This is a genomic window from Methylobacterium sp. J-059, assembly GCF_022829485.1.
Lineage (GTDB): Bacteria > Pseudomonadota > Alphaproteobacteria > Rhizobiales > Beijerinckiaceae > Methylobacterium.
The window spans coordinates 1-45562 of sequence record NZ_JAKSYA010000075.1 but is presented as its reverse complement, the minus strand read 5'-3'; the positions used below and the strand labels follow the sequence as shown (position 1 = coordinate 45562).

The following is a 45562-nucleotide window of genomic DNA, read 5'->3' as shown; positions in this document are numbered from 1 at the left end:
ACGGCGGCACACGGTTCGTGATCGTCGCCGGCCAGCCGATGGAGCTGGGCGACGAGCCGTGCATGCTGTTCACCTTCGCCGACCTCGAGCTGCGCAAGAAGGCCGAGACGGCGCTGCGCCAGAGCGAGGAGCGCTTCGCCAAGGCATTCCAGCTCACGCCCGTGCCGACCATGCTGTGCCGGGCCGACGGCTTCGCGGTCACCGGCATCAACGAGGCCTTCACCCGGGTGTTCGGCTACGGCCAGGACAAGGTCGTCGGCCGCACGCCGGAGGAGATCGGTCTCTGGACCAAGGATGCGGCCCGCCAGCGCTTCGAATCCGCGGTGATCCGCACCGGCTCCGTCCTCGGGCTGGAGACCTGCCTGCACGCCCAGGAGGCCGGAGACCTCGATTGCCTCGTCTCCGCCGAGCGCGTCACCATCAACGACGAGGCGTTCGTGCTGGCGGTGCTGCAGGACATCACCGAGCGCAAGCGCTCCGAGCGCGACCTGTTCGTCGCGATCGAGGCGGTGATGGCCGACACCTCCTGGTTCAGCCGCGGCCTGATCGAGAAGCTCGCGAGCCTGCGCCACCCGGGCGAGGCGAGCGCCGAGGATCCGACCCTCAGCCTCACGGTGCGCGAGCGCCAGATGCTCGGTCTGGTCTGCGCCGGGCTGAGCGACGATGCCATCGCCAAGCGGCTGAACCTGTCGCGCAACACCGTCCGCAACCACACCGCCGCGCTCTACCGCAAGCTCGGCCTGCACAAGCGCTCGGAGGTGATCGTGTGGGCGCGCGAGCACGGCCTGCCGGCGACGATCCCGACATGAATAAATCAGAATACCAGTAGTTTTATACCATTGCCTGTTCGATGGGTGTCACCATCTTCGAAGGATAAAGGCAAGACCAACAAGAACAGGGGCAGCAACCCGCCGCATCGAACCGCAAGCGATCTGTGCGGATCGCGCCCTCAGCTCGATCGGGCAGCCGCCGGCGACCTGCGCGCCGCGGCCGAGATCGAAGCGAACACGAGTTTTTTCGAAGTCCGACGCGACGTCCGGGTCCACGCGCATGCCGTAGCCCGGGCGACACGCCGCACACGTCTCCCACACCTCGAAGCAACAGGACGAACATCATGGTCGATACGGATCGCGTCACGGGCGCAGCGAAAGAATTTGCGGGCAAGGCACAGGGCGCCGTCGGCGATCTCGTCGGATCGCGGAACGACTCGGTCGAGGGCCGCTTCCGCGAAGCCCAGGGGTCGGCCGAGAACCTCTACGGCCAGGCCAAGGACGCCGTCCGGCACGTCGCCGGCGAGGCCTCGGACTACGCCGAGGACGCCTACGAGAACAGCGGCCACTACCTCCGCCAGGGCCGTCGCGCCGTCAGCCACCAGGTCGAGGAAAGCCCCCTCGTCGCCCTGATGATCGCCGGAGCCGTCGGCTACGGCCTCGCCCTCCTCATCCATTCCCGCCGCTGACAGCCCTCGTCGTCGCGTCAAGTCTTTCGGAGCATACCGTGGCCACATCGTCCAACATTTCCGCCGCCCCCGTCGCGGCGAGCGCAGCCTCCACCGTCCACCTGCACCAGGCGTCCTGGGGCGCGATCTTCGCCGGCGCCGTCCTGGCGCTGGTGGTGCAGGTCATCCTGAACATGGTCGGCGTCGGCGTCGGCCTGTCCAGCGTCGGCTATCCCGCCGGTGACAACCCCGCCGCCTCGACCCTGTCGATGGGCGCCGGCGTCTGGTTCGTCGTGTCCGGCATCGTCGCGGCCCTCGTCGGCGGCTTCCTCGCCGGTCGCCTCTCGGGCAAGCCCGTCGCCGCCACCGCCGGCTATCACGGCCTCGTCTCCTGGGCGGTGAGCACCCTCGTCGTGCTGTACCTGCTCAGCTCCGCCGTCGGCGGCCTCGTCGGCGGCGCGTTCGGCGCGGTGACCAGCACCCTCGGCGGCGCCGGCTCGCTCGTCGGCGGCACCGTGCAGACGGCCGCCCAGGCCGCGGCGCCCTCGCTGTCCAAGATCTCGAACCCGCTCGACGGGATCGAGAACACGGTGCGCCAGCAGGCGGCCGGCCAGGACCCGCAGGCCCTGCGCGATGCCGCCGCCTCGGCGGTCCGCGCCCTGCTCTCGGGCGATCCGGCCCAGAAGGCCCAGGCCGAGAACCGCGCTGCCGACGCGCTGGCCAAGGCCCAGGGCATCCCGACCGACCAGGCCAAGACGCAGATCCAGGACTACGAGAAGCAGTACGACGCCGCCGTCGCCGACGCCAAGCAGAAGGCCAAGGTCGCGGCCGAGGCCGCCCGCAGCGCGGCCACGCAGGGCGCGTTCTACGGCGCCCTCGCGCTGATCCTCGGCGCGCTCGCCGGCTTCCTCGGCGGCCGCTTCGGCGCCGTCAACCCGGCGCTGGCCTACGGCACCACCCGCCGCGCCTGACCCCTCCGGCCCCGGCACGCCGGGGCCGACCTCCCGCCGGTCGGATCGGCCGGTTCCCATGACATCGCACAAGGAGCGTTTTCGATGAGCAGCACCACCGACAAGATCAAGGGCCTGGCCAACGAGGCCGTCGGCAACGTCAAGCAGGGCGTCGGCAACGTCACCGGCAACGACAAGCTCGTCGCCGAGGGCAAGGCGCAGGAGCTGAAGGGCGAAGCCCAGAAGACCGTCGGCGACGCCAAGGACGGCGCCCAGAACCTCGCCGACAAGGTGAAGAGCAAGTTCTGAGCGAAGCCCGCGTCCCGAGGGACGCGCGCCTTGCCGATCCGACGATGCGGGACGGCGGCCGATGCCGTCCCGCACCTTTCCACCCGAACCGACGGATGCCGACCATGAACCGCGACGAATACCGGGGCGCCAAGCGCCACCTCAAGGGCCGCGCCCAATCCACCCTCGGCGGCATCACCGGCGAGGCCGGGCGTCAGGTCCGCGGCGCGGTCGATCAGGTCGCCGGCGGCGCGCAGTACGCCTACGGCCGCGCCCGCGACCGGGCCGAGGACGTGATCGAGGACGGAACCCACCTCGCCCGCGAAGCCCGCCGCCGCGGAGAGAGCCTCATCGACGACGGCAGCCGCTACGCGCGTGACGCACGCCGCCGCGGCGAGACCTATGGCCGCCAGGCCCTCGGCTATGCCGACGAGAACCGCGCCACCACCCTCCTCGCGCTCGCCGCGGTGGCCTTCGCCGCCGGTTGGCTGCTCCGCCCGGCGCGCTGACCGCCAGAGACAGGACAGATTCCATGATCCGCAAGCTCCTCACCGCCTTCATCGTGCCGAAGCTGATCGCCTATGTCGGCCGCCGCTTCGGCGGGGGCGCCGGGCGCCGTCCGCGCTGACCCCTTCCGGGCTCCGAAGCTTCGGCATCCGGCCGTATCCCGCGACGGGACTGACGGCCGGGCTCGATTCCCGCTATACGCATGCATATGCCGGTAATTGCGGGCAGCCGGGCCAGCCGGCCGGGACGCGAGGCGAACGATGGCGAAGGGCATGCGAGCCCGCACCGACGCGACGACCGGCGGCGCCATCGCCCCGCGGAGCCGGTGCAGCAACGCGGCGCTGCGCAGGGCGACCCGAAACATCGGGCAGCTCTACGACGAGGTGCTGGCGCCCGGCGGCCTGCGAACGACCCAGCACAGCCTCCTCGTCACCGTCCGCGCGATGGGAACCCCGACCATGGGGCAGCTCGCCGAGGCGATGGTGATGGACCTGTCCGGCCTCGGCCACACCCTGAAGCCGCTGGTCCGGGACGGCTATCTCCGCCTCGTCCCGGACGCGGCCGACCGCCGCGTCCGCCGCGTGGCGCTGACCGACCTCGGCGCGGCCAAGCTGGAGCAGACGATCCCGCTCTGGCAGGACGCCCAGGCGCGCTTCGAGGCGGCTTTCGGGCAGGCGCGCACCGAGGCCCTGCGCGACATCCTCAGCGCGCTGGCGACGCCAGGGTTTCGCGAGGCTTTTGCGGGCGGCAAGGCGCGCGACGACGCGGGCTGATCCTGTGCCCGCTGCCTGCGCACCGGTTCAGAACAGGGCGACGAGGGCGACCCCCCCGATCATCAGGACGCCGCCGAGGATCCGCCACGGCGTCGCCGGATGCACCGCGAAGCCGACCCAGCCGAAGTGATCGAGCAGGACCGAGGCGACGACGCCGGCCGTCACCAGCAGGCCGAGGAAGGCGCCGGCGCCGATCTGGCGCGCGACGAGCAGCTGCGCGATGACGATGCCGCCGCCGAACACGCCGCCGAACCATCCCCACCACGGGACGGTGGCCAGGTCTTCGGACGACGGCCAGGCGAGCCGGCCGGTGACGAGCCCGACGACGAGAACGGTGGTCGCCGTGCAGATCCCGACGACGAGCCCGGCGGTGAGCGGCTGCGAGAAGCCCTTGGCCAGGGCCGCGTTCTGGCCCGGCTGGATCGCGTTGGCGATGCCCGCGATCAGGACGACGCCGTAGAGGTACCACATGCGGAAATCCTAGGCCGAAGGGCAACCGACGGAGGGGCAACGGGGCACGGGCGGCCGAGGCGCGATGACGCCGCACCGCTCTGCCAACCGCCCGGCGAGGTTCCTAGATCCGAGACACCCCGCCCCGCCTGGACATGACCCGCTTGCTCCGAATCGCTCTTCTCGTCTTCGTGATCGTGTTCCTCGCGCCGATCGCGGTGTCGGCGGCCCTGTACTACCTGCGGAACGACATCGCCGACTGGCGCACCGCCGACCGCTCGAGCGCCGGGCTGCTCCGGCCGGCCGCCCAAAACCCCGAGGCCGTGGTGCGGGTGTTCTCGGCCCGCACGGTGAGCTGGCGCGGCATCATCGCGAGCCACAGCTGGATCGTGGTGAAGGGCGCCGGCGACCGCGCCTACAAGCGGTTCGACTACACCGCATGGGGCATGCCGATCTGGGTCGACCGGTTCGTGCCGGACGGGCGCTGGTTCGGCAGCACGCCGGAGCTGGTCTTCGCCGCCGACGGCGCCGAGGCGGAGCGGATGCTGCCGCGCATCCGCGAGACCATCGCCAACTACCGCTACGCGAAGCTCGGCGACTACCACCTCTGGCCCGGGCCGAACTCGAACACCTTCGTGGCGGCGGTGATGAGCTCCGTCCCGGAGATGCGCGCGAGCCTGCCGGCGACGGCGATCGGCAAGGATTTTCCCTATGACGGCCGCTGGGCCGGCTCGACGCCCTCGGGCACCGGCTTCCGGATCAATCTCGGCGGCTATCTCGGGCTGACGGTCGGCTGGGTCGAGGGCCTCGAGGTCAACATCCTCGGCGCGGTCGCCGGCCTCGACATCCGCCGTCCCGGCCTCAAGCTGCCGGGCCTCGGCCGCCTCGGCGTCTGAAGCCTCGCGCGGTTCGACGCGGCGCGCAAAACCGGGTTTCGACCGGGCGCCCGCGCGAAAAGCGGGTCACGACCGGATGGCAGGTTCGACGGGGAGCAGTAGGAGACTGCGAACTCTCGGGAAATTTGGTCGGAGTGGCAGGATTTGAACCTGCGACCCCCACGTCCCGAACGGGGGCGCGGACCGCAGGCGCTCCCTCTGTAGAGCCCATTTCCGTAGGGGGCCAGCCCCCTTCTCGTTCACCGCCATTCGCCCCGAAACGCCGCGATTGACGACCAATGTTTGGTCGATGTTTGGTCGGGACGCGCTTTGTTCGCATCTCCGGCGTGTCCCGTTCCAGGCCACGCCGGGGGCTGTCATCAAGTGACTTGATGGCATCGCCCGGGCGCCGGCGGCATCATGCCGGGGACCCAGGGAGACCCCGCATGACCACCACCATCGAGCCCTTCGACAACGTCGTTATCAACGACATCCTGATAACCGGCACCGTCGAGGTCACCACCGACGCCGACGGTCGCCGCACGGCCGGCGAGATCGAGCGAGGCCTCTGCCTCGACGTCTGGAGCCCGATCTTCCAGCCGCCCTGCGACTCGTTCATGCGCAGCGACGCGGCGATCCGTGCGGTGCTGGAGGCCAGGTGGGCGCGCGCCGAGGGCGTCGTCCCATTCCGCCGGAGGGCGGCCGCCTGAGCCGATCAGGCCGCACCCCGCTTCGCCCGTGCCTCGTCCTCCAGCATCATCGCGATCACGACCGGGCAATCCGGGCCCATCGGAGCGGCGCCATCGCGACCGAGATCCCGGACGCGGATGAGGAGCGAGCCCGTCCGGGGGCCTCCCAACGAGCCGATCTTCGCCAGCCACCCCAGCAGGGAGTCCCGCTTTATCCGTGCCTTGAGCACGCCGTGGAGCCACTCGTGCGGCAGTTCCGGGATGACCATGGTGGCGCGGTAGAGCCGGTCGAGGCGGGCCTGCATCTTGTCGCGCTCGGCGGTCGCAGCGGCCAGGGCTGCAACCCCTTTTGCCGGGCGTGCGTCGGCCTCGATGCCGGCGAGGACAGCCTCGATCTCCTCTACGAGTTCGACCTGGGGCTTCAGGGTCGCCTGCAGCCTGAGGATCGCGTTGGCGGTTCGCACGTGGTCCGGTGTCATGCGCATGCCCTCCCGCAGGACGGCACCGTGCCGGATCGCGGTTACGCACCCCTTGCCGTCGGCGTGGTTGTCCACCGTGGGTTGGTCTGGGGGCGAGGTTGCCGCCCTCGCGTTTGTCCCGGATCGGGGACTCGTCGCCACCGCCCTGGACGGGACGGGCCAGGACCTCCCCCGGCGCGCTCCGTTCACCGGAACCTCTCCAGCGTCTGCCCGAGGACCGGGGCCACGGGCCCGTCGTCCGAGGCCGGGGCGGACCCGATCCCGGAATGGGCGGCGGTGGAGGCCTTGGCGCGCCTGGCCGCGGCGGCGGACGTCCGCTGCAGGGAGGCGATGACGAGGCGCTGCGTCTCGGCCGTGGCGGCCGCGGCGGCCAGGTCCCGGCGGGCGGTGGCCGCCTCGTCGTGGAGCCGCGTCACGTAGGCGACGCCGTAAAGGATGGCGGCGACGAGGATCAGGGGCAGCGCCAGGCGGGGCGCGTAGGCGACCGCGAGGGCGGCGGCCAATGCGGCGAGGACGGCCGCGATGCCGGGGACCGTCCACACCAGGGCGAGGAGCAGGTCGAGCATCAGCCGACGTCCGCCACGGACCATCCCGGTCCGGACTGGAGGACCCACTCCCGACCGGGCGCGTCCTGGATCTCGGCGGACAGGATCTCGGGCAGGCGACCCGGAACCTCGATGGTCCGGAGGCGGAAGGTGCGCCCCGCCGGAAGGGGTTCGCCCATGTGCCCCTCGGCATCGAGGACGAGCCGGTAGGTCTCGGCGTACTCGCTCACGCGGACGGTGGCTGGAGTCTGGAGGTCCTCGGACATGGGATCAGTCCACCATCACAGGGGCGCCGAGCTCGGCCCGGCGCCGGAGGACCTTGATCAACTGAAGCTCGCCCTGCAGGCGTCGCAACTGATTGTCGGACGCCATCATCATCTTCGCCCGGTTGATGCCGATGGCGTCGCGGATGTCCTGGTAAGCGTCGGACGCCTCCCACGGGGCCTTGTCCACGGTCTCATTGATTTCGGCCTCCAGGTCGGCCGGACCGTCATCCTCGGGCTCTTCGGAAGACTTCGTCCGGTTGGCGCAACCCTCGAAGGCATCCCTCACGGCCTCGGTCCCCTTGGTGGAGAACGAGGCGACGAACTCGGGATGGGGCGCCGCCGAGAGCTCGATCCCGGCCGGGAGCTCGTAGGTCGCCCCCGGGGTGAGGGTCATGGAGTGGAGATCTCGGCACGGGCAGGCCGAGGCCTTCGCCCGGATGGCGAGGGCCTCCTTCACGGCATCGAGGAGAGCGAGCCATGCCAGGAGGGCGAGGACGGCGAGCAGGATGATGGCGACGGTGGACATCGGTCAGATCCCCTTGAGGCAGAGGGCGCGCTCCTCGGCGCGCCTGCGGGTGAGGCCGTTCGAAACGACGAAGACCCGGTTGGGGGGCTTGCCCTTGCCGACCTTGTTGCACCGGGGGAGCGCATCGCAGGCGCCGCGGACGTCGCCGGCGTTCTGCAGGCGGGCGACGCTGGACTGGCAGTAGCCGTCCCAGCCGAGGTTGTAGGCGAGGCTCACGTGGGCGGCGTACCGCTCCACCGGCATCGTCACCGCCGACGGGACGCACGCCTCGACGTGGGAGGCGAACTCGTCGAGGCGCCGGGCGAAGATCGAGTTGCACTCGGCCGCCGTCTTGGTGTCGCCCATGCGGACGTTCTGGGTCTCGCCCCAGCAGATCGTCGGGATGCCTACGACGTCCCGGTAGGCCGTGGTCCGAAGCGCCTCGAACCCGCCGATCAGGCCCGTGCACGCCACGGCGGCCGACGTCTGGAGCAGGATGCGGGACGGCTTCCGGACCTTGCGTCCCGGAACTGGGACGGTGACCGGCACCGGGGCGGCGGGCATCGGGGCGGCGTTCGCCGTCCCCATCTTGCGGAGGAATGCGAACATCAGGCGTCTCCCCCGGAAACCTCGGGCTGGGCGATCAGGCGCGCCCCGGTGGCGAGCAGGTTCACCAGGCCGTAGCCGACGGCGAACCAGATCGGGTTGACCGGGGGCGCGCCGGCGAGGACCGACATGCCGATGGCGACCGCCGAGGCCACCGTCGCGACGGCGTTCAACTGGAACGACCAGCTGTGCCGGACGACGGCCTTGGCGTTGGCGATGGGCTTGGGCTTCCTCACGGCTGAGGCCTCCGGGTGCGGGTGCCACGGGTGGCAGGATGGGTCGGGGAAGGCGCGCCCATCGGCGCCATGGCGGCCCGCAGGATCTCGCCGTGGTCGTGGAGCGCCCGAGACAGGTCGGTGCCGGTCCGGATCAGCGTGAAGGCCATGTCCCGGTCGACGGGATCGAGGGCGACGCGGGGCAGGCCGGCGGCTTGCTCGGGCGGCCGGCGGGCCTCCTTGATCCGGGCGACGACGTACGTCCCGCCCGCGAGGACGCCGCCGACGGCGATGGTTCCGATCGCCTTCAAGGCGTCGGCCGGAAGGTCGATGATCGCGCTGAGCCACTCGGTCACTGGGCGGCCCTTGAGATGATGCGCGCGCGCGCGTCGTTGCGGCCTTGGTCCCAGACGGCCCGGAGCGCGCAGTAGGCGTCGACGGCGCCGAGGATGCCGTAGGCCCCGCAGCCCGTGTTCCAGCCGGGGTAACCGTCATGGGCGAGGAGCCAGGCCAGGCCCGTCCAGACGCAGGCCCCGGCGGTGGCGGTGGCGAAGCGGAGGCTCGGCGAGTGACGCTTCGACCCGTTCACCCACAGGGCGATCATCCGGATCACGGCCACGCCGAGGAGAGAGGCGCCCCACGTACCCTCGGGCGCGATGGCGCCGAAGGCATCGAAGGTGGGGCGGCTGAAGGTGGCGCCCGGCAGCAGCAGGGCGACCGCGACGCCTAGGAGGACGAGGGCGCCGACCCATTCGGCCTCGCGCCTCTGGTGGTGGCCCTGGAAGGGGAGACCGTAGCGGGTCATGCCTTGCCCCCCTTGGAGGTGCGGGGCTCGTCCGGCTCGGGCTCGGGCGTCGCCTCAACCTCCGGGACCGGGGCCGGCGCAGGAACCGGCAGGAGGTCGGCGTGGCGGACGATGCCGGTCTTGCCGCAGCGGCCGCAGTGGACCTCGGACCAGTCCATGCCCGGGGCGAGGAGCGGGACGATGCCGGCCCGGCAGGTATCGGCATCGGCGCCGGCCGCGGAGCAGGCGTCGAAGGACAGTGTGGTCTCAGTCACGGGAGGTACTCCGCGTCGAGGCACGTCCGCTGGCGGCGCTGGACGGGCACGGTGGGTCCGGAGGGCGCCGGGTCAGGGCGAACTTTCTTCGCCAGGACGGTCACGACGGCGCCGTCGGCGATGACCAGCTTCAGGCCCTCGGCGATGACCGCCTGAGCCTTGTTGGCGACGCCGAGGCCGCCGATGGTCGAGAGGTGCCGACGGACGGCGCCGACCGCGACCTTGCGCTCGCGTAAGGCCGCCATGGCCTCGTTGTCGTCGCCGTCGACGGTCACCCCAAGGGCCCGCTCGGCGTACCGGCGGACGGCGTGGTCGGTGACGCGGGCCCTGATGCCGGAGGGGTTGGCGCGCATGGCGTCACGCGGCCCAGACGCGGAGGCTACGGGGCAGGCGGATGAGCAGGTGGCGGTAGTTCAACGACACGGTGACGGTCCCTGGGGTGGCAGGGAGAGCGTCTCGCAGGCGGCCGAATTCGGATAGGCGACGGGCCCAAGGTCATTGGCCCGATGGTCCCGGATCGAGGGAACCGAAACGACGAAACCCCGCCCAACCTTTCGGGTGGACGGGGCTTCCCTCGATGTGCTGCATCTAGGACCTGTCGGCGGGCTGATTATACCCCCGAGAGCCGTTCCCGTTCAAGCGGATACGCGGGCGGGGGCTGAGGTTTCGGCAGCCAGGAGACGGACGATGAAGGCCGGCAGCGGGGGCCGGAGAGACGACGCCGAGGGGACGGAACGGAGCCCAGGGAAGGTCGCCACGGCACCTCCGATGCGAGACCCGCTACCCGCGTTCATCCCGGCATCGGATGCCATTCTCGGGCTTCCCTGGGGATCGAGGGTCGGTGACAGGACCGAGATGGCAATGGGAGGGACCGGAATGGCGTCTCCGGGGGTGTCGGCGGCAGGCGTTTCGCCTGAGGGGGGCAAGACCCCCGGCACAGCCACTATAGAAGCGGTCGAACCGTGAGGAGCCGTGACGGACCGATCCTCCGAGGTCTCGCAAGCCGTTTCGACGGCGGCCTCGATGACGGTCTCGGTCGGAACCTCGGCGCCGGCCTCAGTCATGGCCCGGCGCAGGCTGGTCTCGCCACGACGCCCGGCGAATGCCGCCACGATCTCGCGCATGGTCTTGCCGGCCGCCTGCAGGGCGAGGGCCTCGCGACCGTCCGCGAGTCTGGCGGACACGGTGACGGTGAGGGGCGTGGCGCCGGCCTCGGCCCGGCGATCCGCGGACCGCTGCCTCTCCGACCGCACGACGCCACCCGGAAGCAGGGCCCCGGCACCGGCGGCGCGCAGGACGTCATCGGAGACGTCGGATAGGCCGAGCAGGGTCAGCATCCTGCCTTTGCCGTAGCAGTACATGACAGGACGCTCGACGCCGTCATGGTCCCGGGTCTCCCCGGCCTCATGGCGCCGGCGCATCCGCTCCAGGGCGCCGAGGCTGGTCCGTAGCTCGGCCTCGGGCAAGCCCGCCGGACCGGCCAGACGCTCTGCCCACGAGGCGGCGGTCCCGCCCTCGGCCTGGGCGAGGGCGCAGGCGCTGAGGAACGCCCACAGATCCCGGCGCCCCTCGGGCGGCACGCCGCCCCACATGATCCGCACGGCATCGAGGGCCTGCACGACAGACGGCCAGTAACCGCCGGAAATCCGGCGGACAGGCGCCTGATCGTCGACGACGGGAATGCCGGCGGCCTCGGCCTCGGCCCGACGGGCCTGGCGACGGGCCTCGCGGATCTCGTACTCCGCATGGCGCTCGGCCCGGAGGGCGTCCATCTGGTCGCGCGTGAATGGGAGGAATGCCGACGCGAGATCCTCGAAGTCGTGCCGCTCGACGTCCGTCCACGATGACGGCCAAACAAGTCTGGCGACCTGCCCGCTCTTGCCGTTGTAGCTCCCGGCCAGGCGCAGGACGCGGGCGGTGTCGACGGCGCCGCGGTCGAGGCCGGTCCCACGCCAGACCGTCGCCATCGTCTCCTCATGGGCGATGACCTCCGGGTCCTGGAGGCGCGTGCCGCCTTTCGTCCGGACGGTCTTGGACGCCTTGCCTTCCGCCGGCCCGTGCATCCAGCGCTGGACCGCGCGATGCCGGCCCGTGATCCCCGGTGCCGCCTGCAGCGGCTGGTGGAGCCAGACGAGGTGCAACCCGCGTCCGGAGAAGATGATGTAGCTCGGCAGCGGCTTGTTCGCGGCCCGGAGGCGCTCGATCAGGATGCCGGCCATCTCCTCGGGGGAGAGACCGCGGAACTCGGCCTTGTCGTGGCAGTCGACGTCCGCGATCAGGTCTTGAAGCTGCACCAGGGACGTGGAACCCCGGGCGCCGTAGAAGCGCTGCATCGAAATGTGGGTCGCCCAAAGCAGGGCGTCCGATGTGGCGAGCTCGCTCACGCTGACGACCTTCGTCTCCCACCGATGCTCACCGTCGCTCCCCTTGGACACGCGCATGAGGCTGACCTTGCCCTTCACGCCGGGCAGGTCGGGGTGGAGGGCCCGGGCATGGGCGGCGCGTGGGCTGGCGTTGACGCGAGTCTGGAACTCATCCCGCAGGGACGCGAGCTCGGCATCCGAACGCAGCATGGGCGCGAACGGGTCGAGGCGAGCGGGGGCGATGGCGGGGAAGTGGAACAAGCGCGACGGTCCGGTGACGACGCAGCGGGGCAGCACGACCCGACGCGACTAGAGGATTGTCCCACCCGCCCTGGAAATCCGCCAGAGGCACCCCTTGACGCCGGGCAGCCGGGGACGGGCGCGACGGGGGCTAAGGCCCGGGAAGCGTGCCGGGGTCGAAGAACCACGGTGCCCGCCAAGGCCGTGGAACGGTTGTTCGCCGGGACCGAGGGTGAAACCCTTTCCAGGCCCCGAAATCACCTCCTCGGCCGCCCCTCACGACGGCGGCGGACGTTTCGTTCGATAAAGAGAACGTGCAGAAATTTCAGGCAATCACTTGATGGCTGCCCACACATCAGGCACGGGCGTCAAGGGGTGTCTGGAATGGTCATCCCGACCTTCAGGTGCGTAGCCTGGATCGCGCCACGCCACGTCCGGCATCGTCCCGGGCACGGCCTAACCGTTCAAAGTCCGCATCGCTCAGACGTCGGCCCCCTCATCGAGGACTGGCGCGACCGCTTCGTCTCGACGGTCGGCATCGCCAAGTACCGGCGCGCCGCCGGGTGGGCCGCCGGATGGTCGACGCCGACCATCCGCGCATCCTGTTCCTCGCCGTCGACCGGGCCACCTATAAGCCGATCCTGGAACAGCCATGGCAGGAGGCGTGCGACGCGGCCGCAGCGCGCATCCCCGGGCTCATGGCCGCCAAGTTGGCTGACAACCTCGCCCACATCGTGGCCAAGATGGGCGGCACCCGCATGGCCGCCTTAGCGCCGGGATCGCGGACATGGCACCGCGAGGCGACCCCGTGTCCGGGATCACGGACATGGCACCGCAAGGCGACCCCGTGGTCCGGGATCGCGGACATGGCACCGTGAGGCGACCCCGTGTCCGGGATCGCGGACTCGGTCTGACGGTGTGCTTCCGCGTGCCGACGAGCGTATTCCGCATGCTTCCGTGTGCGCAGCATGGCGTCCGCCGGCCTGGAAGGGCTTCTTCAGGTCGACCCGGGGCGTCGTGGCACCCATGGCGCAGACCGGCGCGATGTCTGTAATCCCGGACGGGGCGACCGCCGAGACCGATGACTAGGGCGGCCGCTTCGAGATCCTCGCCATGTCGGTGTGGACCGCTTATTGGACGCGCCTGTCGCTGAGGTGCGTAGCCTAGTGGGGCAGGTCGATCCGGGTGCCGTAGCTCTCCGGCATTTTATAAGCTGCGAGCTCGTCCACGGCCGAGCGGTCGCGCTCCCGGTCCCGCACCCGTGCCTCATCCTCGGCGATGCTTGTAGTAAGGCTTAGGATGCTCAGTATCCCCCCGATAAACGTAACGGACCGGAGTCCCAGGAAGACGAACACGAACGTCAGAAACACCGGAAATACGAGTGAAAGGTCCGCCTTCACAAAATAACCCGCGACCGTGACCGGTGGGAGCGGTGGCAGGGTCCACTTGATCAGTTTTCCTAGAACAACCACGGCACTGGCCATAAGGGCGTAGAGGAACAGGCCACCGAAGATCTTGATCTGGCGATCAATCGCAATCCCGAGCGCACGTATCCGCTTGACCGAGAACCCGCCCGCACGGATCGCAGTGGCGCCGAGCGCCATAGCGGGGACGAAGGCTGCGATCAGGAAGCCGAGGACCGTAACGATCTCGGCCGCTCCCTCGCCGTAGAAGTTGGCGGGCATGACGAAGCCGGCCGCCACTCCTGCAAGCGCAGACACGCAGAGCTCCCAACCAGCAAACCGCAACGTCATTCGATCAGTCCAGCGTCCCGATATCTGGCCGCTGCCTCCTGGAGTGCTCTCCAAGCATCCTTCCTGTCAATCTCGTTCCCTTTACGTTCTACATCCACCTGATCGCCCAGCCTTTCAAGTTTCCCTCGGTTCTTACGTACGCCGTCGCCCAGCACGATGAGATCGTCCTCTGGCACATGCCGTAACATCGCCATGGCTTCCTCACCCTCAAGCTTGAACCGGCTGCGGCCGGCTTTGAGGGTAATGTCGAGGTTCAGTTGCAGGGAAGCTCCGCTGCGCCGCATCAGGGTGTCGATAAGCGCGGTATCGAAGTTCGCCGCCCTAAGTATTGCCATGATGTTCGTCGTTGCGGAGACGCCCTTCTCAGAGTGAATGGTTGTGTCCGCATCGTCGAAGTCGAAGCCGGGTGGCTGCATCGGGGCTGGCTTGAGACGGACCAGGGAGACATCCCTAAGGTTCTCGACCTTCTCGTCGAGGAACAACTTCGGGATCAGCTTCAGCGGTACGTTACGCTGCGCGATGGGGCATCTTTCGCATAGCAGCCAGCGCAGGTAGCGTTCCATCATCGAACTCGTAAGGTCCTGCTCGATCACTAGGACGTGGTCGCCGCGGATGAGGAAGAAGCTCATCCCCTTCAGCACCTCGGCGTCATTCGGCTTTGCCATCTCGCGGACCTCAAGCTCCGCGGCTGACTTCCCGTTTTGAACGAGCAAGGTGATGTTTGCGGTAGGGTCGATCCGGACGAACTCGCCGAAGACATCGCCGTTCTTGAGTGGATTTAGGCTGTTCAGGATGATGGTCCCGTGATCGGCATCCTCGTATGTCCTAAGGCGCACGTCATCAGAAAGAGAAATGCCACCGACCTGATGCCTGAATGAAGCGCTAAGCGACGCAGCGAGAGAGGCATCGATTGCAGGCTCGGATCCCCTCAGAAAACGCCTGTAGTGAATTCGCACTGTCTTGCGAGGCATCGGGACCGGGGTTCCTACTAGCGCTTTTCGTACCGACAGTCGCACCCAGGGGCCAGGAAATCGAGCGCCGCCACCGCCGCAGTCGGATCCATTCACATGCGTTGTCTGTCGTCAGATGATTTGGGACATTCTACGGTCTTCAGGAGCGGAGGCTCTGGTCCATCTGGGGTGAGAGGTGGTGGCTGACAGGACATTTTTTGCGACCAGAATGAGTAACGGCAACGAGAAGATGGCGATGCATGGCAGCATATACGGATGCGAAGTCTGAGGAACGTGATGGTGTTCCGGGATTAATCAGCAGGTTGAAGCCTTCGCCTATTACCGAAGTCTCCTAGGAAGGGAGCAACCGCGGCCTTGCTGATAGGCAAGGCCAAGACAGCGGATCCATAAATTAAATTAGGCAGCGGCCACGACCGGAAGCTCGTCGACCCTGGTCGTGTAACGCGGCGATCTCATCTCGAACTTGGTCGACCATTCGCGCTTCGGGGCGAACCCGGCGGCGCCCGGGACGACGGCCCCGCGCCCGAAGCGACGGTTGCAGGCGTCGAGCGCCTCCATCAGGGCAGCCCCCATCTCGCGGTCGAGTTGCCCGAGACCGGGCATCGCCCGCTGCGACGCGGCCAGCGACATCAGGTCGGTGGTGACCACCCCGGCCTTGGAATAGCGGTAACCGTCCCGCCAGGTCTTCCGGACGCCGTGCGTGGCGGCCTTCACCAGGGCAAGGGTGTCGCTGGTCGCCTCGGGAAGCGTGACCACGGTCGAGACCGAGCGTTGCGGACGGTCGCGGTCATGCTCCGAGGTATGGAAGAAGACGGTGACGTGGTTGGTGGCCAACCCCTCGCGCCGGAGCTTCTCGCCGAGTCTGGAGGCATGGGTGGCGACGGCCTGCTCCATGGTCGCGCGATCCTCGACCCGTTCCGAGAACGACCGGGTGACCGCGCATCCCTTTCGGGTGGCGGCGACCGTCTCCAGGTCGAGGCAGGGGGTGCCGCGGAGCTCGTGCACGAGGCGTTCGCCGACCACGGTCATGGCTTTGCGGGCGATCTTCGGATCGAGGTCGCGCACGTCGGCGGCGCTGTCGCATCCGAGCGCCTCCAGCCGCCGGGCGTTGGCCGGCCCGACGCCCCAGATGTCGGCGACCGGGACGCGGATGATCCAGTGGTCGTACTGCTCCGGGTCGGTCAGGTCGCAGACCCCGCCAAGAATGGGGTTCTTCTTGGCGACGTGGTTGGCGAGCTTTGCCAGCGTCTTGGTAGGGCCGATGCCGACGCAGGTCGGGATGCCCGTCCACGCCCGGACGGTTTCCCGCATGTCGCGGGCCAGGGACTCGCGATCCCTCTCGCGGACGTCGGAGATGTCGAGGAAGCTCTCGTCGATGGAGTAGATCTCGATGCGAGGAGAGAAGTCCCGGTAGACCGCGTTCACCCTAGCCGACATGTCGCCGTAGAGGGCGTAGTTCGAGGAGTAGACCCTGATGCCCTGGGCCTTGCACAGGTCGCGGATCTTGAACCAGGGCTCGCCCATCTTGATGCCGAGCGCCTTGGCCTCGTTGGTGCGGGCGATGGCGCAGCCGTCGTTGTTGGACAGCACGATCACCGGGACCTTGGCCAGGCGCGCGTCGAAGACCCGCTCGCACGAGCAGTAGAACGAGTTGCCGTCGGAGAGGGCGTAGGCCCGGGCGCTCATTCGCAGCGGCGCCGGGCGCAGACGGAACCGGAGACCACGCCCCAGACCTCGATGACGGCGTCGGATGAGAGCTGGAACTCGGGGAAGCGCGGGTTGGCGAAGTGGAGGGTGATCCTTGGCCCCTGGCGCTTCCAGACCTTGAAGGAGCGCTCACCGTCGATGTCGACCACGACGATGTCACCGGTGCGCGGGGTCAGCGACCTGTCGACGATGGCGAGGTCGCCGTCGAACAGGCGGGCCAGGATCATGCTGTCGCCCGCGACCCGGACCAGGAAGGTCGCCGGGCGGTTGACGATCAGCAGGCGCTGAAGGTCGATCTCCTCCTCGATGAAGTCGTCGGCGGGGCTCGGGAAGCCGGCCCGGACGGCCTTGGCGAGGAGGGACACCGGCATGGGAAAGCCGATGGTGACGCCGCTAATCTGCATGGTGCTCCTCCGCGAATCCAGGAACAAAAGCAGAACACGTTCGGCGGGTTCCGTATAGCGGCTACGCTTGTCCCGGGAGGCACATTTTGGTGGGCGAAGGCTTGCCCAGGCGGGTGGATGTCCCGCCGCCGGACCGCGGTGACGCGTGGAAAACGGCTCGGAATTCTCGCCTCCGAGGGCGTAGCCATAGCGGGTAGCGCTACCTGCTATCGCTACGTCGTCACAAGGAATCCGTTAACCATACCGAGCGGTCCGGGGGAACGGTTCAGGCTCGCGACGCGCGTCGAAAGGCTGGACTGGCATGCGACGCCGACAGGAACACCCCCGGGGAAATCCTGTTGGCTCGGCATTCCCTTCGGAGACACGCATGACGACCGACCCCCTGCACAAGTATCCCCGGCCGCCGTTCGAGGCGCAGCCCCAGAGCTTCCCCGGCAAGACCGGCAAGATGGCGCCCGAGCCCGATCACGGCGAGAAGAGCTACAAGGGTTCGGGCAAGCTCGACGGCAAGGCGGCGCTGATTACTGGTGGCGACAGCGGCATCGGGCGGGCGGTCGCCATCGCCTTCGCCCGCGAGGGGTCGGACGTGGCCATCTCCTACATGCCCGAGGAGCAGGCGGACGCGGAAGCGGTGCGGGCCTGGATCGAGAAGGCCGGGCGGCGGGCGCTGCTCCTGCCGGGCGATCTCAAAGACCCGGCGTACGGGCGCGAGATCGTGGCACGCACCGCCGAGACCTTCGGGCGCCTGGATCTCCTCGTGAACAACGGCGCCTTCCAGCAGCCGAACGAGGGGTTGGACAGCATCGAGGACACGGTCTTCGAGGACCACTTCCGCACGAACGTCTTCGGCCCGTTCTACGTGACGAAGGCGGCCATGGCCCACATGAAGCCCGGCGGCTCGGTGATCTTCACCTCGTCGGTGAACTCGAAGCACCCGATGCCGTCGCTGCTCGCCTACAGTGCCACGAAGGGGGCCCTGAGCAACATGGTGCTGAGCCTAGCTCAGTTGCTAGCCGAGAAGGGCATCCGGGTGAACGGCGTCCTGCCGGGGCCGATCTGGACGCCCTTCATCCCCTCCGGCATGGACCAGGACTCGGTGAAGTCGTTCGGTTCGAAGGTGCCGTTCGGCCGCCCGGGCCAGCCGGCGGAGCTCGCCTCGGCCTACGTGATGCTGGCCTCCGACGAGAGCAGCTACACCTCGGGGGCCCTGGTCACCGTGGCCGGTGGGATGCCCGTTCTCTGACCGAGCCGTATCGCGGCCGTCGGCCTTTCCGGCGGCTCAGCGTGATTGAGGGAGGCCATGTGACATGGCACGGCCTCCCGAGTGCCACCTCAGGCGACCTCAGGCCTCGACCCGAACCGGCAGCGTCCAGTTCGGCCTGACGAAGTGGCAGGTGTACCCGTCGGGCCGGCGCTCCAGATAATCCTGGTGCTCCGGCTCGGCCTCCCAGAACGGCCCCACCGGCGCGACCTCGGTGACCACCTTGCCGGGCCAGAGCCCGGACGCGTCGACGTCCGCGATGGTGTCCTCGGCGACGCGACGCTGGCCCTCGTCGACGTAGAAGATCGCCGAACGATAGCCCGTGCCGCGGTCGTTGCCCTGGCGGTTCGGGGTCGTCGGATCGTGGATCTGGAAGAAGAACTCCAGCATCCTTCGAAAGCTCGTCCGTGATGGATCGAAGGTGATCTCGATGGCCTCGGCATGGGTGCCATGGTTGCGATAGGTCGCATTGGGCACGTCGCCGCCGGAGTACCCGACGCGTGTCGCCACGACCCCCTCCTGGCGCCGGATCAAGTCCTGCATGCCCCAGAAGCACCCGCCGGCCAACACGGCCCTTTGATTGCTCATCGTTCGGTCCTTTGCGCTTTCCGATGGCCTGAAGGTGGTTGGCAAACTTTGATTTGCCCAGTGCCACGCCCTCCCGGCAACGGTGCGGCTTCGTGGCGGGGCTCCGCCTTCCGACGAAGCCTCCGCCCGAGCCGACACGCATCACCTCATGCACCGGAATGCAGGTCGCCTTGGCCTCAGTGGCTCACATGCGAGCACTTTCCGTGATCGGACAACGTCTCGATCACCCGGCATTCGCCGACGCGGCCCTGCCCGCATTCCGAGATCATCCGGTCGAGCTCGCCCCGCAGCGCCATGAGCCGCTCGATCCGCCGGTCGACCTCGGAAAGGTGGCGGCGGGCGATCCGGTCGACGTCGGCGCATGATCGGTCGGGGTGCGCGTTCATCGTCAGCAACTCCCGGATGGCGTCGACCTCGAAGCCGAGCTCGCGGGAGTGGCGAATGAAGTTCAGCCGCGCGACATCGGCCTCGCCGTAGCGGCGCTGCGACCCGGCCGACCGGGGCGGTACCGGCATGAGCCCAACCTGCTCGTAGTACCGGATCGTGGGTACCTTCACGCCGGTCCGCCGGGATAGCTCACCGATTGCGATGTCCATGATTTTCCGCTTGCACCTCTAGCCGCTAGAGGTTGTAGCGTCGCCTCCGACCGATGGGAAGGAGACGTGATGAGCGAGCATTGCTGCGGGACGACCAAGGCCGACGCCTGCTGTTCCCCTCCCGAGCTCGCGCTCCCCGGGACCCCCATGCAAACGCCGATGCACGACAAGCCCGGCGGCTCATGCTGCTCGGGAGGCGTGCCGGTCTTCGACGGCGTCGACCCACGCTACAAGGCCGTCCTCTGGACGGTGATCGGCATCAACGGCGCGATGTTCGTGACCGAGATGGCGGCGGGCCAACTCGCCGGCTCGCAGGCGCTCAAGGCCGACGCCCTCGACTTCCTCGCCGACACCGTCACCTACGGGCTGAGCCTCGCCGTGATCGGCGCGTCGTTGGCGGTCCGCTCGAAGGCGGCCTTGTTCAAGGGCGCTTCGCTGTTCCTGATGGCGCTCTGGGTCTTCGGCAGCACCGTCTACCAGACGATGGTCCTCGGCGTGCCTCGTGCCGAGGTCATGGGCGTCATCGGCGTCTTGGCGCTGGCCGCGAACCTCGGATCGGTCCTGCTGCTGCGTCGCTACAAGGACGGCGATGCGAACGTGCGCTCGGTCTGGCTGTGCTCGCGCAACGACGCCATCGGCAACGTCGTGGTCATGGTCGCCGCGCTCGGGGTCTGGGGTTCCTCGTCCGCCTGGCCCGACCTCGCCGTAGCGGCGGTGATGGCGGGGATCTTCCTGACCTCGTCCGTCCAGATCCTGCGGCAGGCATGGGCCGAGCACCGCGAAAGCACCGTCGCGACCCATCCCGCACCGGCCGAATAGCCCCCGCCGCAATCCATCGACCGACACCGCCCCCTACAGGACGCCATGACGACGCACGACGCACACGCCGGCCACGATCATGGATCGCATGACCACGAGGCCCATTCGGCCGAGGGCCATGCCGGCCATTCACACGGGCCGGGCCATTCCCATGCCCCCGCGAGCTTCGGCAAGGCGTTCGCCATCGGCATCGCCCTGAACGTCGGCTTCTTCGCCGTCGAGGCCACCTACGGGGTGCTGGGGAACTCGATGGCCCTGCTGGCCGATGCCGGCCACAACCTCTCGGACGTGCTCGGCCTCGCGGTGGCCTGGGTCGCCATGGTGCTGGCCAAGCGCGCCCCGAGCGCCCGCTACACCTACGGGATGAAGGGGTCGTCGATCCTGGCGGCCCTGTTCAACGCCGTGTTCCTGCTGGTCGCGGTCGGCGCCATCGCCTGGGAGGCGATCCAGCGCTTTGGCGAGCCCGTCCCGGTCGCCGGCAAGACCGTGATGGTCGTCGCGGCGGTCGGCATCCTGGTGAACGGCATCACCGCCTGGCTGTTCGCCTCGGGCGCCAAGGGCGACATCAACATCAAGGGCGCCTTCCTGCACATGGCCGCGGACGCCGCCGTCTCGGCGGGCGTCGTCATCGCCGGCCTCGTGATCCTCTACACCGGGTGGACCTGGCTCGATCCCGTCGTCAGCCTCGCCATCGTGGCGGTCATCGTCTGGAGCACCTGGGGCCTCCTGCGCGACAGCCTCACGCTGTCCCTCGCCGCCGTCCCGCCGGGCATCGATCCGGACGCGGTCCGAAGCCATCTCGAAGGACTGCCCGGGGTCGCCGCCCTGCACGACCTGCACGTCTGGGCGATGAGCACCACCGAGACCTGCCTGACCGCCCATCTCCTGATGCCCGGAGGACGTCCCGACGACGCCTTCCTGATGGACGCCGCCGCCGGGATCAGGAAACGGTTCGGCATCGGCCACACCACCCTGCAGGTCGAGACCAGTGCCGACACCGCCTGTGTTCTGGCGCCGACGCAGGTCGTCTGAGCCATCGGAAACATGCCCGACCCGAAGGGGATGCCTCCAACCTGTGCGACCGGAGGAGCCCTGTATCCGCGTCGCGAGACATCGGTCCGGTGCTTCCAACCACCGATGGATGAACGGCGGATTCATGCCTCGTTCAACCGTCGAAGCCGATCCTGACGGCATCATCCCCTGAGGAACGAGCCATGCGTGTCCGCATCCCAGTCCTGGTCGCCATCAGCCTGATCCTCGCCCCGGCCGCTGCGTCCGCCCAATACTACGGCGGCGACTTCGACAGGCGCGGAGACGTCCATGTCGACCGCTACCACCACGGCGACCACGACGATGTCGTCATCCACCGGCCACATCGGGATTACGGCGACCGGGCCTTCTACGGGGAGCGTGGGTTCTACGGCGAGCGCAGGCACCACCATCATCATCACGACGACTATTGAGGCGCGAGCCACGTCTCGGGTCACCCGGCATGTACGGGTGGCCCTGAATCGTTCATAAGGCGACCATGACCACGGGACCACGGATAAGGGCCTACGAGACGATGCGCGGCTGGTGGGCGTCCACCGTCCGCGCGCTCTCGCTCGTCCTGGTCATGGCTCTCGTCGTCCCCGGCGCGATCCATTCCGCCGAGGCTCACCGGTCCGTCAGCCACGAACTCTCCATGTCGGCCCCGGCGGACGGCTCCAGGCCGGACCACGCCGATACCTGTCCGGCCTGCCATGCCAATTGCGGCTGCCACCAGGCCCTGAACGTCGACGGGACGCCCACGCTGCCGTCCCGCGGGACCGCGCGCGCCTCCTACGCGACCGTGACGACCCTCATCGGATCGGTCTCGCCCGACCGCCTTCCCAGGCCGCCTCGCGCCTGAGGCGACGTCGCCACGTCCGTGGCGCGTCCCGGCCGCCCCCCCGCGGGCCCCGGCCGCCTCACCATCGCGATTACCCAGTACGGGACCGTCCCTGACCGCACGAGCGGCGGCGACGTCCCTGGCGGACCTGGCCCATTCCCATGCGTGCATTCCTTTCCGTGGCCTTCCTGGCCATCGGCATCGCCATCGGCGGTGCCTTCCCCCGTGTGTCCGAGGTCGTGCAGGGCGCGCTCGCCGCCGCCGGCCTGACGAACGCCCGGGCGACGCTGCCGACCAACGCAGCCATGTCCAAGCCGGCGACACCCGCAGCCGACGATGGCTACCAGCATGCCGACGACGAGCACAAGAACTCTGAGGGCGATGCCAAGCCGGAAGCCGGAGGCCACAAACACGCCGAAGGCGAGGCGCACGGCCACGATCAGGAGGGCGAGGGCAAAATCAAGATGTCCGCCGAGCAGGCCGCGGAGCAGGACATCAAGCTCGCCACGGTCGAGGGCGGCATCCTCTCGCGCCATCTCCTAGTGCCCGGCACCATCGCCCAGGATGCCGACCGGATCGCTCGCGTCCCCGTGCGGGTCGTCGGCACCGTGGCCGAGATGCGCAAGCGCCTCGGCGAGGAAGTTTCCAAGGGCGAGGTCGTGGCCGTCCTCGACAGCCGCGAGGTCGCCGAAGCGAAGAGCGACTTCCTCACCGCGACGGTCAAGGCGGACCTGGAGAAGACCAACTTCGACCGCCAGCAGGCCCTCTGGGACAAGCGGATTTCGGCCGAGTCCGCATTCCTGAACGCCAAGGCGGCCTACTCTGAGGCGACGCTTCGGGTCGACCTGGCACGCCAGAAGCTATCGGCCCTGGGGCTCAACGCGGCCGAGGTCGCGACGTCCGCCAAGAAGGACGAAACCACCCCGAACCTATCGTCGCTGCGCCGCTACGAACTCAAGGCCCCGCTCTCCGGCCGGGTGGTCGAGCGCAAGGTCGACGTCGGAACCGCCGTCGGCAAGGAGGGCGATCCGGCCGACGTCTACACCGTCGCCGACCTCTCCTCCGTGTGGATCGAGCTCGCCATCCCGACCACGGAGCTCTCGAAGGTCCGGGAGGGCGCCAAGGTGACCATCGTCGGAGGCGACGACGGCCCCCGCGGCGAGGGCAAGGTCGTCTTCGTCAGCCCGATCCTCAACGCCGAGACGCGCTCCGCCCGGGTCATTGTCGCGCTGCCGAACAAGGACATGGCCTGGCGGCCCGGCACCTTCGTCACGACCGAGGTCGAGATCGCCCGCGACCCAGTGAAGGTGCGGCTGCCGAAGTCCGCGATCCAGACCATCGGCGGCGCGAAGGTCGTGTTCGTCCGCACCCAGGAGGGCTTCGAGCGCCGGGACGTGACCATTGGCAAGGCCGACGACGACGCCTTCGAGATCCTGACCGGCCTCAAGCCCGGCGAGGAGGTCGCGGTGGCCAACTCCTTCGTCCTGAAGGCCGAGCTCGGCAAGGCCGAAGCCGACCACGATCACTGAGGGCGGCCATCATGATCTCGAAGATCCTCGACTTCTCCGTCCACCAGCGCTGGCTCGTGGTGCTCCTGTCGCTGCTGGCGGCGGGCTTCGGCGTGTTCTCGCTGACGAAGCTCCCCATCGACGCGGTGCCGGACATCACCAACAACCAGGTGCAGATCAACACCACCGCGCCGTCGCTCTCGCCGGTCGATATCGAGAAGCAGGTCACCTACCCGGTCGAGACCGCGCTCGCCGGGATCAAGGGCCTGGAATACACCCGCTCGCTCTCCCGGAACGGGTTCTCCCAGGTCACGGCGGTCTTTTCCGAGAAGCTCGACATCTACTTCGCCCGCCAGCAGGTGGCGGAGCGGATCGGCGAGGCGAAGTCGACCCTACCGCCCGGCGCGGAGCCGCACATGGGCCCGATCTCCACGGGCTTGGGCGAGATCTACATGTGGTCGATCCACTACGCCCAACCGAAGGATCGTAAGGTCTCCCCGGACGGCAAGCCGGGCTGGCAGGGCGACGGGAGCTACCTGACCCCCGAGGGCCAGCGGCTCGCGACGGAGCTCGAACGCACCGCCTACCTGCGCACGGTCCAGGACTGGATCATCCGTCCCCAGGTGAAGACCGTGCCGGGGGTCGCCGGCGTCGACAGCATCGGCGGCTTCGACAAGCAGTACCATGTCCAGCCGGACCCGATGAAGCTCACCGCCCTCGACCTGTCGTTCGCCGACATCGGCCGGGCGCTGGAAGCCAACAACGCGAACCAGGGCGCCCGTTACCTGGAGGACAACGGCGAGGGCTACGTCGTCCGTGCCGCCGGCCGCCTGGAGACCATGGAGGACATCGGCTCCGTGGTCGTGACCACGCGCGGCGGCGTGCCGGTCCGCATCTCCGACATCGCCGAGGTCCGCATCGGGCGCGACCTGCGCACCGGGTCGGGCAGCGAGGACGGGCAGGAGGTGGTGATCGGCACCGCCCTGATGCTGATCGGCGAGAACAGCCGGACGGTCTCGGCCGCCGTCGACGCGCGCATGACCGAGATCCGGCGCACGCTCCCGCCCGGCGTCGAGGTCCAGACCGTCCTCAACCGGACCCTGCTGGTCGAGGCCACGATCCGGACCGTGGCCAAGAACCTGGCCGAGGGCGCCGCCCTCGTCATCGTCATCCTGTTCCTGCTGCTCGGCAACATCCGCGCGGCCATCGTCACCGCCCTCGTCATCCCGGTGGCGATGCTGATGACCATGACCGGCATGGTCCAGGGCCGCATCAGCGCCAACCTGATGAGCCTCGGCGCCCTCGACTTCGGCCTCATCGTCGACGGCGCCGTCATCATCACCGAGAACGCCCTGCGCCACCTCGCGGAGCGCCAGGGGGAACTCGGGCGCAAGCTCGACCTGGAGGAGCGCCTCGTCACCGTCCGCGCCTCCGCCGAGGAGATGATCAAGCCGTCCCTCTACGGGCAGGCCATCATCATCCTCGTCTACGTGCCGCTCCTCACCTTCACCGGGGTCGAGGGCAAGATGTTCGAACCGATGGCGCTGACCGTCATCATCGCCCTCGTCTCGGCCTTCGTCCTGTCGCTCACCTTCGTGCCGGCGATGATCGCCATCGTCATCACCGGCAAGGTCACCGAGACCGACAACGTCCTCATCCGCGGGATCAAGGCCGCCTACCGTCCTGTCCTTGGCGCCGCCCTGCGCGTCCCGATGACCTTCGTCGCGGTCGCCCTTGTGCTGCTCGTCGGCGCCGGCTTCCTGTTCACCAAGCTGGGGCAGGAGTTCATCCCTCAGCTCGACGAGAAGAGCATCGCGCTGAACGCCCAGCGCATCCCCTCGACATCGCTGACGCAGTCGCAGGCGATGCAGCTGAAGGTCGAGCAGGCGATCAGCAGATTCCCCCAGGTCGCCTACGTCTTTTCGAAGACCGGCACCGCGGAGGTCGCCTCCGACCCGATGCCGCCGAGCTCGTCCGACACCTTCGTCATCCTGAAGCCGCAGGAGGAATGGCCCGATCCGGACCTGTCCAAGGCCGACCTGCAGGAGCAGATCGAGAAGGCCCTCGGGGCGCTCGCCGGCAACGTCTACGAGTTCTCCCAGCCGATCCAGCTTCGCTTCAACGAGTTGTTGGCCGGCACCCGCGGCGACCTCGCCGTAAAGGTGTTCGGCGAGGAGTTCGAGCCGATGCTGAAGGCCGCCAACCAGGTCGCCGCGATCCTGCGCGGGACCGAGGGCGCCGACGACGTCAAGGTCGAGCAGACGGCGGGCCTGCCGTTCCTGGAGATCAAGATCAACAAGACGGAGGCGGCCCGCCTCGGCCTGAGCACGTCCTCGATCCAGGACGTCATCGGCGCGGCCATCGGCGGCCGCGAGGCCGGCATGGTGTTCGAGGGCGACCGTCGCTTCCCCATCGTGGTGCGCCTGAACGACAAGGTCCGCGAGGACCGCGAGGCCCTGGAGAACATCCCGGTGCCGCTGCCCCCGGGCGTCAACGGGCGGGCCTCCTCGGTGCTCCTGAAGCAGGTGGCGAGCTTCTCCGTCACCGAGGGGCCGAACCAGATCTCTCGCGAGAACGGGCGCCGCCGGGTCGTGGTCACCGCCAACGTGCGCGGTCGCGACATCGGCTCGCTCGTCGCCGAGGCGCAGTCCAAGGTCGCGTCCGGCGTCCAGCTCCCGGCCGGCTACTACGTGACCTGGGGCGGCCAGTTCGAGAACCTGGCCTCGGCCCGGCAGCGGTTGATGGTCGTCGTTCCGGTGTGCTTCTTCCTGATCTTCCTGCTGCTGTTCTCGGCTCTGAACTCTGCGCGTGACGCGTTGCTGGTGTTCAGCGCGGTCCCGCTGGCGCTGACCGGCGGCATCGCGGCCTTATCGCTGCGCGGGATGCCGTTCTCGGTCCCGGCTGCGGTCGGGTTCATCGCCCTGTCCGGGGTGGCGGTGCTCAACGGCCTGGTGATGCTGACCTACATCAAGCAGCTCATCGCGGAAGGGCGGCCACGGCGCGAGGCCATCCTCGAAGGCGCGATGACCCGGCTCCGGCCGGTGGCGATGACCGCCCTGGTTGCGTCCCTGGGGTTCGTGCCGATGGCCCTGGCGACTGAGACCGGGGCCGAGATCCAGCGGCCCCTCGCGACGGTGGTGATCGGCGGCCTCATCTCGGCGACGCTGCTGACGCTGGTCGTGCTACCGGCGCTGTACGCCAGCTTCGCCGGTGCCGTCGTCCCCGCCAGGGCCAAGGCCGCGGATGCCGGGGCCGGCCCCCATCCCGTCGTTCCCCAGGCCGCGGAGTAGGCCGATGGCGCGCCGATGGGTCTTCCCGACCGCGCTCGTCCTGGCGGCCCTGGCCGGGGCGGCGCACGCGGCCGAGCGACCCGTCGGCGAGGGGCCGTTCGGACTGGCATGGGGTCCGATGGACCGGATCGATACCCCTTCGATGGTCGACCGCGAGGCCAACCTGACGGGCCTGTACTACCTCCACGACCGACCGCTCGCCTCGGGTCCCGACACGGTCGAGGTGGTGCTGGTGGTCTGCCGTGAAGAGGGCCTGCAGCAGGTCGTCTGGGTCGGGCGACCCTTGGATGTCGCGGCCCACGCCACCGCGCGTGACGCCGTCCGTCGCGAAGGGGTTCTCCGCTACGGCGAGCCACGGCCGGGACCCGTTCCCGGTTCGCTCGAATGGCCTGCGGGACGAACCGTCCTGGCAACGCGCACGATGCCCGACGGCACCTCGGAGCTGGTGATGTCGGCGTCCGGTCCGGACTACGCGGCCTGCTCGGAAAGCCACCGCGCCGCCACCGGCCATCCCGCCGAGGCCCATGTGGCCGACCTGCTCGGGTCGGGCGTGCCTTGAGCCTTCCGACGCGACCCCGGCCTGAATGCCCGGCCGACCACGGCGGGATCCGTCGTCAACGGTTGCCGCGGCGGTGATGGGCAAGAAGCTCGGCCGCCGGATGGAGCCGTGGGGCGGCGGGGGCGGAGGACGGCGCAAGGTCCGGCCTCACGTACGCAAGGCCGCCACGCGGGCGTTCCTGACGGCCACGATCCTGATCGCCGAGGTCCTGGCGCTGTTCGGCTGGCTCGTCTCGATGCCGTCACGGATCCGACCGCGGAGAGCCGGGACTGTCCGCCCCCCCCCGGCCGGCCAGTATGACGGGCATCGCATCGCCGCGGGGCGTGCCGCCGGCCCGGGCGGTGGCGAACGTGTATTCCGTTAGGCACGTCCGGTGGAGAAGAACGTACCCCGCGGAACGGTCGTGGAAGCAGAGCCGTTCCCGAGGTTCGGGTGCCGTCGGTTCCGACGCATCGCCGACAACGATTTGAGGAAGCCCATGAGAAAGTCCGTGTTCGCCGCCGCCATCCTGGCAACCCTGGGCGCCGCATCGGTCGCACCGGCCTCGGCCGCCCCCGGCATGATCGGCGCCGTCGACGCCCCGAACGCCGTGACCGAGGTCCGGATGGACGGCATGCACGGCCATCGCATGATGGGCCACGGCCACCACCGCGGCCACCGCATGATGCGCCACGGGCATGGTCATCGCATGATGGGTCACGGCCATCGCCGCGGCCACATGATGGGCCATCACCGCGGTCACCGCATGTAGCTCTCGAACACCCGGGACCCTGCGACCCGGGGCCGACGGGAAGGGGCGGGACGCACCGAGCGGTTCCGCCCCGCCTACCCGGTCCGCCCGCCTCGACCGAGGCGCCCGGGTGCGCACCGGGCCGGCCATCGCCCCGGAACCCGTGGCCGTTGTCCGTGCTTGCCCGTAGGCGTATGATCCCGACATCGGGAGTTTGCCCAATGACCATGACCATCGAATACGGCAAGGACCGCGAGGGCTACGACACCGCTACCACGCCGACGAAGCGCGGGCTGCTGGCCCGTGGCAAGTCGAAGGTCGATGCGGCCACCAACCTCATGGCCATGGTCGCGCTGATCGAGCGGCGCCATGGCCGTGCCGATGCGGCCCCCTCCGCGGTCGTCTACGAAAACGTCGCCTAAGCCCCGTCCTTGATCCACTGCATTCGGTTCGCAGATGTCGCCGCCTATCTCTCGGGCCTTGGTTTCGTGGACCTGGGCGAGGCCGGCGAGGCGCACGTGTTCGAGAGCCTCAACCGCCCCAACGGCTTGCCGGAATACTGCACGATTCACCTGCCCAACCATCGCGGGATGGTGACGGAGCTGTCCGTGGATGACGCGTTCCACGAGGCCCAGGTCCCTATGCCCGCTCCGACCTTCAACACCGATTGGTGCGATTAGGGGCGGCCGGGCCGGCGCGGCATCCGACCCCGGTTCGAGGCCCGTCGTCGATGCCGATCCTCCCCTTGGTCGCTCATTCGCCGTAAGTTGAGATAGAGCGGCAGGAACACGATCAGCAGCGTCAATGGGATCCCGGCCTTGAGCCGGGCCGTGACTTCGGATGCGACGGATCGCGGAACGGAGCGGAAGGCGCGGGGGTAGCACACGTTGACGGTGTAGCGCTCAAAGCCCTCGACGGTGCCGGTCAAGCTCTCGCCGTTCAGCGCCATCACGTTCACGTCTTGCGGGTCGCCGACCGTCAGGCCGTAGCGCCATGGGACCACGCTGCCGGGGGTGATGTCGTGACCCTAGCCAGGGTTGGCGGCGAACCGTCTCGCCATCTCGGTACGGACGTGGTCGCGAAAGACACGGACTCGCGCCGGCAACTCGCGTCCGGCGAGGCTCAGCGCCCGCATCGCCCCGCCATCGGTCGCCCAAGGCGCCAGCACGCGTACCAACGCGCCCGTCTCCATGGAGCGCGCAGCCACCGCTTCCGGCATATGTCCGATGCCGGCGCCGGCGAGGGTCATGCGCAGCGCCGCGGCGAAGTCGCTCACCCGGACCACGGGATCGAGGGCGACCTGCTCCGTGTGTCCGAGCCCGTCTGCGAGCAGGATGCCGGCCACGCCGGGCCGCTCGCGGGAAAGGATCATGTCGTGGTCGGCAAGCTCCGATAGCCTGCCGGGAGCCGGGCGCCGAGCGAGGTACGCCGGGGAGGCGTAGAGGGCGATCCGGATGTCCATGATGAGGGCAGCCCGGTAGCCCGTCTCCTCGGCATCGCCGAGCCGCAAGGCAAGGTCGATCCGGTTGGCTGCGAGGTCGAGCCGCGTGTCCGTGTTGAGCATCTCGACCGTGATGTGCGGGTAGGCGACACGGAAGCTGGTGATGATCTCGGGCATCACCTCGATGCCGAAATCGACCGCGGTGGTGACCCGCAGGTGACCGGCCGGCACGGTGCGGGCGTCGCGGGCGGTCTCGGCGGCCTCGTCGAGGAGGCCCAGGCATTCCTGCGCCTTGGCGTAGAAGGCGAGGCCCTCCGCCGTCGGGGAAACGGCCCGGGGATGGCGCGCCATCAGGGTCGCGCCGAGTGACGCCTCAAGCCGCGTGAGGCGCCGGCTGACGCTACCCTTGGTCTCGCGCAGGCTCGCCGCGGCGGCGGTGACCGTGCCGAGGTCGACGACCGTGCAGAAGGCCCGCAGGTCATCGAGACTGCCGCCGAAGGTTTCCGTTCTCGCAACCATGTAGTGCGGGATAGCAGGCTCACATCCGATTGGGAACGGGCCTAACTCGTGCAGGCCACTCCCCGGCGCCGAAGCACGGCCAAGCGGGATGCATGATCTCGTTTACGTTCGGGAGACCTCGATGAAGCCGCTTCACGTCACCGCCCTCGTCCTCGCACTCGTCCTCGGCGCCCCCGTCCAGGCGCAGACCCCGGCGACCCGCGACCCGGCCCAGATCGAGGCCGGTCGCTACGCGGTCGACCCGGGTCACACCCAGGTCGGCTGGCGCGTGTCCCACATGGGCTTCTCGAATTTTGCCGGCGGCTTCTCGGACGTGTCGGGCACCTTGGACCTGCAGCCGAAGGACCCGGCCGCGTCGAAGCTCTCGATCAGGATCCCCGTGGCGTCCGTCGCGACCACGAGCGCCAAGCTCACCGGCGAGCTCAAGGGCGACCAGTGGCTCGACGCGGGCAAGTTCCCCGAGATGACCTTCGTCTCGACCAAGGTGACGCCCGACGGCAAGGACAAGGCCAAGGTCTCCGGGAGCCTGACCCTGCACGGTGTCACCAAGCCGGTGACGCTGGACGTCACCCTCGTCGGCGCCGGCGTGAACCCGCTGAGCAAGAAGGTCACGGTCGGCTTCGAGGCGACGGGAACGCTCAAGCGTTCCGAGTTCGGCGTGAAGACCTACGTGCCGCTGATCGGCGACGAGCTTCACCTGACCATCGCCGGCGCCTTCGAACGCCAGGACTGATCCGCCATCCTAAACGGGTCCCCCCCCGACATCGGCACGGACAGCCATCGAATCCCACCATCCAAAAGGAGTGACGGCATGACCAAGGTCCTGGTGCTCTACTACTCGTCCTACGGCCATATCGAGCAGATGGCCGCCGCCGTGGCGGAAGGCGCGCGCGAGGGCGGCGCCGAGGTCGACATCCGGCGCGTCGCGGAAACCGCGCCGAAGGACGTCGTCGAGGCCGCACACTTCAAGACCGACGCCGCATACCCCCTCATCGAGGGCCCCGATGCGCTGATCGCCTACGACGCCATCATCGTCGGCGCACCGACCCGGTACGGCCGGATGCCGAGCCAGATGGCGAGCTTCTGGGACACCACGGGCGGCCTCTGGTTCCAGGGCAAGCTCGTCGGCAAGGTCGGCGGCGCCTTCACCTCGACCGCCAGCCAGCACGGCGGTCAGGAAACCACGCTGTTCTCCATCATCACCAACCTGCTCCACCACGGCATGACCATCGTCGGGCTGGACTATGGTTTCCAGGGCCAGATGGGCGTCGACGAGGTCCGCGGCGGCTCGCCTTACGGGGCGACCACCATCGCCGCGGGCGACGGCAGCCGACAGCCCCACCCGGACGAGCTGGCCGGCGCCCGCTACCAGGGCAAGCGCATCGCCGAGACCGCCAGGAAGCTCTTCGCCTGAGGAGGCACCGGACATGACCCAGGACATCGTAGGCCAGCCGCTCCACCCACCCGGCGCGGGGGTGCCGATCTCCTCCCTGCTCGACACAGCGCCCTACCGCGTCGGCAGCGTCACGCTGGTCGCGCGAGACCTCAACGGTCTCGCACGCTTCTATCGCGCCGCGGTCGGGCTTTCGACGGTTTCCCAGGAAGCCGACGTGATCCGGCTCGGGGTCGGCGCCACCGTGCTGCTCGAACTGCGGCATGATCCGGCGGCCCGCCCCTGGCGCCCGCAGGAAGCCGGGCTCTTCCACACGGCCTTCCTTCTCCCGAGCCGCGGCGACCTCGGTGCCTGGTTGGCGCACGCCACCGAAAACGGGATCCGCGTGACGGGTGCCGCCGACCACCTCGTCAGCGAGGCGGTCTACCTCACCGACCCAGAAGGCAACGGCATCGAGATCTACGTCGACAGGCCCGCCTCCGAATGGCCAGGGGCGAGTGACGGCTCCATTGCCATGAGCAACGACCCCCTCGACCATCACGGGCTCGTACGGGCCGCGCCGGGTCCCTGGACGGGAATGCCACCGGCCGGTCGCGTCGGGCACGTGCACCTCCAGGTCGGCGCGCTCGCACCCGCCGAGAATTTTTATTCGAAGCTCCTCGGATTCGACGTCACGTGCCGCTATCCCAGCGCGGTGTTCCTCGGCGCGGGCGGCTACCACCATCAGCTCGCCGCCAACACCTGGAATAGCCGGGGAGCGCCCGTGCGACAGGCGGGTACGACGGGCCTGGCCGAGGTCGCGCTGCTCGCGAGCCCCGAGGCCCTGGGCGCCGCGCGAACCCGCTGCCGCGAGGTCGGCCTGCCGCTCGACGAGGCCGACGGCTCGTTCGTCCTTCGCGATCCCTGGGGCACCCGTCTGCGCCTCATCCCGCTTTCCGATCCGAGCCAGCCGGCCTCGCCTGGCGAACGCCGAGCGGATGGGACGGAAGCACTGGCCCGTCCGGCATCGAAGGCGCCGGTGCTCGGGTGATATCGCCCGGGCGGAGTTCGCCAGTGCCGGTACCCAGGATTGTACACTCATCACGGTGAACGCGTATGCGACAGGTCCTTCTCTCGGCGCTCGGCGCCATCTCCCTCGTCGCGACAAGCGGCCTGGCCATGGCCGAGCCGGCCGTGGACGTGCTGGGCAAGGACTACGTCTTCCCGAACAGGATCGAGGGCCTGCCGGCGCGGCTGTCCGAGTTCGAGGGCCTTCAAGTCAACACCTTCGTCACCGACGACGGGGTGAGGCTCGCCTACTGGGAGGCCGGTACGGGCCAGCCGCTGATCTTCGTTCCCGGGTGGTCTGCCAACGGCGCCGAGTACGTCAACGTGATGTACCTGCTGAGCAGGCATTTTCGCGTGATCGTGCTCGACCCGCGCAACCAGGGCCTGTCGCAGAAGGTCGACTACGGCACGCGCATCTCGCGCTTCTCCATGGACCTCAAGCAGATGGTCGACCACCTCGGAGTGCGGCAAGCGGACTTCTGCGGTTGGTCGATGGGGGCGTCGGTCCTGTGGGGCTACATCGACCTGTTCGGCACGAAGGGCATCCGCAAGCTCGCCTTCGTCGACGAGCCCATCTCCATCGTGGCGCACGGCGACTGGTCCGAGCGTGAGCGGCAGGATGCGGGGGCCCTCGTGCCTTCGCCCGAGCCTCTGATCGCCGCCCTGGACACCGCGCCGCCGGCAAACCCCTCGCCCGACGACACGAACCTCATGGCCCGCATGATGCTGAGGGACTCGGCCTACTTCGCGAACTCCGAGGCCTTCGCGCAGAGCTTCGTGAAGACCGACCCGAACTTCACGAAGCTGGTCATGTACGACCACTTCACCAACGACTGGCGCGACGTCGTCCGGCACAAGATCGACCGGCCGACGGCGATCTTCACCGGCGAGTGGAGCGCGAACGTCCCAAGCCAGCGCTGGGCCAGGTCGGTGATCCCGGGTGCGACGCTGCACGTCTACACGAAGGCGGAGCAGGGCGACCACTTCCTGATGTTCAAGAACCCGGTGAAGTTCACGGACGACCTGAGGGCGTTCCTAGACCGCTGAGGACCAATCCACCCCTTCCATCACACCCCATCACGGAGAGACCATCATGCCGGTCGTGCGCGTTACCTGGTTCGAGGGCAAGGACCACAAGGAGAAGGCGAAGGTCGCCGCCGAGATCACGGACAGCATCGCTCGCAACACGGGCACCGACCCCAACTACGTCTACGTGATCTTCGAGGACGTGAAGACCTCCGACTGGGCGGGCGCGGGCAAGCTTTTCGGCGAACAGGCCGATGCGCAGCCCAAACCGCAGGCCGGGCCTACATAAGCGGGATCGCGATCCCGTGTTCCATCGGCCTCGGGGCGCCCGCCGGGAAACAATCCGGCGGGCGCCGAGGTCGGAAGGCGTGAGCTGTGGGGACGCGCCAGTGTTGACCTGAACCGTCGTCCCGTCCGGATCCCCATCGACCGCGTAAAAACGATCGGCCCATGATCGTCTTCGTCACCGGCGCCAGCGGATACATCGGCGGTTCGGTCGCCGCACGTCTGGCGTCGCAGGGCCATGCCGTCAGGGGCCTGATCCGGAACGCAACCCGCGCCGACGAATTGCGGGCGCACGGCATCGAGCCGGTCCTCGGCACGCTCGACGACGTCACCCTCCTTGAGGCGGAGGCCCGCAACTCCGACGCAGTGATCAATGCCGCCAACAGCGACGACGTCGACGCGGTCGAGGCGCTTCTGAGGGGGTTGGAGGGAAGCGGCAAGCGCTTCGTCCATACCAGCGGCTCCAGCCTCGTCGGCGACGAGGCGATGGGAGAGCCGTCGGACGCGGTCTTCACGGAAGCCACCCCCGTGACGCCGACCCCGGACAAGGCGGCCCGGGTCCCCCTCAACGCGCGCATCGCAAGAGCGGCGCCGGGCGTGCACTCGGTCGTGCTCTGCAACAGCCTCATCTACGGGAACCACCTCGGACCCGAGGCCGGGAGCGTCCAGATCCCGCCGCTCGTGGCCTTGGCCCGGGAGGGCGGCGTCGCCCGGCACGTCGGACGTGGCCTCAATCGCTGGTCGAACGTGCACGTCGCCGACATTGCCGATCTCTATGCGCTCGCGCTCACGAAGGCGCCGCCGGGCAGCTTCTACTTCGTCGAAAACGGCGAGGCGTCGTTCAAGGAGATCACGGATGCCATCGGCGAGAGACTGGGGCTGGGGCCGAGCACGGACCTGGCCCCCGACGAGGCGATCACCCGATGGGGTCGCGAGAGCGCCGTCTTCTCATTGGGCTCGAACAGCTGTGTGCGTGCCGACAAGGCCAGGCGCGACCTCGGATGGGCTCCGGTGCGCACATCCGTCACCGACTACATCCTGAACGACATGCACGCCTGAGGCGCGGTGCCGGGATCGAAAAGTCCGCACCCGAAACATTGAAGGCCGTCCTTTCCATTCGCGGGCAGCCTCAGGACGCGCGCTCATTCCTATTCCTAGTCACACCGACCCCTCGCGAAAGAATTCCGGATGACCGAAGAAACCTCCTGCAATTACCACCTCGCCATCGAGCCGGCGAACTTCGAGACCTTCAAGGGGCTGATCGCCCGGATCGTCGCCGCCACCCGCGAGGAGCCCGGTACCCTGGGCTACGAGTACAGCGTCAATGCGGACCAGAGTGCCGTGCACATCGTCGAGCGCTATCGGACCTCGGCGCTGCTGGGCCATGTGGAGAAAACCTTCGCCCCCTTCGCGGAACGGTTCCTGGAACTGGCGACCATCCAGGGCCTCTACGTCTACGGCACCACGACGCCGGAGATCCGGGCCAAGCTCGATGCCTTCGGCGCGGTCTACATGACGCCCTTCGACGGCTTCACCCGCTGAGGTCCGTACGGGCCCAGGATCGGCGACCGCAATTCCTTTCCCACGCGCATCGAGCCGTAGGTCCCAGGACCGGCTTCCGGATGCCAGAGGCGACCCATGAAGCTCCACGTCTACGATCACTGCCCGTTCTGCGTGAAGGCAAGGGCGATCTTCGGCCTGAAGGAGGTGCCTGTCGAGCTCGTCGTGATGTTGAACGACGACGTGGCGCCCCCCGAACGCATGGTCGGGCGCAAGGTGGCGCCGATCCTCGAACACGAGGACCGGTTCACGCCCGAAAGCATGGACATCGTCGCCCTGATCGACGCCATGGGGGACCCTCGTGTCCTCGCCGGAGCGACGAACCCGGCCGTGGGTAGCTGGATCGCGGAAGGGTCGGGCAGCCTGTATCGCCTTGCGATAACGCGGTGGGCCTCCGCACCCTTGCCCGAGTTCGCCACCGCGGATGCACGAGCCTTCTTCACGCGGAAGAAAGAAGCATTGATCGGCCCCTTCGAGGACAGGCTTGCGGAGACCGCGGCCCTGGTCGAGGTGACGAACGCCCATCTCGCCAGCCTGGAACCGCTTTTACGCTCCCCTGAGGCGGTGAACGGCGATCTGTCGGAGGATGACATCCATCTCTTCGCCCACCTCCGCGCCATGTCCATCGTCGCCGGCGTAGCCTACCCCGCTAAGGTCGATGCCTATCGTCGCCGGATGTCGGAGAGGACGAAGGTACCACTCCACGACGACATCGCCACCTGAGGAGAGCCAAGCGCAGGCCGACTGGGACGCCCGGGATGATGCGTGCCGTAGCGGTGCAGGCCCCCGGCGACCCTGACGTCCCGAAGGTGCAGCGCTGTCCGGCGCTGGGCCCATGCCGGGTCAGGCCTTGATCCGCGTGAGGGCGTTCGGCCTGAACCGATCCGAGCCTTTCACGCGGCCCTGCCCGCCCGTCGGATGCTTCGGCATCATGCCCGCAGCGGTTTCCCGCCCCGCTCGATCTTCACTCGGCAGGACGGGCCGCGAAGAACGGTGCCTTGCGCCAGGCGCCCAGGAGCTCGAAACGCGGGGCCTTGCCGTCCGCCTCGACCGCCACCGTCGCGGTCCGGCCGGAGACCAGCCGGGTCTGGTCGGGAACCTCGTCCAGCTTGATCCGTACGGGAATGCGCTGCGCAAGCCGCACCCAGGCGAAGGTCGGGTTCACGTTCGCGAGCAGGTTGGCGCCGGCGGTGCGCTCCCGGTCCTCGATGCCGCCGGCGAAGCTCTCGACGTGGCCTGTGATGACGCCCTCGTCGCCCATCAGGTGGATGCGGGCCCTGTCGCCGACGTGGATGCGCGGCAGCTTCGTCTCCTCGAAGTAACCCTCGACCCGGAGGGTGTCGCTGTCGACCAGCGCCATCACGCCCTTCCCGGTGGAGACGTAGTTGCCCGGGCGAAGCTCCATGTTCGTGATGCGTCCGTTGACCGAGGCCTTCACCTCGGATCGGACGAGATTGAGCTTGGCCACGTCGCGGTCGGCCGTCGCCTGGTCGTACGCCGCCTTGGCTTGAAGGTCGGTCGCGCGGGCAGCCTCGACCCTCTGCTGGGACGCGGCGGCGTCGCTGAGCTTGGTGTAGCGGACATAGTCGGCCGCCGCCTGCTCGGCGCTCGCGTGCTTGCCCTCCACCATCGCCTCGGCTTGGCGCAGCGCCAGGGTGAAGCGTTCCGGGTCGATCCGAAACAGCACGTCGCCGCGCTTCACGACCTGGTTGTCCTGGACCATGACCTGGGTCACGAGGCCCGAGACGTCGGGTGCCACGCCGACCACGTCGGCCCGGACGCGCCCGTCCCGGGTCCAGGGGGCCTCCATGTAATAGTCCCACAGGGCGAGGCCCACGATGGCGGCGAGCGCAACCATCGCCAGGGTGACGGCGAGGCGGGAGAACAGGGCGAGGAGCCGTTTCATGGGATGGGCCGGGAGGTCAGGGGCGGGATCGGACGCGGCGGGTCGGCGTGGATAGCCGTCATGCGCTCATGACGTGAGCGGCATGGCGACCGCGACCACGCAGCCCAGCAGCACGACGTAGAGTGCGAGGTCGAAGAGCGGGCGGTGCCACACCATCCGGTAGAAGCCGGTCCGGGCCAGCAGGCGCCGAACCACGAGGCTGAGGAGGAAGGCCAGCAGCATCCAGGCCGCGAGGCCCGGGACGAAGACGCCGTAGACGTCGAGTTCGCCGGTCATGCCGCGAGCCCCGTTGGCGTGGTCGTGGCGATACGCCGGCGATAGGACGGAACGTCGGGAAAAAGTCCGCGACGGATCCCGACGAGGCCCATGAGCGCCGCCCGGTGGGAGGGATGACCGGGGTCCTCCCCGGCGGCGTCGAGGGCGGCGTCGACCGTCCCGAGGAGGGTTTCGGGCGGCCGAGACGTGCGGGAGTGGAAATGGGCCGCGAGGGCGGCGAGGAGGCGCTCCGTGGCCTCCCGCGCCTCCTGCGAAAGATGGCGTCTGTCGCGGCGCAGCTCGACGACGTTGATCCCGACCCGGACCTCCCCGACGAGATCGGCCGTCCATTCCGCGTCCTCGGAAGGCAGGGACGCGAGCCGGGGGGCAATCAGTCCCACCCGGTCGAGCATGATGGCCGCGAGCTCAAGGCCGTTCCCGGCGCCGTGGCGCTCCGCGGCGTCCGCCAGGCTGCGACGGTTCACGAAGCGCAGTCTGCGCGCCGTCCAATCTGCCCCGACCGAGCGGACAAGGCGGGTGACGACCGCCGCAATCCACATCCCGGCGACGACCGCCACGGAAGAGTTGGCGAAGGCGGCGAAGTCGCCTGTGTAGCTGCCCTGGAGCGCGATCATGGCCGAGCCGTTGACGGCCGCGCCCATCGCGATCGGAGCTGATTTCGGCTGGGTCATGAGCACCCCGCACAGGAGCAGTCCCGGCGCCAGTGCGAGGGACAGCATCTCGAAGTTCGTTGCGAGCGGGAGGACGGCGAAAAGGTAGATGCCGGCCCCGATGCCGCCGAGGATAGCCGAGTTGGCAAAGCTGACGATGAACGGCGCTGGGTCGTCCTGGGCGGCGAAGAAGCAGCAGGCGACCGCGGCCATCATTGGGGCGCCGGACCCGTCCGGCCAGCCCGTCGCGATCCAGATCGCGCAGGCGAGCACGACGGAGAGGAAGGCCCCGACGGCGGACAGCAGGGCCATGCCGTGGTCGCGGTGCCGGATCACGCGAGCCTCGGCGGTATAGCGGAAGGCGAGCTTCTCGGTGATGGGCGTTCCGTCCGCGAGGTGGCGCTGCAGCAGCCTCGTGTCCTGGCGCAGGTCGATGAAGTCGCGGAGCCGTGCGGCGAGGCTCGCGAGCACGAGGTCGGACCAGGACGGGCGCCCGGACAGGACCGGGTCGATGGAATCGACGGCCGCGCGCAGGCGGTCCGCGGGGGCCGGTTCGGTCGTCCCCGATACGAGCCATGCCGCCATGTCGTCGAGGAGCGCATGCACGCGCGGGGGCAGCGACCCTTGGCGTTCCAGGGTCCCGATCCGGTCCGAGATGGCGGAGACGATGGGCAGGAACATGAGCATGTGCTGCCGCAGGGTCGCCATCGAGCCGGCCGAGCGCTCGGCGCCCGTCATGTCGAAGCGCAGCGGCGTCGCCAGGGCGTCGAACGCGAGGACGTCGGACGCGAGCTTGAGCCGCCGGGCCTGCGTATCCTTCGGGCCGTCGGTACGCCCGAGGACGTCCGCGACCCATCCGCGGGCATCGCGCAGCCAGAGATCGAGCCGCCCCGCGATCAGGGGGGCGACCGAGCGGGGCAGGACGACGGTGGAGACAAGACCGGCGCAGACGATGCCGATCATGATCTCCTCGGCGCGCGCCACCGCCGTATCGAACATCGCCCCCGGGTCGGCCACGGCCGGGAACCCGATCAGCGCGGCGGTGTAGCCGCCGAGCATCATCAGGTAGCTGCGTGGCGTCCGGTCGAGCAGGGAGAAGTACAGGCAGACGGCGACCCAGAGCGCGATGGTGAGCGTCAGGAGCTCGGGCGCGTTCGCGAGGTTGGGGACGAGGATCACGCTCACCAAGGCGCCGAGCACCGTGCCCAGCACCCGGTAGAGGGCCTTGGAGCGCGTCGCCCCCGCCAGGACCTGGCTGGTGATGAAGACGGTGCCGAGCGCCCAATAGGGTCGCGGCAGGTCGATCCACATCGCCAGATACAGGGCGAGCATCGCCGCCATGTAGGTCTTGACTGCGAAAACCCAGTCGCTCCGGCCCGGGAGGGTCACTCGGCGGCCTCCCTGGGGATCGCGCCCTCCGCCATGTCGCAGACATGCCTTTGGAGCGCGTTGAAGACCCGCAGGCCGGTCTCAAGGTCAGCCGGGTCGATGCCGGCGAACGCCGTGGCCCGCGCCGCATTGAGCTCGGCTTCCATCCGCGTGACGATCCGCTTTCCCTCGGGGGTGAGGCTGAGCACCTTGGCACGCCGGTCGGTCGGGTCCTCCATCCGCACGACGAGCCCCGCCGCTTGAAGCTGATCCAGGAGCCGGACCAGGGATGGCCCCTCGATCCCCACCGCCTCGGCAAGCGCGTTCTGGCGCGGATTGCGGGCGGAACGGCCGATCAGGATCAGGGGCAGCGCGGTCGCGTCTGAGAGGCCATGCGGCTCGGCAACCGAGTTGGCGGCGCGCCTCCATTGGCGCCCGGCAAGCACCAGGCCGTGGGTGTAGGCCTGCAGCAGGTGGTCGAGCTTCTTCGTCATCCGCTCCGCCTCGTTGCCATGGAAGGTTCGTTTGGCATCCGCGCCTGCCTCCGATTATGATAGAACCCTATCGATTAGTATGCAATCGGTTCAGCGATATGCACCTGCGTCCTGAGGCCGCCAGCCGACGGATCACAGATATATCGATAGCATGCAACCTTATAGCTCGCTAACAGTTTTCTGGATCATAATCCATGGTTTGCTAGGAAGGATTTGGGAAAATGGCCGAGGCATCGCGAGACGACGACATGATTAGCTCGAAGGTCGTGATCGATTATCCAGATTTCACGAAGTTGCCCGATGATGTGCGGGAGAAATTTAAGACCCTTCCAACGAAGGTGAACTTCTTCCGGATGGTGGGTCACAGTCCGGGCGCGTTCGTCCCCGTGATCGATCTTACGAATGCGATCTTCAGGGATCTGACCATCTCGGACTATCACAAGGAGATGTTGGTCCTGCTGGTCGCGGCACATGAGGACGTGGCCTACGAATGGGAGCAGCATGTCACCATTGCGCAGGCAGCTGGCGTCCGACCGGATCAGTTCATCGCAATCGCCGAGGGTCGTCCCGAAGATGCCCACGCTTTCAAGGACGACGAGCGCGTCCTGCTACGCTTCGGCCGGTCAATCCTTGAAAAGGGAAAGGCGCCGGGCGTCCTTTTCAAGCATGCCCTGACGCATTTCTCCGTACAGGAACTCAGCGATGCCGTGATCGTCGTCGGCTACTACAGAATGGTATCTAATTACCTTCAGACCTTCGATGTAGACATCGATGCACAAAGGGACGGAAATTGGATCAAGGGCTGAGCCCAGCGGACACGGCCCTTCGATTACCCCCCGGGAACCTCGGGTTCGGCCTTCGTCCCGCCCGGCGCCAGGGCGAGCGTCGGCCGTCCTGCAAGTACCGGGCGATGGATGAGTCGCCATGCCACCGCCGCCCTACCCCGGTTCATCGAGCGGGCGGAGACCCGACGGCATTCCGCTCCGGCCCACGAGGTGCGTGGCGGCAGTCTTGGTTCCACGGGTCGGAAGTCGGTACCTCCACCATCCTCGCCATGATCTCTCCGAGGGTGACCTAGTGCCAATCCCAGCGATCGACGCCGACGTCGAGGCTGGTCCGGGTGGCCGGTATGCTGCCATGGGAGTGGCCGTAGACGTGGAGGTCGCCGTGCCAAGCATTGGGCCACGTCACGTGCGCATAGTGGCTGGCCCAAAGGGCGACACGCTTGGGTATCCGATGCCGCTGCTCGCGCCGGTGACCAGACAGGTCTTGCCAGCGAGTTGAAGATCCATCGATTGTCTCCCGCAAACTCCTGCGCGTTGGCCGCCGTCCGGTCATCCACATGAGGGTGGCAAGTTCATCGAGCATCGACACCTCGCCCGCGCTCCACTTTCGGCCGCAGCAGGTCCACGATGTCCGTGACTTTATCGACCAGGCCAAGCCTCGTCGGCTTGAAGCCGACTGGCCTGCGGCGTCGTGAGGACGTCCTCGATCAGCCGCGTAAGTCTGACGGCATACTCGAAGTCCGTGACGGTGGACGTGTCGTGCCTGATGTCATCGCGCAACGCCGCGTAGACGCCGGCCACGTTGACCGCCGCGTCCGACAGCGCCGCAAACGGTCCCTCGTTGATGTTTTGCGGTTCGCCGTCCCGGATCAACCCGATCCGACCCGACTGGAGGCCGCGCGGCGCGCCGCCAACAAGGCGCAGGTGCCCCGTCTCGCCGACGAGATCGAGGTGGAAGGGCGTCTTTCCGGTCCGGCCACCCGCAACCTCCAACGTGAAGGGTGCGCCCGTGGCGTGACGGCCCTGCATGAGAAGGTGGTCGAAGGTGATGCGCTCGCGAAGCTGACGCGGCGCCCCGACCGCGATCTGCGGGAACTGGCGCGACCCCAGTGCGACCATAGAGGCCAGCGGGCCCGCCAGGGCAATGAGCAGGTCGACAGTGTGCGCGCCTTGGATCGTCACCATATTCGCAAACGTGGCCGGATCCTCCAGATAGGCGAACTGAGGCGGAACGTCCGGCCCGAAGCCGGCTGTGGTGGAGGAAACGCTGGCGCTCAAGGCCCGGCCCAAAGCGCCCGAACGAAGGATGTCCCGCGCCATCCGCACGGCAGGGCTCTCGCGCAATTGCAGGCCGATGGCGTGCTTGACCCTGGCCGACCGGGCCGCGTCGGCGATCTCGCGGGCTTGGTGCGAGCCTGCCCCAAGCGGCCATTCGCTGTAGACGTGCTTGCCCGCGGCGAGAGCGGCGAGCAGCAGATCCCGATGGCCGGGCACGCGGGTCGCCACAGTCACCACGTCGATGTCAGGATCGGCGATCAAGGCGAGACCGTCTCCATAGGCCTTCGCCACGTCGAAGGCCTGCGCGGCTTCGTCGGCGGCGGCCGGCGAGCCTGCGGCGACCGCCGTCAGATGAAGTCCGTCCACGGCCTGCACGGCGGGGACATGAGCCTCGGCCGCCCAGCCACCTGAGGTGTTGACGCCGATGATCCCAACATTGAGTTCGGTGGCCATTCCTTCGTCCTTCCGCTCATGCGCCTTCGCTATTCCTCTGCGCTAGACGTAAGGGCGGCCGGCACCATCATTTAGCCCTTTCTGTTTCCAGCAGTCGAAACGGAAGGTTTCGAATGACCGATCGCCTGACCAGCATGTCCGTGTTCGTGAAGGCGACCGACTTAGGTTCGCTGACAGCCGCCGCGACGGCCCTCGGTATGTCGTCTCAGATGGCTGGTAAGCACATCAGGTCGCTGGAGGACCGGCTTGGCACGCCCCTGATGCGACGATCGACACGGCGGCAGAGCCTCACCGATGCCGGACGGCTCTTCTACGAGCGCTGTCGCCGCGTGCTGTCCGAGGTCGAGGCAGCGGAGGCGGTGATCGAGGACGTGAGCGCCACGCCCCGTGGACGCCTGCGTATCAGCGCCCCCGTCGGCTTCGGTGCGACCCAGCTCGCCCCCCTGCTGGCCGACTTCATGGCACGTCACGTCGGGATCGAGATCGAACTGGTCCTGACGGATCGTTACGTCGACCCGGTGGACGAAGGCTACGACGCGGTGGTCCGGCTGGGCCCGATCGCGGAGACATCTCTGGTTGCGCGCGAGCTCGTCTCCCACGAGCAGGTCGTCTGCGCGTCGCCCGCCTATCTCGCCGCGCACGGAACGCCCGGGGTACCGGAGGATCTCGCCAGGCACGCGTGTCTTGGGTTCGTCAATGCCTCCGGCCTGCCCTACGCGGTCTGGCGGTTCACGAAGAATGGCGCCGACCACACGGTTAGGATCCGAAGCCGCTTCCAAGTGAATGATGGGCGGGTCCTATCCGCCGTGGCGGCGGCGGGCCACGGCATCGTCCTGCAGCCGGAAGCCGTCCTGCGGGCCGCGATCGAGCGGGGTTCTCTCGTGCCCCTGCTCACGGACTATCGCCCTCCTGGCCGATCGATGTTCCTGCTGTTCTCGGCCCGCCGACCACAGCCCCCGAAGTTGCGCGCGTTCATCGATGCGGTCGTCAGGGCGTTTCCCGCCACGGGCAGCACGTCCGCTTCTGGGAAAGGCCACGCATGATCCCGAGCGTCGAATTTGGGTCGCGAGTCGAATGGCCGCTCCGGTTAATTTTGCTGATCTGCTTCGGAACGTCGGTTCAGGGACGCAGACATTCGCGCGGCCAGGAGCATTCGACGATTTCACGGATACTTTGACTAGCCTGAGCGTGAGATCAGCGTCCCGGAAGCAGGCGCCGCTGGGTGACACATCGGGTACCAAACAGCCATGTCGGTGCGGGAACCACCTCGCGACGCATCCGCTTTCCCGACCGAGCGCGACGCGCCCGGCTTCGGCACACGCGGATTGCCCGCGACAGGCCGCTTCCCGTCGAGGCCGCGTCCCCAATCATCCAAGATCCTGGAGATACGATGAAATTTTATTGGGGACCCCACACCTGCGCGATCGGCATCCACATTCTACTGGAGGAGATCGGCACCCCCTACGAGAGCGTTAAGATAGATGTGGCCGGCGGCGAGGCCGAGGAGGAAAAGTTCAAGGCGATCAACCCGAAGGGCAAGGTCCCCACCCTCGTTCGCGACGACGGGACAGTGATGACCGAATATGGCGCCATCGCCACCTGGCTGGCCCGCACGAACCCCGACAAGGGGCTAATCCCCACTGACCCCGAGGCTGAGCGCCGGGGCATCGAGGTCATGGACTACGCTGTCGGCACGCTGCACCTGCAGGGGTTCGGGCGCTTGTTCAAGACGGAGAACTACGAGCCGCAGGACGCGCTGCACCGGACGCTCAAGCTCGGGCAGGCTTCGGTGAAGGAGCAGGGCCGCTCGATCATCGACGCGGCGTTAATCATTCTCGATCAGCAGATGGCGGGGCGCGCCTACGTAGTGGGCGATGCGTTCACGATCGGCGACACCGCACTATTCTACGCGACACGCTGGGCGCCGCAGCAAGGCATCCCGCTCCCGCCCAACCTCGCCGGACACTACGAGCGGATGAACACGCGCCCGGCCGTGGCGCGGGTCCGCGCGATTTGGGGCGAGGCGTGACCTCGTGGGGGGCTTACGATCCCACGGCATGAGCAACGGCTAGAGGCGGTTTTCTGCCCGTCCGGTTCTGGATGGCGGGCGCAACGAAGCGGACATAGCCGCGGGAACGCTCACGACCCATTGCGGCCCTTCGGAAGGTCCACTTCGGGGCAGTTTAGTGGAAGATGATCTACTTCCAGGTCGTTGGGGAGCAGTAGGTAGCTCGGTGACCGGAAAAAGACGCTCGCCCTCCCCCCCCCCCGCGCAGTCGCGTCGCTGTTCCCGTGGCTGTCAGTGCGAATGCAGTCGCCACGGGCCGAACGCGTGCGACGGGTCACGCGACCGATCCGCAGACCTGTTCTACTACGGCAGAGCGGCGATCGCGGCCCACTTAGAGCGCCTAACAGAACGGCACCCTGAGCGTTGATGTGCGTTGGTGTTTCATGGCCCGCGCACTTCTTCCCGACGATCTCTGGGACGAGATCGCCCCGCTGCTTCCGCCTCCCCGACCCCTTCCGAAAGGCGGTCGACGGCCTATCAAGAACCGGGCGGCCCTGACAGGCATCCTGTTCGTGCTGCGCTCTGGATTGCCCTGGGAGATGCTGCCGGCCGAGATGGGCTGTGGCTTGGGCATGACGTGCTGGCGCCGCCTGCGGGACTGGCAGGCGGCGGGCGTCTGGACCCGCCTGCATCAGGTGCTGCTGGGGCGACTTTACGAAGCCGGCCAGCTCAACTGGAGCCGGGCCAGCCTGGACAGCGCGTCTGTCC

At 68.4% G+C, this 45562-nt stretch carries 56 protein-coding genes and 1 pseudogene; 32 read left to right on the top strand and 25 right to left on the bottom strand.

What is annotated here, in order from left to right:
* The 6 genes from MKK55_RS08750 to MKK55_RS08725 all read left to right on the top strand — a co-directional run.
* On the top strand, window positions 1–809 hold an 809-nt coding region (locus tag MKK55_RS08750; protein ID WP_243934253.1), incomplete at its 5' end, for a helix-turn-helix transcriptional regulator.
* A 305-nt stretch (window positions 810–1114) separates the two neighbouring features.
* A complete protein-coding gene (locus MKK55_RS08745; protein ID WP_147726487.1) occupies window positions 1115–1459 on the top strand; it encodes a CsbD family protein in 345 nt (114 codons plus the stop codon).
* Window positions 1460–1497: 38 nt separating this feature from the next.
* Window positions 1498–2409, top strand: coding sequence for a PhnA-like protein (locus MKK55_RS08740; protein ID WP_147859722.1), 912 nt, complete (start codon window positions 1498–1500; stop codon window positions 2407–2409).
* 84 nt (window positions 2410–2493) lie between these two features.
* Window positions 2494–2697 carry a CsbD family protein gene (locus tag MKK55_RS08735; RefSeq protein ID WP_147727116.1) on the top strand — a complete coding sequence of 68 codons (204 nt, stop codon included), beginning with the start codon at window positions 2494–2496 and terminating at the stop codon, window positions 2695–2697.
* A gap of 104 nt (window positions 2698–2801) precedes the next feature.
* Complete coding sequence (locus MKK55_RS08730; RefSeq protein ID WP_147843171.1) at window positions 2802–3185, top strand: CsbD family protein; 384 nt, start codon at window positions 2802–2804, stop codon at window positions 3183–3185.
* Window positions 3186–3455: 270 nt separating this feature from the next.
* Complete coding sequence (locus MKK55_RS08725) at window positions 3456–3956, top strand: MarR family winged helix-turn-helix transcriptional regulator (RefSeq protein ID WP_243934251.1); 501 nt, start codon at window positions 3456–3458, stop codon at window positions 3954–3956.
* Between the two features lie 27 nt (window positions 3957–3983).
* Here the strand turns inward: MKK55_RS08725 and MKK55_RS08720 are convergent, their stop codons facing one another.
* Complete coding sequence (locus MKK55_RS08720) at window positions 3984–4427, bottom strand: DMT family transporter (RefSeq protein WP_243934249.1); 444 nt, start codon at window positions 4425–4427, stop codon at window positions 3984–3986.
* A gap of 134 nt (window positions 4428–4561) precedes the next feature.
* On the opposite strand from MKK55_RS08720, the gene MKK55_RS08715 reads away from it, so the two are divergent.
* Window positions 4562–5302, top strand: a complete 741-nt coding sequence (locus MKK55_RS08715; protein ID WP_243934247.1) for a DUF3750 domain-containing protein — start codon at window positions 4562–4564, stop codon at window positions 5300–5302.
* A gap of 425 nt (window positions 5303–5727) precedes the next feature.
* Window positions 5728–5991 (top strand): hypothetical protein, encoded by a 264-nt coding sequence (locus MKK55_RS08710; RefSeq protein ID WP_243934245.1) that lies wholly within the window; start codon window positions 5728–5730, stop codon window positions 5989–5991.
* 5 nt (window positions 5992–5996) lie between these two features.
* Here the strand turns inward: MKK55_RS08710 and MKK55_RS08705 are convergent, their stop codons facing one another.
* The 11 genes from MKK55_RS08705 to MKK55_RS08655 form a co-directional block, all read right to left on the bottom strand.
* Window positions 5997–6524 (bottom strand): hypothetical protein, encoded by a 528-nt coding sequence (locus tag MKK55_RS08705; RefSeq protein WP_243934243.1) that lies wholly within the window; start codon window positions 6522–6524, stop codon window positions 5997–5999.
* A 110-nt stretch (window positions 6525–6634) separates the two neighbouring features.
* Window positions 6635–7015, bottom strand: coding sequence for a hypothetical protein (locus tag MKK55_RS08700; protein WP_243934241.1), 381 nt, complete (start codon window positions 7013–7015; stop codon window positions 6635–6637).
* On the bottom strand, window positions 7015–7260 hold the full coding sequence (locus MKK55_RS08695) for a hypothetical protein (RefSeq protein ID WP_243934239.1): 246 nt from the start codon (window positions 7258–7260) through the stop codon (window positions 7015–7017). The genes MKK55_RS08700 and MKK55_RS08695 overlap by 1 nt, the downstream gene beginning before the upstream one ends.
* A gap of 4 nt (window positions 7261–7264) precedes the next feature.
* Entirely contained in the window at window positions 7265–7786 is a 522-nt protein-coding gene (locus MKK55_RS08690; protein WP_243934238.1) for a hypothetical protein, read from the bottom strand.
* A 3-nt stretch (window positions 7787–7789) separates the two neighbouring features.
* Window positions 7790–8374 (bottom strand): lysozyme, encoded by a 585-nt coding sequence (locus MKK55_RS08685; protein WP_243934237.1) that lies wholly within the window; start codon window positions 8372–8374, stop codon window positions 7790–7792.
* A complete protein-coding gene (locus tag MKK55_RS08680) occupies window positions 8374–8607 on the bottom strand; it encodes a hypothetical protein (RefSeq protein WP_243934236.1) in 234 nt (77 codons plus the stop codon). The genes MKK55_RS08685 and MKK55_RS08680 overlap by 1 nt, the downstream gene beginning before the upstream one ends.
* Window positions 8604–8942 carry a hypothetical protein gene (locus tag MKK55_RS08675; protein ID WP_243934235.1) on the bottom strand — a complete coding sequence of 113 codons (339 nt, stop codon included), beginning with the start codon at window positions 8940–8942 and terminating at the stop codon, window positions 8604–8606. Before MKK55_RS08675 ends, MKK55_RS08680 begins: the two co-directional genes overlap by 4 nt.
* Complete coding sequence (locus MKK55_RS08670; protein WP_243934234.1) at window positions 8939–9391, bottom strand: hypothetical protein; 453 nt, start codon at window positions 9389–9391, stop codon at window positions 8939–8941. Before MKK55_RS08670 ends, MKK55_RS08675 begins: the two co-directional genes overlap by 4 nt.
* Window positions 9388–9645, bottom strand: coding sequence for a hypothetical protein (locus tag MKK55_RS08665; RefSeq protein ID WP_243934233.1), 258 nt, complete (start codon window positions 9643–9645; stop codon window positions 9388–9390). The genes MKK55_RS08670 and MKK55_RS08665 overlap by 4 nt, the downstream gene beginning before the upstream one ends.
* A complete protein-coding gene (locus MKK55_RS08660; protein ID WP_243934231.1) occupies window positions 9642–9998 on the bottom strand; it encodes a hypothetical protein in 357 nt (118 codons plus the stop codon). The genes MKK55_RS08665 and MKK55_RS08660 overlap by 4 nt, the downstream gene beginning before the upstream one ends.
* Window positions 9999–10280: 282 nt before the next feature.
* On the bottom strand, window positions 10281–12269 hold the full coding sequence (locus tag MKK55_RS08655) for a hypothetical protein (protein WP_243934230.1): 1989 nt from the start codon (window positions 12267–12269) through the stop codon (window positions 10281–10283).
* 554 nt (window positions 12270–12823) lie between these two features.
* Between MKK55_RS08655 and MKK55_RS08650 the strand changes: the two genes are divergently transcribed.
* Window positions 12824–13126: a hypothetical protein gene (locus MKK55_RS08650; RefSeq protein ID WP_243934229.1), complete on the top strand. Its 303-nt coding sequence runs from the start codon at window positions 12824–12826 to the stop codon at window positions 13124–13126.
* A gap of 285 nt (window positions 13127–13411) precedes the next feature.
* Here the strand turns inward: MKK55_RS08650 and MKK55_RS08645 are convergent, their stop codons facing one another.
* The 4 genes from MKK55_RS08645 to MKK55_RS08630 form a co-directional block, all read right to left on the bottom strand.
* A complete protein-coding gene (locus MKK55_RS08645) occupies window positions 13412–13969 on the bottom strand; it encodes a hypothetical protein (protein ID WP_243934228.1) in 558 nt (185 codons plus the stop codon).
* A gap of 29 nt (window positions 13970–13998) precedes the next feature.
* Window positions 13999–14973 (bottom strand): hypothetical protein, encoded by a 975-nt coding sequence (locus tag MKK55_RS08640; protein WP_243934227.1) that lies wholly within the window; start codon window positions 14971–14973, stop codon window positions 13999–14001.
* 396 nt (window positions 14974–15369) lie between these two features.
* A complete protein-coding gene (locus MKK55_RS08635; RefSeq protein WP_243934226.1) occupies window positions 15370–16659 on the bottom strand; it encodes a Y-family DNA polymerase in 1290 nt (429 codons plus the stop codon).
* The gene (locus MKK55_RS08630; protein ID WP_243934224.1) at window positions 16656–17084 is read right to left on the bottom strand and encodes a LexA family protein; all 429 of its coding nucleotides are present in this window, start codon (window positions 17082–17084) and stop codon (window positions 16656–16658) included. The genes MKK55_RS08635 and MKK55_RS08630 overlap by 4 nt, the downstream gene beginning before the upstream one ends.
* 367 nt (window positions 17085–17451) lie before the next feature.
* Here MKK55_RS08630 and MKK55_RS08625 point away from each other — a divergent pair, with 367 nt between their 5' ends.
* Window positions 17452–18327, top strand: coding sequence for an SDR family oxidoreductase (locus MKK55_RS08625; RefSeq protein WP_243934221.1), 876 nt, complete (start codon window positions 17452–17454; stop codon window positions 18325–18327).
* A gap of 99 nt (window positions 18328–18426) precedes the next feature.
* Here the strand turns inward: MKK55_RS08625 and msrA are convergent, their stop codons facing one another.
* Both msrA and MKK55_RS08615 read right to left on the bottom strand, forming a co-directional pair.
* Window positions 18427–18933: a peptide-methionine (S)-S-oxide reductase MsrA gene (gene msrA, locus MKK55_RS08620; RefSeq protein ID WP_243934219.1), complete on the bottom strand. Its 507-nt coding sequence runs from the start codon at window positions 18931–18933 to the stop codon at window positions 18427–18429.
* Between the two features lie 176 nt (window positions 18934–19109).
* Entirely contained in the window at window positions 19110–19529 is a 420-nt protein-coding gene (locus MKK55_RS08615; protein WP_243934218.1) for a MerR family transcriptional regulator, read from the bottom strand.
* A gap of 69 nt (window positions 19530–19598) precedes the next feature.
* Here MKK55_RS08615 and MKK55_RS08610 point away from each other — a divergent pair, with 69 nt between their 5' ends.
* The 10 genes from MKK55_RS08610 (at window position 19599) to MKK55_RS08565 (ending at window position 28985) form a co-directional block, all read left to right on the top strand.
* On the top strand, window positions 19599–20348 hold the full coding sequence (locus MKK55_RS08610; RefSeq protein ID WP_409566035.1) for a cation transporter: 750 nt from the start codon (window positions 19599–19601) through the stop codon (window positions 20346–20348).
* 45 nt (window positions 20349–20393) lie between these two features.
* Window positions 20394–21380 carry a cation diffusion facilitator family transporter gene (locus MKK55_RS08605; RefSeq protein ID WP_243934216.1) on the top strand — a complete coding sequence of 329 codons (987 nt, stop codon included), beginning with the start codon at window positions 20394–20396 and terminating at the stop codon, window positions 21378–21380.
* Between the two features lie 182 nt (window positions 21381–21562).
* The gene (locus MKK55_RS08600) at window positions 21563–21811 is read left to right on the top strand and encodes a hypothetical protein (protein ID WP_243934214.1); all 249 of its coding nucleotides are present in this window, start codon (window positions 21563–21565) and stop codon (window positions 21809–21811) included.
* Between the two features lie 65 nt (window positions 21812–21876).
* Window positions 21877–22239, top strand: coding sequence for a hypothetical protein (locus MKK55_RS08595; protein ID WP_243934212.1), 363 nt, complete (start codon window positions 21877–21879; stop codon window positions 22237–22239).
* A 140-nt stretch (window positions 22240–22379) separates the two neighbouring features.
* Window positions 22380–23747 (top strand): efflux RND transporter periplasmic adaptor subunit, encoded by a 1368-nt coding sequence (locus MKK55_RS08590; RefSeq protein ID WP_243934210.1) that lies wholly within the window; start codon window positions 22380–22382, stop codon window positions 23745–23747.
* An 11-nt stretch (window positions 23748–23758) separates the two neighbouring features.
* On the top strand, window positions 23759–27016 hold the full coding sequence (locus MKK55_RS08585) for an efflux RND transporter permease subunit (protein WP_243934209.1): 3258 nt from the start codon (window positions 23759–23761) through the stop codon (window positions 27014–27016).
* 4 nt (window positions 27017–27020) lie between these two features.
* Window positions 27021–27575, top strand: a complete 555-nt coding sequence (locus tag MKK55_RS08580; RefSeq protein WP_243934208.1) for a threonyl-trna synthetase — start codon at window positions 27021–27023, stop codon at window positions 27573–27575.
* 478 nt (window positions 27576–28053) lie between these two features.
* Window positions 28054–28326 carry a hypothetical protein gene (locus tag MKK55_RS08575; RefSeq protein ID WP_243934207.1) on the top strand — a complete coding sequence of 91 codons (273 nt, stop codon included), beginning with the start codon at window positions 28054–28056 and terminating at the stop codon, window positions 28324–28326.
* 200 nt (window positions 28327–28526) lie between these two features.
* Entirely contained in the window at window positions 28527–28727 is a 201-nt protein-coding gene (locus tag MKK55_RS08570) for a hypothetical protein (protein ID WP_243934206.1), read from the top strand.
* Between the two features lie 9 nt (window positions 28728–28736).
* Entirely contained in the window at window positions 28737–28985 is a 249-nt protein-coding gene (locus tag MKK55_RS08565; protein WP_243934205.1) for a hypothetical protein, read from the top strand.
* A gap of 122 nt (window positions 28986–29107) precedes the next feature.
* Here the strand turns inward: MKK55_RS08565 and MKK55_RS29310 are convergent.
* Window positions 29108–29326: pseudogene (locus MKK55_RS29310) on the bottom strand (hypothetical protein); the annotation flags it as partial.
* Window positions 29327–29332: 6 nt separating this feature from the next.
* Complete coding sequence (locus tag MKK55_RS08555) at window positions 29333–30265, bottom strand: LysR family transcriptional regulator (protein ID WP_243934204.1); 933 nt, start codon at window positions 30263–30265, stop codon at window positions 29333–29335.
* Window positions 30266–30386: 121 nt separating this feature from the next.
* Here MKK55_RS08555 and MKK55_RS08550 point away from each other — a divergent pair, with 121 nt between their 5' ends.
* The 8 genes from MKK55_RS08550 to grxB all read left to right on the top strand — a co-directional run bounded on the left by MKK55_RS08550 (window position 30387) and on the right by grxB (window position 36299).
* The gene (locus tag MKK55_RS08550; protein ID WP_243934202.1) at window positions 30387–30998 is read left to right on the top strand and encodes a YceI family protein; all 612 of its coding nucleotides are present in this window, start codon (window positions 30387–30389) and stop codon (window positions 30996–30998) included.
* 78 nt (window positions 30999–31076) lie between these two features.
* Window positions 31077–31679, top strand: a complete 603-nt coding sequence (wrbA, locus tag MKK55_RS08545; protein WP_243934201.1) for an NAD(P)H:quinone oxidoreductase — start codon at window positions 31077–31079, stop codon at window positions 31677–31679.
* 13 nt (window positions 31680–31692) lie between these two features.
* A complete protein-coding gene (locus MKK55_RS08540) occupies window positions 31693–32688 on the top strand; it encodes a VOC family protein (protein WP_243934200.1) in 996 nt (331 codons plus the stop codon).
* Between the two features lie 65 nt (window positions 32689–32753).
* Complete coding sequence (locus MKK55_RS08535) at window positions 32754–33752, top strand: alpha/beta fold hydrolase (RefSeq protein ID WP_243934198.1); 999 nt, start codon at window positions 32754–32756, stop codon at window positions 33750–33752.
* A 46-nt stretch (window positions 33753–33798) separates the two neighbouring features.
* On the top strand, window positions 33799–34020 hold the full coding sequence (locus tag MKK55_RS08530) for a tautomerase family protein (RefSeq protein WP_243934197.1): 222 nt from the start codon (window positions 33799–33801) through the stop codon (window positions 34018–34020).
* Window positions 34021–34181: 161 nt separating this feature from the next.
* On the top strand, window positions 34182–35075 hold the full coding sequence (locus MKK55_RS08525; RefSeq protein WP_243934196.1) for an NAD-dependent epimerase/dehydratase family protein: 894 nt from the start codon (window positions 34182–34184) through the stop codon (window positions 35073–35075).
* Between the two features lie 129 nt (window positions 35076–35204).
* On the top strand, window positions 35205–35558 hold the full coding sequence (locus MKK55_RS08520) for a putative quinol monooxygenase (RefSeq protein WP_243934195.1): 354 nt from the start codon (window positions 35205–35207) through the stop codon (window positions 35556–35558).
* A gap of 96 nt (window positions 35559–35654) precedes the next feature.
* The gene (gene grxB / locus MKK55_RS08515) at window positions 35655–36299 is read left to right on the top strand and encodes a glutaredoxin 2 (RefSeq protein WP_243934194.1); all 645 of its coding nucleotides are present in this window, start codon (window positions 35655–35657) and stop codon (window positions 36297–36299) included.
* Window positions 36300–36540: 241 nt separating this feature from the next.
* Here grxB and MKK55_RS08510 read toward each other — a convergent pair whose 3' ends face one another.
* The 4 genes from MKK55_RS08510 to MKK55_RS08495 all read right to left on the bottom strand — a co-directional run bounded on the left by MKK55_RS08510 (window position 36541) and on the right by MKK55_RS08495 (window position 40270).
* On the bottom strand, window positions 36541–37482 hold the full coding sequence (locus MKK55_RS08510; RefSeq protein WP_243934193.1) for an HlyD family secretion protein: 942 nt from the start codon (window positions 37480–37482) through the stop codon (window positions 36541–36543).
* A gap of 66 nt (window positions 37483–37548) precedes the next feature.
* On the bottom strand, window positions 37549–37758 hold the full coding sequence (locus MKK55_RS08505; RefSeq protein ID WP_243934191.1) for a DUF1656 domain-containing protein: 210 nt from the start codon (window positions 37756–37758) through the stop codon (window positions 37549–37551).
* Entirely contained in the window at window positions 37755–39797 is a 2043-nt protein-coding gene (locus tag MKK55_RS08500; protein ID WP_243934190.1) for an FUSC family protein, read from the bottom strand. Before MKK55_RS08500 ends, MKK55_RS08505 begins: the two co-directional genes overlap by 4 nt.
* The gene (locus tag MKK55_RS08495) at window positions 39794–40270 is read right to left on the bottom strand and encodes a MarR family winged helix-turn-helix transcriptional regulator (protein WP_243934189.1); all 477 of its coding nucleotides are present in this window, start codon (window positions 40268–40270) and stop codon (window positions 39794–39796) included. Before MKK55_RS08495 ends, MKK55_RS08500 begins: the two co-directional genes overlap by 4 nt.
* Before the next feature lie 221 nt (window positions 40271–40491).
* On the opposite strand from MKK55_RS08495, the gene MKK55_RS08490 reads away from it, so the two are divergent.
* Window positions 40492–41076, top strand: a complete 585-nt coding sequence (locus tag MKK55_RS08490; protein WP_243934188.1) for a carboxymuconolactone decarboxylase family protein — start codon at window positions 40492–40494, stop codon at window positions 41074–41076.
* Window positions 41077–41694: 618 nt separating this feature from the next.
* Here the strand turns inward: MKK55_RS08490 and MKK55_RS08485 are convergent.
* Entirely contained in the window at window positions 41695–42786 is a 1092-nt protein-coding gene (locus MKK55_RS08485) for a Gfo/Idh/MocA family protein (protein ID WP_243934187.1), read from the bottom strand.
* Between the two features lie 113 nt (window positions 42787–42899).
* Between MKK55_RS08485 and MKK55_RS08480 the strand changes: the two genes are divergently transcribed.
* The 3 genes from MKK55_RS08480 to MKK55_RS08470 all read left to right on the top strand — a co-directional run.
* A complete protein-coding gene (locus tag MKK55_RS08480; RefSeq protein ID WP_243934186.1) occupies window positions 42900–43829 on the top strand; it encodes a LysR family transcriptional regulator in 930 nt (309 codons plus the stop codon).
* A 347-nt stretch (window positions 43830–44176) separates the two neighbouring features.
* Complete coding sequence (locus MKK55_RS08475; protein WP_243934185.1) at window positions 44177–44815, top strand: glutathione S-transferase family protein; 639 nt, start codon at window positions 44177–44179, stop codon at window positions 44813–44815.
* A gap of 422 nt (window positions 44816–45237) precedes the next feature.
* The coding region (locus MKK55_RS08470; RefSeq protein ID WP_243934184.1) for a transposase at window positions 45238–45562 on the top strand (325 nt) is incomplete at its 3' end.

What these genes read in the sequence shown, in the direction of transcription:
- MKK55_RS08745 (WP_147726487.1), top strand. Translation starts at nt 1,115, where the DNA reads ATGGTCGATACGGATCGCGTCACGGGCGCAGCGAAAGAATTTGCGGGC.
- MKK55_RS08735 (WP_147727116.1), top strand. Translation starts at nt 2,494, where the DNA reads ATGAGCAGCACCACCGACAAGATCAAGGGCCTGGCCAACGAGGCCGTC.
- MKK55_RS08730 (WP_147843171.1), top strand. Translation starts at nt 2,802, where the DNA reads ATGAACCGCGACGAATACCGGGGCGCCAAGCGCCACCTCAAGGGCCGC.
- MKK55_RS08725 (WP_243934251.1), top strand. Translation starts at nt 3,456, where the DNA reads ATGCGAGCCCGCACCGACGCGACGACCGGCGGCGCCATCGCCCCGCGG.
- MKK55_RS08720 (WP_243934249.1), bottom strand. Translation starts at nt 4,427, where the DNA reads ATGTGGTACCTCTACGGCGTCGTCCTGATCGCGGGCATCGCCAACGCG.
- MKK55_RS08715 (WP_243934247.1), top strand. Translation starts at nt 4,562, where the DNA reads ATGACCCGCTTGCTCCGAATCGCTCTTCTCGTCTTCGTGATCGTGTTC.
- MKK55_RS08710 (WP_243934245.1), top strand. Translation starts at nt 5,728, where the DNA reads ATGACCACCACCATCGAGCCCTTCGACAACGTCGTTATCAACGACATC.
- MKK55_RS08700 (WP_243934241.1), bottom strand. Translation starts at nt 7,015, where the DNA reads ATGCTCGACCTGCTCCTCGCCCTGGTGTGGACGGTCCCCGGCATCGCG.
- MKK55_RS08695 (WP_243934239.1), bottom strand. Translation starts at nt 7,260, where the DNA reads ATGTCCGAGGACCTCCAGACTCCAGCCACCGTCCGCGTGAGCGAGTAC.
- MKK55_RS08690 (WP_243934238.1), bottom strand. Translation starts at nt 7,786, where the DNA reads ATGTCCACCGTCGCCATCATCCTGCTCGCCGTCCTCGCCCTCCTGGCA.
- MKK55_RS08685 (WP_243934237.1), bottom strand. Translation starts at nt 8,374, where the DNA reads ATGTTCGCATTCCTCCGCAAGATGGGGACGGCGAACGCCGCCCCGATG.
- MKK55_RS08670 (WP_243934234.1), bottom strand. Translation starts at nt 9,391, where the DNA reads ATGACCCGCTACGGTCTCCCCTTCCAGGGCCACCACCAGAGGCGCGAG.
- MKK55_RS08660 (WP_243934231.1), bottom strand. Translation starts at nt 9,998, where the DNA reads ATGCGCGCCAACCCCTCCGGCATCAGGGCCCGCGTCACCGACCACGCC.
- MKK55_RS08650 (WP_243934229.1), top strand. Translation starts at nt 12,824, where the DNA reads ATGGTCGACGCCGACCATCCGCGCATCCTGTTCCTCGCCGTCGACCGG.
- MKK55_RS08640 (WP_243934227.1), bottom strand. Translation starts at nt 14,973, where the DNA reads ATGCCTCGCAAGACAGTGCGAATTCACTACAGGCGTTTTCTGAGGGGA.
- MKK55_RS08635 (WP_243934226.1), bottom strand. Translation starts at nt 16,659, where the DNA reads ATGAGCGCCCGGGCCTACGCCCTCTCCGACGGCAACTCGTTCTACTGC.
- MKK55_RS08630 (WP_243934224.1), bottom strand. Translation starts at nt 17,084, where the DNA reads ATGCAGATTAGCGGCGTCACCATCGGCTTTCCCATGCCGGTGTCCCTC.
- MKK55_RS08625 (WP_243934221.1), top strand. Translation starts at nt 17,452, where the DNA reads ATGACGACCGACCCCCTGCACAAGTATCCCCGGCCGCCGTTCGAGGCG.
- msrA (WP_243934219.1), bottom strand. Translation starts at nt 18,933, where the DNA reads ATGAGCAATCAAAGGGCCGTGTTGGCCGGCGGGTGCTTCTGGGGCATG.
- MKK55_RS08615 (WP_243934218.1), bottom strand. Translation starts at nt 19,529, where the DNA reads ATGGACATCGCAATCGGTGAGCTATCCCGGCGGACCGGCGTGAAGGTA.
- MKK55_RS08610 (WP_409566035.1), top strand. Translation starts at nt 19,599, where the DNA reads ATGAGCGAGCATTGCTGCGGGACGACCAAGGCCGACGCCTGCTGTTCC.
- MKK55_RS08605 (WP_243934216.1), top strand. Translation starts at nt 20,394, where the DNA reads ATGACGACGCACGACGCACACGCCGGCCACGATCATGGATCGCATGAC.
- MKK55_RS08600 (WP_243934214.1), top strand. Translation starts at nt 21,563, where the DNA reads ATGCGTGTCCGCATCCCAGTCCTGGTCGCCATCAGCCTGATCCTCGCC.
- MKK55_RS08595 (WP_243934212.1), top strand. Translation starts at nt 21,877, where the DNA reads ATGACCACGGGACCACGGATAAGGGCCTACGAGACGATGCGCGGCTGG.
- MKK55_RS08590 (WP_243934210.1), top strand. Translation starts at nt 22,380, where the DNA reads ATGCGTGCATTCCTTTCCGTGGCCTTCCTGGCCATCGGCATCGCCATC.
- MKK55_RS08585 (WP_243934209.1), top strand. Translation starts at nt 23,759, where the DNA reads ATGATCTCGAAGATCCTCGACTTCTCCGTCCACCAGCGCTGGCTCGTG.
- MKK55_RS08580 (WP_243934208.1), top strand. Translation starts at nt 27,021, where the DNA reads ATGGCGCGCCGATGGGTCTTCCCGACCGCGCTCGTCCTGGCGGCCCTG.
- MKK55_RS08575 (WP_243934207.1), top strand. Translation starts at nt 28,054, where the DNA reads ATGAGAAAGTCCGTGTTCGCCGCCGCCATCCTGGCAACCCTGGGCGCC.
- MKK55_RS08570 (WP_243934206.1), top strand. Translation starts at nt 28,527, where the DNA reads ATGACCATGACCATCGAATACGGCAAGGACCGCGAGGGCTACGACACC.
- MKK55_RS08555 (WP_243934204.1), bottom strand. Translation starts at nt 30,265, where the DNA reads ATGGTTGCGAGAACGGAAACCTTCGGCGGCAGTCTCGATGACCTGCGG.
- MKK55_RS08550 (WP_243934202.1), top strand. Translation starts at nt 30,387, where the DNA reads ATGAAGCCGCTTCACGTCACCGCCCTCGTCCTCGCACTCGTCCTCGGC.
- wrbA (WP_243934201.1), top strand. Translation starts at nt 31,077, where the DNA reads ATGACCAAGGTCCTGGTGCTCTACTACTCGTCCTACGGCCATATCGAG.
- MKK55_RS08540 (WP_243934200.1), top strand. Translation starts at nt 31,693, where the DNA reads ATGACCCAGGACATCGTAGGCCAGCCGCTCCACCCACCCGGCGCGGGG.
- MKK55_RS08535 (WP_243934198.1), top strand. Translation starts at nt 32,754, where the DNA reads ATGCGACAGGTCCTTCTCTCGGCGCTCGGCGCCATCTCCCTCGTCGCG.
- MKK55_RS08530 (WP_243934197.1), top strand. Translation starts at nt 33,799, where the DNA reads ATGCCGGTCGTGCGCGTTACCTGGTTCGAGGGCAAGGACCACAAGGAG.
- MKK55_RS08525 (WP_243934196.1), top strand. Translation starts at nt 34,182, where the DNA reads ATGATCGTCTTCGTCACCGGCGCCAGCGGATACATCGGCGGTTCGGTC.
- MKK55_RS08520 (WP_243934195.1), top strand. Translation starts at nt 35,205, where the DNA reads ATGACCGAAGAAACCTCCTGCAATTACCACCTCGCCATCGAGCCGGCG.
- grxB (WP_243934194.1), top strand. Translation starts at nt 35,655, where the DNA reads ATGAAGCTCCACGTCTACGATCACTGCCCGTTCTGCGTGAAGGCAAGG.
- MKK55_RS08510 (WP_243934193.1), bottom strand. Translation starts at nt 37,482, where the DNA reads ATGAAACGGCTCCTCGCCCTGTTCTCCCGCCTCGCCGTCACCCTGGCG.
- MKK55_RS08505 (WP_243934191.1), bottom strand. Translation starts at nt 37,758, where the DNA reads ATGACCGGCGAACTCGACGTCTACGGCGTCTTCGTCCCGGGCCTCGCG.
- MKK55_RS08495 (WP_243934189.1), bottom strand. Translation starts at nt 40,270, where the DNA reads ATGACGAAGAAGCTCGACCACCTGCTGCAGGCCTACACCCACGGCCTG.
- MKK55_RS08490 (WP_243934188.1), top strand. Translation starts at nt 40,492, where the DNA reads ATGGCCGAGGCATCGCGAGACGACGACATGATTAGCTCGAAGGTCGTG.
- MKK55_RS08485 (WP_243934187.1), bottom strand. Translation starts at nt 42,786, where the DNA reads ATGGCCACCGAACTCAATGTTGGGATCATCGGCGTCAACACCTCAGGT.
- MKK55_RS08480 (WP_243934186.1), top strand. Translation starts at nt 42,900, where the DNA reads ATGACCGATCGCCTGACCAGCATGTCCGTGTTCGTGAAGGCGACCGAC.
- MKK55_RS08475 (WP_243934185.1), top strand. Translation starts at nt 44,177, where the DNA reads ATGAAATTTTATTGGGGACCCCACACCTGCGCGATCGGCATCCACATT.